Raw genomic sequence first — 42,153 nt, 5'->3', positions numbered from 1 at the left:
TCTTTACCCCGGCCGGCGCCCCGGGTGGGGCCCCCCCGGGGGGGGGGGGGTGTGGGGCCTGGGGGGGGGGGCCGGGGCGGGGGGCCGGGGGGGGGGGGGGGCCCGCGCCCCCCCCCCCCGCCGGTCCGTGCGCCCTGGATCATCCGCGCGCCGAGAACGGCCAGGGGCGCTGCCTCGTCAGCAGGCTCGCGGCCCGCTGGGCGGTATCGCCCCGGCCGGACTCCGCGCCGGGCAGGACGCTGTGGGCCGGAGTCAACCCCGTGAGACTGCGGGTTCGGGCGCGGCAGCGGGCTCGGGCGCGCTTTCGCTGAGGCCGAACCGGCTGTGGAACCTGCGCAGGAAGCCGGGCGCGTACCAGGCCGAGCCGCCGAGCAGGCGCATCGCGGCCGGGACGAGCACACCGCGGATGGCGACGGCGTCGATCAGGATCGCCAGCCCGCTGCCCAGGCCGAACATCTGCATGAAGCTGAGCTTGGACGTACCGAAGGCGAAGAAGCTCACCGCGAGCAGGCAGGCGGCGGCGGTGACGATGCGCCCGGTGTGCCCGAGGCCGTTGGTGACGGCGGACTCGGTGTCCTCGCCCTGGTCGTGGAGTTCCTTGATCCGGCTGGTGACGAACACCTCGTAGTCCATCGACAAACCGAAGACGATGCAGAACATCAGCACGGTCATCGACATCTCCATCGGCTGCGCCGTGAAGCCGAGCAGGGAGGAGAGATGGCCTTCCTGGAAGATCCAGGTCATGATGCCCAGCGTCGCCACCAGGGTGATCGCGTTCAGGGCCAGGGCGCGCAGCGGCTGCACGATACTGCCGGTGAACAGGAAGAGCAGGACGAACGTGGTCAGGACGACCAGGCCGATGGCGAGCGGGATTTGGCCGCTGATGGAGTGCTTGGCGTCGACCAGTTCGGCGTCGATGCCGCCCACCAGCGGGTGGGTGCCGGGGGGCGGGGTGAGCGCCCGTACGTCGCCGACCAGGCTCTGTGCCGCGTCGGACTTCGGCGTCAAGGAGCTGACGACGCTGATCCGTTGGCCGTCGGGGCGGCTGAGGTTGGCGCTGCCGGGACCGGCCGCCGATTCCTGCCCGTGGGTGTAGGTTCCGGTGCTGGTCTCGACCCGTACCACGCCCTTGAGCTGGGACAGTTGATCGGCGTACTTCTCCAACGGGGCTTTGTCCACGTTCTGGCCGTTCTGGCCGATGACGATCTGGAGGGCGGCGTTGTCGTTGCCGTTGAAGTTCTTCCGGAGCGTCGCGGAGACCTGGCGGCTCTCGGCGTCCTTGGGCAGCACGCGTTCGTCCGGGGTGCCGAAGGTGATGCCGAGCAGCGGGCTCGCCGCCACCAGCAGGACCGCGAGGACGGGCAGCGCGGTGAGCGCGGGCCGCCGCATGACGGTACGCGCCAGCCGCGCCCACATGGAGACGCGCGTGGTGACGTTCGCGGTCTTCGTCCAGGGCATCTGCCCCTTGTTGACCCGGTGCCCCAGGACGACGAGCAGCGGTGGCATGACGAACAGCGCGCTGACGGCCGCGATGGCGACGACGCCGACCCCGGCGAAGCCGAACGAGCGCAGGAAATACTGCGGGAAGACGAGAAGCGCCGCGAGTGCGGCGGCCACGGTGGAGGCGGAGAACGCGACGGTGCGGCCGGCGGTGTGCACCGTCCGGCGGACGGCGTCCTCCACCCTCGCGCCGGTCGCGAGCTGTTCCCTGAACCGGCTGATCATCAACAGGCCGTAGTCGATGCCCAGCCCCAGGCCGAGAGCCGTGGTGAGGTTGGTCGCCGTGTTCGAGACGCTGGTGACGTCGGCGAGCAGGGACAGTTCGGCGAACGAGCCCAGGATGGCGATGACGGCGATGGCCAGCGGCAGCATCGCGGCGACCACGCTGCCGAAAACGAACAGCAGCAGGATGAGGGTCAGCGGGATCGCGATCAGCTCGGCCAGTTCAAGATCCTCGACCACCTGCGTCGACATGTCGTTGCCGACGGCGGCCACCCCGCCGGCCCGTACCGTGAGGGCTTTGTTGTACGTGCCGTCGTAGTCGTCGAGCAGGTTCGTGGCGTTCTTCTGCTGCTGGGTCGGGTCGCCCTTGACGTGGGCGAGGACCATGGCCTCGTGGCCGTCCTTGGACAGGAGTTGGGCGCTCCGCGTGTCCCAGTACGAGACGACGTTCGCGAGCGTCTTCTCCTTCTTCAGGCTCGCGACCAGTGCCTTGCCGTTCTGCTCGGCAGACGGGGTGTCGACCCGGCCGTCGCCGGCGCGGACCAGCAGCACGAGGTTGGTCTCGCCGCCGAATTTCTTGTCGATGAGATCGCGTGCCCGGGTGGACTGGGAAGCCGGGTCGTCGAAACCGCCGCCCAGCAGCTTGGTGAAGGCGCCGCTACCGAGGGCACCCATGAGAGCTGTCGCCACGACGGCGACGATGAGTACCAGCCGGGCCCGGCGGATCGCCAGCTCGGCTATGCGTTCGAACACGCGGAATCTCCTTTGAGGATCAATGGGTTGGGACGCGACGACGCTAGGGGAGGCCATGGGGAAGTTGGCAGTGCGAGATTTACTTGACAGTGCTCGTTTTATGGTCAGGTGTCAGAGGTGCACCGTAGGGTGGGCGCATGCCCGTACCCGAACGGCCGAAGAACGCCGTCCCGTCTGCTCCGTCCGCGCCGTCTGCTCCCTCCGCCCCGGCCGCTCGATCCGCCTCATCTGCGCCGCCCACGCTGCGGGAGCGGCGGCGGGCCACAGCGGTGCGGGAGATCCTGGACGCCGCCGAACTGCACATCACCGAGCACGGTCCTGAGGGGCTGTCCCTGCGGGCCGTCGCGCGCAGCCTCGGCATGACCGTGCAGGCGCTCTACCACTACTTCCCCAACCGGCATGCCCTCGTCACGATGCTCGTCACCAAGGGGTACGAGGACCTGTTCGCCGCCGTCCAGGCCGCCGTCGACTCGACGGCCGACTCGGCTGCGGGCGCTGGGGGCACTGCGGCGGACTCGGTGGCGGACCGGCCGTTCGTGTCGCGTCTGCTGGATGCGGCCGAGGGCTACCGGCGCTGGGCCGTCAACCATCCAGAGCGGTTCAAGCTCCTGTTCGGGACACCGCTGCGGGGATATGCGGCCCCGGCCGACGGCGCCTCCACCATTGCCGCCCGCCGGATGAGTACGATCTTCCAGCGTGAGCTCTTCGGCGGCTTCAGCCTGGAGCAGCTCGCGGCGGCCGACATGCCCCGACTCTCGCCCCAGTTCCGGGCCTACCTGGACCATCTGCCCCCGGACGGGCCGGGAGTCCTCCCGCCGCCCGCGATCGCCCTGCTCATGGAGGCATGGGGGCGCATGCACGGCATGGTCGTCCTCGAGGTGTTCGGACACACCTCGTTCCTCGGGGACCACGAGGCTGAGCTCTTCCACCTTGCGATGCGCAACATGCTCGCGGACATCCACCGGCGAATCCCAGGGAGCGCGGGCGCCGTTGAAGCCGGTGCGGTGTGAGGTGCGTCCAGATGTGACGCGCGTCCGGGCGGTGGCGTCAGAAGCGCCGCTCGTGCGGCAACGGCGCGCACGGCCCGCGCGTCCGCAACTGGGCGAGGGCCGAAGTCCGCCTCCTGGCAGAGGCCCGACCGGCAGCACCGGGTGGCCGGCCGCCGCTGGACGGTCGAGGCGTGCTTCGGGCCATACGGAGCCGCTTGAACTGAGTGAACTCACCGGGGCGCGGAACGGGTCGGACCACAGGCCGGCCGGGAAAGGGCTGTATGCCGCTCGCCCCGTATCGGCTCTGTTCTCGTATAGCTACCGCCAGCTGGCGTGTAGCTCTGAGTAACTACTTGAGGCTGTGGTTGCGCTGCTAGAGGGTGGCGAAGTCCGTGGGCGCCGTATCGACAGCCTCCGGGTACGCCTGGGTCTATCTCGTGCTCGGCCAGTGCCCGGTAGATGCTGGAGAGGCTGGGGCTCTGTTTTTTGCGGCGGCCGGTGGGGATGAGCAGGTCGGGCTGGATGTCCTCGACGGTCTCGCCGTTGCCGCGGCGGCGGAGCACGGTGTGGATCATGTCGTCGGTGATGACCGGGGCCGGCCGCCGTGGTTGCCCTTGCGGGCCGCGGCGTCGAGTCCTTCGAGGGCGGCCTCCCAACACGCTGCGGGAGCACGTAAGAAACCCCGCAGCTTCCGGGAAAAGATACACGCCCCTGCAGCACCGCCCCGATGAGGGCCTGGGACGCTCACGGGGCGGCCTGACCTGCAAGATCCACCTTGCCGGTGAGGGCGGACGCCCGCCGCCCACTCGGCGTGCTGATCACCCCGGGCAGTGGGGCCACGCCGCAAAGGGGGGCCGTCCGACAAGGCGTCCCTCTTTGCTGTGACCACTGACGTCTCGGCCGCCATCACAGCCGACCGCACGCAGACGACGTCCGCCCACGGCCGTCACCCACGCGGTGACCTCACGACCCGCTCTCTCAGACGAGGCCGCCGGCGGCCGCGATCGTCTGACCGGTGACCCAGCGCGCGTCGTCACTCGCGAGGAAGGCGACGACATCGGCGATGTCCTCGGGGCGCCCGAGTCGTCCGAGAGGGGTCCGGGCGATGAACGCGTCGGCGTTCGCCCGGAATTCCGGTGACAGGCCGTCGGTGTCGGTCAAGCCCGGAAGCACGACGTTGACCGTGATCTTCCTGTTCCCTAGTTCCTTGGCCAGCACGTGCCCGAAATACTCCATCGCGGCTTTACTGCCGCCATACGCGGCGACGCGTTGACTCGGTCCCTTGGTGTGCCCCGTGGAGATGTTGACTATACGACCCCCGTCGCGAACGAGGTTCGCCGCCTGCTGCATCGCCAGGAAGGTCCCCTTGACGTTGACGGCCAGCAGCCGGTCGAGCTCCTCGACAGAGAAGGTGGATATGGACCCGAAGGCCCGCATGCCAGCGTTGTTCACGACAATATCGAGACCACCGAACGCGGCGACCGATTCCTCGAACAGGCGGGTGACATCGCCCGGCACGGCGAGGTCGGCCTGCACAGCCACGGCATTGCTGCCCCATTCCTCGATCTCCCTGACGACATCCCGCGCGGCGGCCTCATTCGAGTGGTAATTGACCGCTACATTTGCGCCGTCCCGCCCCAGACGCAACGCAATGGCCCGGCCGATTCCCCGCGAAGAAGCCGTGACGAGCGCCACGCTCTGATTCAGACCCACAGGGCATCTCCTTTAATTTCCATGCTTCGTATCGGTTTCCGGCGTCGTCGGACCCAGAAAAAAGCCTACGAGCGAACCCTCCCCGTTGTCCAATCATGTTCTGATATTGCCGTGATAATATTTCGTTATGGATATCTCGATGAAAGGGCTACGCTGCTTTGTCGCAGTTGCCGAGGAAAGGCATTTCGGTCGTGCCGCCGAACGGCTGGGGATCGCCCAGCCCGCGGTGACCCAGCAACTGCAGCGGCTCGAAGCGACGCTTGACCTGAAGCTCGTGCACCGGGACGGCCGCACAGTTCTGCTCACCGAGGCCGGAGCGGCCTTCCTCTCGCACGCACGCGACGCCCTGGAGTCCAGTCAACTCGCCGTCCAAGCAGGGAAAGCGGCAACACGGGGACAGGGGGGCATGCTCACGATCGGATTGGCCCCCGCGGTTCCACCTGTGCACCTGGCCGATCTGCTGCGACGGTTCGCCACCGACCGGCCCCGCATCCGACTCCAGATCCGGGAGACCCGTCTCGAAGACACTCTCGACCAACTGGCACAAGGGACGATCCAACTCGCGCTGGCGAGCGGACTCGCCCCACCATCGCGACCCCCGCAGATCGAGGCGGTACAACTTGCGGAAGAAGCCCTTGCCGTCGCGCTGCACCGCGACCACCCTCTCGCCGGGCGCGCGGTACTGCACTTGGCGGACCTCGCGGACGAGCGCTTCAGCGTGATCACTCGGGACGCCCTGCGAGGGCAACCCTTCGGGATCCACGGCCTGTGCCAACGCACCCGATTCCAGGCGCTCAAGTTCGCCGAGGTCCACGACGTCACCCTGCAACTCGCGATGATCGCGACCGGCCTGAGCGTGGGAGTGCTGCCGTCAAGCATGTCCCGGTACGCACCCGCCGAGGTGGCCTTCGTTCCGTTGGCGCACGAGGACCCGCTCCGCACGCTGCTCCTCTACGACCGGCGGCACGTACCTGTGGGAGTCCGCGAGATAATCCGAATGGCCACACCGACCAGCCCGCCACCTTCCTTCTGATCACCCGGAAAGAGCGGGTCTTGAGGGCGGTCTTCGGTGGTGCTGCTGCGGCTACCGCCCCGGCCCTCCGATTCCAGGACCTGCCGACGGCTCAGCATGTCCCCCTGATCGCCTCCGAGGACCCGGTCGGTCCGCCTCGAAGAATTGGTCACCGTTCGGGCGAGAACTTTGCCGCAGCAGGAGGGTCCGTTCTCCGAACCCCCTGCCGGGCGACCACCTGGTCCGGGTCCGGGTGCAAATACGCCCGCCCCGATGCACCCGGCACCCCCCGCACACGCCCTGCTCAGGCCGGACGCCACCGCATACCCAGACATCATGCAGCCCTCACGGCCCTACCCCAGCGACCTGTCCGACGCCCGCTGGGAACTCATCCGCCCCACCCTCGGAGCCTGGGCCAGGCCCGCAACGGCATATCACCCAAGCCCCGACCCTGGCTACCACCCAGCTCAACGCCCGTGCGGGTCCGGCGACGTCGTTCCAGAAGGCGTGCGTGATCGCGGCGGTGAGGTCGCGTTCCCGCTCGCCCAGCGCGGCGACCTCCCTCTGCTCATGCTCCGACCAGCCCGGCGAGTCCGGGTACGCGCGGGAGGTGGCGAGCCAGTAGCCCTCAGGGCGCGCTGCCAGGCCTCCATCAGTTCGACGGAGTAGGGCAGCCGCTTGTACAGGGCGGTGAGGTCGGCCCGCACCTGGGTGAGTTCCTGCTGCTCTGCGATGAGGTCGCCGGGGTAGTCGTACATTGTCGCCACGCCCAAGAGTAGTTCGACCCGGCGGCCGCGCTGCTCGTACGACGCGGCGGCACTGCGCGCCCGGCAGCTTCTGCCGATGACAGCTCAGGGCTGGTCGGGCAGGGCGTCCTGCAAGTACCAGCCATGGGCGGCCATGCACTCCTTCGTCCACTCCATCAGCAGGTGTGAGCCCTCCTTGACGCGGCTCTCGTCACGGCCGCCGTCGTTGGCGAACCACTGCACGAGTAAGCCGGCCGCCGGACGGTGCACGTCGCCGGTGTCGCACACCGGGCACAGCTCCCGGTGGATCGGCCGCCCGTGTTCGCCGTCCTGCGGCGCCACCCCGGGCGTTCGTCATGTCATGCCTTTGCGGGGCTCAGGTGCGGCGGAGCGCGTCCAGATGGTCATGGGCGGGGGAACGGCCGCGCTCCGTGTAGCGCTCGGCGAAATCAGTCAGGGCATGCCGCAGGACCGCCGGGGTGCCGGGAACGGCGAGGGCGCTGTCGGCCGCGGCAAAGCAGGCGCGGGCGGCCTTGGCGAGGTCCTGGTCGTCGAGGCCGGTGCGGGCCGCCCGCAGCCAGACGTCGTGGGAGGGGACGGGCCGCTGCGAGTCCCGGCAGAGTGGCTCGGTTGCCGCGTAGGCGGCATCGGCCGCCACCGTGTCGTTCAGGAGCGTCGCGGCCAGCACAGTCGGCACGACCCAGTCCTCGCCGTTCTGCGCGTCGGTCATCCGCAACTCCAGCCAGCCGCGCGGTCTGACCGGCGGGAATAGAGTGCTGAGGTGGTAGTCCAGGTCGGCCAGGGTCGGCGGCCGCAGCTCGGGTACGCCCCGCAGCCAGGCGCGGAAGGTCAAGCCGGAGGGCGCGGACCAGTCCCCGTTGAGGTCGCCCCGTATGCACATCACCTGCGCGTCGAGCGCATAGCGGGTCCAGGCCACACGTGGGTCGGAGTGATAGAAGGGCGGACGGGTACGACCGGCATCCATCCGGGACCAGACGTCCTGCCGGCTGGACAGCCACCCGGTGGGCCACCCGTCCTGTATCGGGGAGTTGGCGAAGGCGGCGACGAGCACCGGACCGATACGGTGGGCGAGTTCCCAGCGGGAGCGGTAGCCGCCGATGCCGCGGGAGTCCTCGCCGCAGTCCAGGTTGATCTGTACGGATGCGGTGCGGCGCATCATGTCGCGGCCCCAGGGGCCCTCGCGGTCGAAGAAGCTCTCCATGGCCCGGTAGCGGGGGTGGTCGAGCACGCGAGGCGGTTCACGATAGGGGTCGAGGCCCCGGCCGACGAGTGCCAGATCGGCCTGCTCGACTGTCGTGCGCAGCACGGCGAGATCCGCGGTCATCATCTCGACGCACGCGCCGAGCGAGAGGGCTGGCGGGGAACTCAGCTCCAGCTGGCCGCCCGGCTCACGGGTGAGTCTGCTGCCCCCGGGCAGGGCGCCTGTCACCTCGATCGGCGTGAGGGCGGCGTTCAGCCGGTCGACGGATATCGGCAGCAGAGGGTTGTGGTGGTCCTGGACCAGCCACTCCGTCTCCACACCAATCCGCTCAGGGGGGCCGGTCCTGAAACACACGCCGAGCACATACGCTTCCACCTCTTCCAGGGTCAGTTCGGTCATTTCTGTCCTCCTCTCGCACAATCTGGTGCGGGTCAGGTGGGTGTCGGGCTGGGCGCAGGGGTGGAGCGGCGTGTCGAGGGGGAAACCGCTCCACCCCGGGCGCGGGGCCGTCAGTTGGAGACGGCCTCGGAGGTGATCTCGATGTGCTCGGGGTAGAAGGCGACGCGGCCGGCGATCGCCCCCACGGCCTCGAACGGCTCCTCGTAGAACCACACCGCGTCCGCGATCTTCTTCTCGGGGGTGACGAGGCTGTAGTAGGACGCCTCGCCCTTGTACGAGCAGTAGGTGTGGGAGCCCGTCCGCTCCACAAGTGCCTGGTCGACGTCGGCCAGGGGGATGTAATGAACGGCCGGATAGCCGGCCTCGGTCAGCGTTACGGCAGAGGTCGTCTCGGCGACGACCTTCCCGCCGTCCCGAGTGACCACCCGGATCAGACTGGAGTTCTCGACGACCGCAATGGGGTGGTCCGGCCCAGGGATCCTCTTCTCACGGGACATCAACGTTCTCCTTCATTTTTGAACTGCGGGAAAATTTAGTCACAGGTTGCCCCGACGGCTGTGTCTCTCGGATGTAATACCGGATGCAAGTGGAGGCGCCCTGCCCAAGGACTTCCCGCCGTGGCGGACCTCTTACGGGTTCATGGCCCGCTGGCTGCGGCCGACGTCGTCGGGCAGATCCGTGACCAGCGCCGCCCCCCAGTGCTCGGGTACCACCCCCGCAAGCGGCACATCTGCTGCGGCAGACCACCGCACCGGTCAGCTTCATGCCCTCGCTTCGGGTCCGGCCGACCAGCGCTCGCGCCGGACCCTCGCCCGCGGCGGCGAGGGTCCGCACCATGCACTGCATGCTGGACAGCAGCTCGTCCGTGTGGGTGGCGGGCGATGAGGTCCATGGCGAAGAGCGCTCTGCCGTGGATGCGCGGGGCGAGGCGGTCGGCGTGCGCGACGTCGAGCATGTGTCCGGCGCCGCTCGCCCGCAGGGGAAGCGAAACCGCATGGATGTGGCCGGTGCCCCTCCGACCTGGGCCCGGCTGGGCCCTCCCGGCCGCGCTTGTCCTACCAGGGCACCTCCCCGTTTTCGTCCTGGAAGGTGCCGGTCGGGCCGTCCGCGTCGAGTGTGGCGAGACGTACGACGACCTTCGCGCTCTCCTCCGGCGTCCTGCCGACACCGAAGGCCGCCGTCAGGTCCGTCGCGGCGGTGCCGGGTTCGACGGCATTGAACTTGATGCTGGGATGGGCCTTGGCGTACTGGACGGTGAGCATGGTGGCGGCGGCCTTGGACGCCGAGTACAGCGCCAGCGGCAAGCCGTACTCCGGACGGTCCGGGTTGGTCACGGCCCAGAAGGATCCGGCGCTGCTGGAGACGGTCACCACGGTGGGGTTCGCGGACTTGCGCAGCAGGGGCAGCGCCGCTTCCGTGACCCGCACGAGGCCGACCGCGTTGGTGTCGAAGGCGCCCAGGGCGGTGGGGCCGTCGAGGGTTCCGTCCCCCAAGATGCCTGCGTTGTTCACCAGGACGTCGAGCCGGCCCTCGGCTGCGTCGATGGCCGCCAGCGCGCTGTGCACGGAGGTGTCATCGGTCACGTCGAGCTGTACGAATCTCGCGCCCAAGGCCGCGGCGGCCTGCTGTCCGCGCTCGACGTCCCGCGCGCCGAGGTAGACCACGTGGCCCACCGCCAGCAGCTGTCGGGCGGTCTCGAAGCCGATGCCCTTGTTGGCCCCGGTGATCAGTGTGATGGTCATGCGATCCTCGCAAGTGAAGTGCCCGAGCGGGCCATTGTCGGTATGCGGACATGTCTAGGCGGACATGTCTAGGTGGGGCAGGCGTGAGCTTGCAGGTCAGCCGGCCAGCTGCCGGCGCAGTTCACCGGCGTCGTGCAGGGCGGTCATGTGCACGAACCGCCCGTCGCGGACTTGGTAGATGGCGTACTCGGTGATCTCGAACGAAGCGCCGGTGGGAGCCACGCCGAGCCAGGGCTTCACGGGGGTGCCGGTGTTCACCAGGCGCGCAGCCAGACGGTCACCGTCGAAGAGCAGTTCCTGCAACTCCCAGTGCAAGTCCGGTACCGCGTCCACGTCCTGCCGTTGCACGGCCAGGAGGTCGTCGCGGGTGGCGGGCTCCCCGTTCAACGTGGTCTGGTCGTTGATGAATGCGTCCATGGCATCGAATTGGTGGGCGTTGAGCGCTTCGAGGTAGCGCTGGTAGAACGTGCGCAGATCACTGTCGGACATGTCAGAGGCCTTTCTGTGGGGTGGCTCCGGATCGGGGCCGCGGGTGGAGGGGCAGAGCGGGAATGCCCGCCGCGGCCGCGCCGGACGGCCGCGGCTGCGGAGGGGGCCCGCCGGTCAGCGTCACGTCGGAGCACGGCGCTGTGCTCGGCTCAGGTTGGCAATGAGCTCGTCGCGCGTTTGGTGCGCCAGCGCGGTCCAGGCGGGTTGACCGGGGGCCGTGCGCCACGAGGCGCTCAATGGACTGTTGTTGACGGTGTCGAAGCCGAACTGGTCGTAGAGCCGGGTCACGAGGTCGACGGCGTCGGGGAAGTTGCTGGAGGTCGGAAGCGCCAGCCGGTCGGGGGCGCCCGCGGGGCGGCCGGCGGTGGTGATGCGGGGAGCTTGGATATGGGTGAATGCCTGGACGACCCGGGAGGCGGGCAGGTGCTCCTGGCGCAGCTCGAGTACGGTCGTCTCGCCGGAGTCGATGCGGGCGAAGTGACCGTCGCGCCAGATCATGTAGTTGTTCGTATCCAATACGATCTTGTCGGCGAGGGCGTCGACCGGCAGGTTGTTGACCAATTTCAACGGGACGGCCACGACGGCGAAATCGCCGGCGGCTGCAGCGTCCGCGGCGCGGGCGGCCCGCGCGGACGGGCCGAGTTCCGCGACCAGATGCTGCAGGGTTTCCGGTCCGCGCGAGTTGGCGATCACGATGTTGTAGCCGTGGGTCAGGGCCGCTCGGGCGATCTGGCTGCCGACCTCGCCAGCGCCGATGATCCCGATGGTGGGCATGGGTCCGCCTCTCAGATCTGGTTCAGGACGCCGTCGACGTACAGGCTCGAACCGGCGATGAAGCTGCTCTGCTCGGATGCCAGGAAGGCCACGGCAGCGGCCACCTCCTCCGTGCGCCCGAGCCGGCCCAGCGGCACCAGGTGCTGCTTGAAACGTTCCGGGTCGGGGGTCAGCCCCGCCAGGGCGGGGTGTCGGTTGGGCCGGGAGTGAGGGTGTTGACCCCGGATGCTGCGGCCCTTGAGCTGTTTTTGCCCAAGCCCGGGCGAACGAGCGCGTGGCGGCCTTGGTCGCCGCGTACAGGCCGAGCTCCGCATGGCCGACGTCCCCATTCTTGTCTCCGACAGCGGTCGACCAGATGGAGGCTGTGGCAGCAGGCCTTCGGGCTGTTCAGGCGGCCGGCCGCACCAGGCCCGATTCGTAGGCGAAGACCACCGCCTGGACACGGGCGCGGGCTCCGATCTTGGCGAGGATGCTGCTGACATGGGCCTTGACGGTGGTCGTGGCGATGGACAGCCACGCAGCGATCTCGGCGTTGGACCAACCGGAGGCGACGGCGGTGAGCACGACACGCTCCCGCTCGGTGAGCGTGCCGATCCCGACTTCCCGCCCGGCAGGGAGGGCGGGTTGCAACTGTCGCACGGTGTCGATGAGAGCGCGGGTCAGGCCGGGGGTGATGACGGCGTCTCCGGCGGCCACGGCACGGATGGCCGCGGTCAGTTCGCCGGGGGTGGCGTCGTGGAGAAGGAATCCACCGGCACCGGCGCGCAGGGCGGCGTAGGCGCGCTGCTCGTGGCTGGCGGGGGTCAGGATCAGCACGCGTGGGCGGTTCCCATGCGTTCTGGAGAGTTCGGGGGTCCGGAGGAGGGTGGGAGGCTGTGTGATGCGGCGGATGGTCTCGGTGCCGTCCGAGTCGGAAATGTGGCTGTCCATCACCACGACGTCGGGACACAGTACGGCGCTCATGCGGACCGCCTCGGCCCCGCTCGAGGCATCGCCGACGACAGTCAGGCCGGGCTCCCCCGCCAGGAGCATGCGCAGTCCGCGGCGCTGCAAGGACTGCTCATTGACAATGAGTACGGAGGTCATGGTGGACGTTCTCCCAACGGGAAGCGCACTATCGGCGCGGGCTGTGATCGCTGCGAGCGGGTGTGTGCTCAGTCACCGCCCTTCTATCCTGAACGAAACCGTTTCGTTCAGCTTGGCCAGGTTAACGCTGCGGTTATCGAAGCTGCATCGTTTCTTGCGGTCTGGGCCACATCTTCGCCGGATGCCGCCGCGCGCTCAGTCAGCACCGAGGGCTCGGTGGATGGCGGTGAGTGTCGCGCTGCGAGGGGTGTGTGCGTGCCGCATCGTGATGGCCAGCCCACAGGCCCACCCCGTGGCGCGTCTCCGCGACAGGTGCGGTTCTACGAGGCAAAGAGCTTGATCACTTCGACCCACAGCCCAACAACTACCGTGACTACAGCGAAGCAGCCCTGGGCCGCGTCCAGTAGATCCGAGAAATGCTCAACGCGGTCCTGGCGACGCAGGCAATCCATCCTTCCCTGCCTGCAATCACCGCGCGATCCGACCGACTTCTAAGGCGTCACATCCGAGACGGTGGCGGCTCTCGAACGAGAGCGTGACAGTCTGACCGAGCGCATCGACATCCTGGCCCGCAACCGTCACGCGATCGCCGACTAAACTGGCCGAGCTCCAAAAACGCGGAGTGAGCCGCCGCGAGCTGCGGTTTCCCCTGTGTCTGAGACGGGGAGTGCGAAGCGGGCGATGGTGTGGTGCCGGTCCGCTCTGTCACCGTTTCCCGTTTGACGACAACGCCGCCGAACGGGAAGTCCGCATGGTCAAAGCCGGCAGAAGATCTCCGGTGGCATGCGGACCTGACCGGCGGAACACTTCTGCCATCTGCATTCTTACCTCGCCACCGCCACCAAATACGGCATCAATCTGCTCGACGCGCTCGCACAATTGGCATCCGGCCGACCGTGGGTATCCGCGATCAACTGACCTGATTGGTTACCTTAGGATGAGACGGGCGGGACCGGAACCACATAGAAACGAGCCCAATTTATCCGATCGTCGCGGACGGTCATTACTACAGGTCCGACCAAGAGAGCGGGTAGTCCCTCAGGAGAAGTTCCACTCATTTCCCATTCGGACCACACCTCGGCCCCCGAAACCGCTGTCCGCAGAACACTTGCTCGCAGATCGGGCACTCGGGTAAATATCAAGGACCAGTTCATCAGCACACGCTCCCGCCCAGTAAAACTCTCTGCAGGGCGGTGCGGCACCTCCGCCGCGTAGTCGGCAGTGAAGCAGTTGGCGACTCGTTGCACTGAATGCGAATTGATGGCGTCACAAAGGCGATCTACCGCGTCAATTAGTTGCACAGAAATGCTCCTTCTCAAGAATTGCGCGTAATTCGATATATGAGCGGCAGTAGTAAGCGAGCGGTGTGACCGCTATCCACCTGTAGCCGGGTGAGCAGCACCAGCGCGGTCGCCGCCAGCAGCATGCCGAGCGAAACCACGACCTTCGGGCCGAACCGTGCAACAAACACGTTGCTTCCCAGCTGCGCGGCCAATATCAGCGTTGCGATCATCTACAGGAAAGCAACGCCGGTCCTGACCGGTGAGAATCCGAGAGTTGATTGCACATAATACGTCAACCGCGACAAACGACGCGGATCGGTCGCGGTCGCGCAGTATCAGCAGCGGCGACAAGGGATACGCGGCATGGTGTCGCCAGAGTACAAAGACAGCGAGTAACACAGCGGCTCCGACGAGGAAGCCCCACGATGCCAGCGAGATCCAAACCCTACGATCGGCGTTTGAGAAGCTAAACACCAGGCCGAACAATGCCGTAAGACACTAGCAGCGTGCCAGCGTCTTGCTCGAGAAATTCACATCATCTCTCTCTGCTGGTGACGAAGTCGGATGACATATGCTCTACGATGATTGCGTCGAGCGCAGGTGCCGTGCGCCTTGCTGCGTATACTTGCCGGCCGTGACGTGCTGATTAGTCGTTCGCGCCGGCGCCGCGAAAGTCCGGGACATCCGAAAGCATGCCGGGAATCTCGGGGTTCAGGGCGCTGCGCCGGCGGTGCAGTTCTTCGATTTTCGCGTACAGGTCAGGATCGTCGTCGTCGCTGATGTCGAAGATGTCGAGGCGTTCGAGCAGCGCCAGGCCCAAATGGTCAGTCCCGATAGTCGCGGGGTGGGTCAGGTACTCGTAGAGGCCGTCGAGGTCCTCAACGACGAAGACACAGCTGTAGTCGAAGTCCCCGCCGAGATCGCGGCCAACGATGAAAGACTTCACGGCCGGGTTGGACCGTCCTTGGTTGCGCCAACTTTCCAAGGCAGTCTCGATTTGCTCGGGGGTGACTCCGGCCTTGGCCTTCGCGCGGTTGATGTGGTAGATCATGGCTACTCCTGTCGTTGTTTATTACTGCCGAAGAGGGATGCCTTACACGACACAGCCCAGATGGTGGGCCTCATCGCAGGATTCACTCGAATGCGATAAGGGCCGATTCACCGGACGTGTCATGACGAAGCGCGGTGCCGGAATCGCTGTTTGCTGTCGAACCCGGGAGGCGGGGTCAAGCCGCCGCCGCGCTCACCTGATCATTGATAACGATGTCCAGGTCGGTGGCGGTGAGGCCGAAGGTGTCAGCTGTTTTTGAGGCGTCCATGAGGAACGGCGAGTACCACTGATAGTCCATTTCGGCCATTTCACGGGCTGACGGCATGAAAAGCCCAGCTGTGCGCATTGCCGCGCGTGGCAACGGGATCAGCTTGACCGGGGGCCGGCCTGCAGCGGCGGCGTAGCGCCGCGCCAGTTCACGGATGCTGATGGCCGGTGGCGACGGCACATGCCACGCCTGACCCCACGCACGCTCATCGTTTCCCAGTGTGACCAAGGCCTGAGCCATGTCTCCGTTGAAGGTGAAGGTATGTGGCGCGTCCAGATCGGCAGGCACCCAGGCTGCTCGGGCCGCCTTCATCGCCGGCTCAATGATTATGGAATACAGACCATTCGAGTCCCTACCGATGTAGTCGGACCCGCGAACCTCCACAGTGTGGACTCCGGCGCTAAGGGCCTGCTCCCACAGCCGTTTACGGAGACGGCCTTTAGGCCCAGTGGCGGCCATGGGGGTGTATTCGTTCATCACACCGCCAGGCTGCGGGCCGTAAGCGTACATGCTGCCAGTAATTGCCAGCACGGCCCCGTTTGCTTTCGCGGCTGCGATGACCGCATTCTGTATGGGCGGCAACAGCCGCTCCCACATTGTGTAGGAAGGCGGGTTCGCACAGTGATAGATCACCTTTGCGCCGCGAGACAGTTCGGTCAAGCGGTCCGGGTCGGAAGCATCCGCGGCGACCCGTTCGACCAGCGGATACTCCGGGCCCGAGCCGCTGCGCGTGACAATCCGGACGCTTTGACCGCGGTCGGCGAGCAGGCGAGCGACATTCGTGCCGATGGAACCGGCACCGATAACGACATGTATGGCCATGCTGGGCTCTTTCACATAGGTAGGCGTCCCAGGTTCGATAAAGACTCAGAACAAAGTTCGCCGGTGGTCGTTGTGGAAACTAATCGGCCTGAGCTTGGGCCGCAGGGCAGACCTCGGATCGGCGGTCTTCACGTTGCCGTATGCTGCCGCCCGTCAGTGAGCTAAGGGCTCGTATCAATCTCGTCGTCCGTCTTCGTACTTCGTCACCGGTGGTGTCGCACGAGTCGTGACGCTAGCCGGGACTCGCTGCGCTTTGGCAGACATAGATTTTTCTAACACTGTCAGGTACTACCTCAGATCTTGTGACTGGTGATCGGTGCTGACCGTTGTCCGGTCATGCTGATGGATGTGAGGGTGGGGCACGTTGAGGGGGGGCAGAGGAACTGGCTGCCCTGACGGACGGGTTGGAGCATCGGTTCGCCCGGTCGGAGCCGCAGGAGGTGTTCGCCGATCTGATCGATGGGCTGCTGTCTGAGATGGGTCGGAAGAACGGCTGGACGATGGCAGGGCGAGCCGGGCATAGCGCCCCACACCGGATCCAGAAGTTTCTGGGCGAGGCGTCCTGGAGCTCGGACGGACTGCTGGCCGAGGTGCAGGCTCACGACGCTGGTGCTGGACGACACCCAGGTGATCAAGAAGGGTGACAAGACCGTCGGGGTCGGCCACCAGCGCTGCGGACGACCGGTGACGTCCGCAACTGCCAAGTCATGGTGATGCTCACCTATGCCGCCGCGAGTGGCCACACCTTCTACGACCGGCGTCTGTACCTGCCGCAGTCCTGGACCGGCGATCGTGAGCGATGCCACGCGGCCGGAGTTCCCGACGAGGTCGCCTTCGCCACCAAGCCGCAGCTGGGCATCGCCATGCTGCAGGGCGCGTGGCCGGTGGGCTGCCGTTCTCCTGGGTGGCCCAAGGGCGATGCGTTCTCACGCTGTGAGCGGGAGCATGGCGGTTGCGTGTTGGGGGCGTGACCTGTCGTGGTCGGCTGCGACGGCGATGTTGGTCCAGCCTGTTGGCGCATGAGTCCGATGGCCGGGTTGCGCAGGGTTGCCATTGCGCGAGGTGTGGTGCCGGTACGTATCCGCGAGGCGTCCTCTCTGTAGGTGACGTCTCGGATGTGGTGCAGGGCCTCAACTGACCAGTGGTCCTGCACGAGTCGGCGAGTTGTGCCGGGCTGGCATGCTCGTGCGGCAGGCTGGTGACCGCGTAGACGGTCTTCGTCTCGGCCTTGCCGGTCTTGCGGTGGGTGCGGCGGCGCTTGATCTCCATGGCCTGGCCGCGGCGAGCAGCAGACGGGCCAGGTCCTCCTCTTCGTCCTGATCCCGGTCTATGGGCAGGTCGCGGTTGTCGAGCTTGCCCACAGCGCGCATCCTCTGGCCGGCGCCGTCCATGCCGAGGTGCAACATGCCAAGGATCGCGACCGGGTCGACGGGCTTGACGGCGGTGAAGGCCAGGCGCAGCCGGTAGTCGATTGCGGTGCCGACGGTGCTGGCCTCCGTGCCGACGCCCGGGCCGGGCAGCAGGAGCTGGTCGTCGTGATACCGGGCGCGGTAGTTCTTGCGCAACGAGTGTGCGCCGGCCGACAGTTCGCGGTCAAGGAAGCGGCGCAGCAGGCTCCGGGCTGGTCCTTCGCTAGCGAGGTGAACCCGTCCGAGGCCGTCCACCGCACCAGCACCCCGGCCGGCACCTGCGTCACTGCAAGCCCCGGCCTGCCGTCCTCCGCATCCTCAGCGACCAGCTGAAACCCCGCCTGCCTCAAAGCATGCCGAACCTGCACGAGCAGGTCGGAAGGCATGGATGGCACAGATCGCCTCCTGCCCCGCATCCCAGCGATCAAGCATCACGGGTTGGATACAGAATTCACCGGTGACATACCGGTCATTTGCGTCATACCTTGCGGAAGGCTTGAGGCGGCGGCGGAGGCGTTATATGGACCGCGCTGCAATACATCCATCGGACCCGCGGCTGAATATCCAGCCCATACGTCCTCCCAGCGGGGACACCTTCACCCTCGCTCTCGCCCTCGCCGGTGAACTCGACGTGCACAGCGTCACCTCCCTCTGTGACGTCGTCGTCGCCTCCATCGAGTCCGGCGCTCGCCGCTTTTATCTCGACGTGACCGGGGTCACCACGCCGCCACCAGCGCCCCTGTCGAAACCGTTCTCACGGCCAACGGACTCAGCCGCCTGCTGGAGCACTGAAGCACCGGTGGCGAGGACCTGCCTGGGGTTCGGAAGACTGCTTCTGAACGGGGCCGTCTGCCGTAGAGGTCATGCCGCTGACGGAATGCCGAGTTCGGCGAGCAGGCCGCGTACGCGCTGCTCGATCTGATCCCGGATGGGCCGCACGGCGTCTACGCCCTGGCCCGCCGGGTCGTCCAGTTGCCAGTCCAGGTACCGCTTCCCGGGGAAGACCGGGCAGGTGTCTCCGCAGCCCATGGTGATCACCACGTCCGAGGCCTGCACGGCCCCGGTGGTGAGGATCTTCGGCTGCTGGGCGGAGATGTCGATGCCGACCTCTTTCATGGCTTCGACCACGGCCGGGTTGACGGTGTCGGCGGGGGCGGAGCCGGCCGAGCGGACCTCGACCTGCCCATCGGCGAGGTAGGTGAGGAAGGCGGCGCCCATCTGGGAGCGGCCGGCGTTGTGGACGCAGACGAACAGCACCGACACATGCGGGGCGGGAGCACTCATGGCAGGCAGTCTTTCTCGGGAGCGGGGCAGATCAGGAGGAGGCGAGTTCGGTTTCGCCGTGCGGGACGACGACCTTGTCTGAAGCGGGAGCGGGACGGCCGTAGACCGCCGCGACGGCGCCAAGTCCGAGCGCGGCTCCGAGCAGCTGGGCCGCGATGAAGGGGATGACGGAGGCGGGGGCGATGCCGGCGAAGGTGTCGGTGAAGGCGCGGCCGATGGTCACTGCCGGGTTCGCGAACGAGGTGGAGGAGGTGAACCAGTAGGCGGCCCCGATGTAGGCGGCCACCGCGAGCGGGGCGAGTGAGGCGCGGCCGATCCTGCCCAGGCCGAAGATCAGAAGGATCAGCCCGGCCGTGGCGAGGACCTCGCCCAGCCACAGATGGTTTGCGGAACGGTCGCGGGTGGAGAACTGCACCAGCGGCTTCGCGAACATCGCGTCGGCCAGGACCGCTCCGCCGATCGCCCCCGCGATCTGGGCGGGCACGTAGGCGGCGACGTCCCGCAGGGTGAGCCCGTCGGCGGTGTGGCGGCCGGTGAACCAGGCCGCGAGGGTCACGACGGGGTTGAAGTGCGCGCCGGAGACCGGCCCGAGGAGCAGGATGAGCACGCCCAGGCCGAAGACTGTGGCCAGGGAGTTGGCGAGCAGCTGCACGCCCACGTCCGGCGTGAGTTCGGTGGCCTGGATGCCGGAGCCGACGACGACCGTGACCAGGAGCCCGGTTCCCAGGGCTTCGGCAGCGACGCGGCGGCCGAGGGATGCGCTCACGCGCTGGCTCCTGCGGTCTGCGGCGTGGTCAGGAATGCGGCCAGCTGGTCCAGGACGCCGGGCAGTACCCAGTAGTAGACCCAGGTGCCGCGGCGTTCGCAGTCGATGAGGCTGGCCTGGCGCAGGAGCTTGAGGTGGTGGGAGATGGTCGGCTGGGACAGGTCGAAGGCGGGCGTCATCTCGCACACGCAGACCTCGCCGCCCTCCCGCGAGGCGATCATCGACAGCAGCCGCAGCCGGACCGGGTCGCCGAGGGCCTTGAACACCTTCGCCAGCTGAGCCGCGCGCTCATCGTCCAGCGGCGCGGACGCGAGACCGTCACAGCAGGCGTCGGCCTGGCCGATCACCTCAAGCTCTTGTTTCGACATGGCTCTATGTTGACGTTTTTCAATTCAAGGCGCAAGGTTGCATCAAAGAACATCAATACAAGCCGATCCCGGGGCACCGCCATGCCCCGTCACCCAGGAGTGAGTCATGAGCGAGCAGTCCACCGCCCTGCGTGAAACCGTCCGCCAGCGCTACGCAGCGGCGGCCGTGAAGGTCACCGAGGGCCACGCCGCCTGCTGCGGGCCGCAGCCCGTCGAGGTCGACGAGAACTTCGGTTCCACCCTCTACGCAGCCGACGAACGCGACGCCCTGCCCGCCGAAGCCGTCGCCGCCTCCCTCGGCTGCGGCAACCCCACTGCCGTCGCCGAACTCCGCGAAGGCGAACGCGTCCTGGACCTCGGCTCCGGCGGCGGCATCGACGTCCTGCTCTCCGCCCGCCGCGTCGGCCCGACGGGGAAGGCGTACGGGCTGGACATGACCGACGAGATGCTCGCCCTCGCCCTGGCCAACGCCGCCAGGGCAGGCGCGACGAACGTCGAGTTCCTCAAGGGCACCATCGAATCCATCCCGCTGCCCGCGAACACCATCGACGTCGTCATCTCCAACTGCGTGATCAACCTGTCCGTCGACAAGACGGCCGTGTTCGCCGAAACCTTCCGCGTCCTCAAGCCCGGCGGCCGCATCGGCGTCTCCGACGTCGTCGCCGACGACACCCTCACATCCGACCAGCGCGCCGAACGCGGTGACTACGTCGGCTGCATCGCAGGCGCCCTCTCCTTCGCCGAATACCAGGCAGGGCTACAAGCCGCCGGCTTCACGAGCATCGAGATCACCCCCACCCACCAGGTCGCCGACGGCATGCACTCCGCCATCGTCCGAGCCACCAAGCCGGTGGCCGCAGACGCCTCCCCCGAAGCGACGCGGTCGGCCGACGCATGCTGCGGCGTCAGCGCCTGCTGCACCCCCGGCGAGACCCCCGCCGACCCCGCCCTGACCATCACTGAGGCCAAGACGGCATCCGGCTGCGGCTGCCAGCACTGACGCCACCCGAGCAGAGGCCCTGCTCGCGTCCAGTCCCTCCCCTGCTCGTGTATCCGCCCTGACTCGGGCGCACCGCACACGAGAAGAGTGCAATCAGGCTCTGACGCGCGGTAAGGGTGCGTCCGGTGTCACGGCCGGGAGGACCGGCTGGCGCAGGTCCAGGTAGCAGCGCAGCCGCACGCCGGGCTCGCCGACGTCCCGCGTCGTGTGCTCCGCTGTCGCCGTAGCCCACCGGTCCGCGAGCAGCTGCTGGAAGGCCAGGGCAGTGGCGTCGTCGGCGGCCGCGACGTCGACGACGACCAGGCCCGGCTCACTCACGTGCACCTCGTTGATGGGTCCGTGTACAGCACTACGCCCAGGCAGCCTGGGCGGGTTCCACTCCTGCCCTGTCTTCACCCGACCGAGTGGTGGACCGTCAGAGGCTGTCGCCGCCCCAGTCCCAGCGGGCCGGATCGCCAGGGCGCGGTTCGTACAGTGCCCGGCCCCCGGGGCCGAACTGCCCGAGGCGTCCGCCTCCCCGTGGACGCGGCGCGACCACCCGGACGTTACGCAGCCCGTAACAGGAGGGCAGTCATGAGCCGTTGTCTTCGGTCACGGGGCAACGCGGTGCCCCTCACCTGCAACGCGTCCATTGATCAGAGCGGCAGAACCGGCTGCCCATTCAATTCCAAGGCCGCTGAACTCGATGTCACAAGCACACCGCCGCAGCCCGCAAGGCGTCGGTTCATCGCGGCTGGTGTCCACCCATCCGCATGTCTGAAAGGAAAATCGAGGATGACCGCACTCAGGCGTTCCGCGCTCGCTCTCGGCACCGCTGTATGCGCCGTAGCGATGGTCTCAGGGCCGGCCACCAACGCCTTCGCCACCACCGAACCGCAGGCTCCGGCCCCTACCCAGCAGCACGCAGTGGCCGACCAGGTCAGCAGCACCGGCCCGGGCGACATCCACACGCAGAGCTACTGGTGGGGCACCGACAGGGCAGCTGGCGACTGCAAGGTATGGCTCAACCGCAGCGGCAAGTTCTTCCAGATGGTGGCCGAGTCCTGGGGCCACGCCTGCACTGTCTCCTTCGCCCGTTATCACAACGGCACCTTGGACCTCAGGGACCCGAGGAACGTCCCTTCCCACCAAACGATCTCCAGCAACTGGTACTGGCTCGGCTCTGGCTACGAGGTCTACGACTTCGTCCACGACAACACCTCAGGTGCATCGAACGGTGGTGGACCGTTCACCTTGGGGTGAGCGTCCACGCCACAGTCGAAGCGCCATTGCACCCGGGGCGCGACTGACGATCTTGCCGCGGGCGCTGAGGACCTCCCGGCGATGTGTCGACTGACGACGAAAGTGTCAACCGACAGTCCGGGAACGTCAGACGGGGGCGCCTGACAGAAGCGGCGGGCCGGATGCCTGGCAGGAGCCCACGAGGTAGGGCTTCCTTGCCCCCGCCCCGGCAGACCTGCGGCGCGCCCTGCGGACGAGGGGCGCGCCGCAAGGTAGGGGCTGGCGTGTGCCGGGGGCTGTGGTCGCCGGCGCACGGGCAGGGTGGGTCAGTGGCGGGCGTCGTGGCGGTCGTGGTGGCCGCGGCCCCAGGAGTAGTCGTCGACGAGGCGGTCGCGGACGTTGCGCAGGGTGGCGGTGTAGTGGTCGTTGTTCCACACATACCGGCGGCGGTCCTGGTAGAGGTCGGTGTGCCTGTCACGGCCCTCGCCGGTGTGGATACGGACCGTAGAACGGTCCTCCAGCCGGTAGTGGTGGAAGGTGTAGGTGTGGCCGTCCTCGTCCGACAGCGTTCACCCCTCCAGATTCACCTCCTGACGGGCATTGCCGGTGACCTCCCCCCGCCCCCCTGTTCCAGGAGCGGGTGGAGCGGACGTCGCGTCCAGGGGAGTCGTACTGCACGGCACTGATCACCATATGCTGACGCTGCGCACGGCCCCGGTCGCGGTCGTGGTCGTGGCCGACGGCCGATGCCGGCAGCACCACCGCGCCCACAAGAGCCGCGGCAGCGGCAGCGGCGACACGACGGGCGGACACAGAAACGGAAACGGACACAGGATCCCCCTCAGGGCCGGTCCACATCCCCGGCAGGCCAAGGCCATTGGGCCTCGAGCACGAGGGGTGCGGTGTGTGGGTCGGCGGCCGGTCGGCCGACAGCCACACCCTGCGGTCCGTACGCAGGACGAAATGCCCGGCTGCCGCAGCCGGGCGCCCTGGATGCGGCCGTAGTGGTGCTACGTCACCACCTCCTCGCCGACCGGTAGCCGGGCATACGCGTGCCCCCCCAACGCGGGGATGCCGTTCCGCAGGTCATGGCCATGGCGGTGGTGCTGACCAAAGAAAATGCTTTCGGATTGCCCTCGCGCTGTCGGCGTGCGTACCTTGTCGGGCCTTGCGCCGCATCCACGGGGGAAGCGGATGGAAGAGGGGTGAGCTGCCGATGGTAGGACGTCCAGAGAGCCCGCTCGATGCCAGTGCAGGGCCGGTGGCCCGGTTCGCTGCCGAGTTACGCAAACTCCGGGCCGAGGCCGGCAGCCCGACCTACCGGGTGATGGCACAACGCACAGGGCAGGGGGCAAGCACCCTGTCGCAGGCAGCCGCGGGAGAACGGCTGCCGACCCTGCCAGTTGTTCTCGCATACGTGCTTGCCTGCGGCGGCAACACGGAGGAGTGGGAGGAGCGGTGGCGTGAGGCAGCCGCAGAGGAGGCTGCTGAACCTGCCGCCTCGGACGAAGATGCGGAGCCTCCATACCGGGGGCTGGCCCGTTTCGAGCCCGGCGACGCCGAGTTGTTCTTCGGCCGTGATGAGCTCACCGAGCGCCTGCTCCAACAGTCCCGTTCCCACCGGTTCACTGCTGTGTTCGGTCCGTCAGGCAGTGGCAAGTCCTCTCTGCTGCGCGCCGGCCTCATCCCGCGCCTGCGCAGCGCGGAGGCGACCGGTCCGCGGCCGGCTGCGGTGCGCGTCCTCACTCCCGGGGACCGTCCCCTGCGCGCCCACGAGCAGCGGCTGAGAGCGAAAGACGGCGACGCTGAGACGTGGCTGATCGTCGACCAGTTCGAGGAGCTCTTCACCCTCTGCACCGACCCGGCCGAACGCGACCGGTTCATCGACCGTCTCCTGGCGGCCACCGATCCTGCGAGTCGTCTGCGCGTCGTGATCGCCGTGCGGGCCGATTTCCTTGGCCGCTGCGCCGAACACCCCGCCCTGACCGCCGCCTTACAGGACGGGACCGTGCTGGTCGGCCCCATGAGCCGCGACGAGTTGCGCGAGGCCGTCGTCAAGCCTGCCCAGGCCGCGGGGATGATCGTGGAACGCGCTCTGACCACGCGCATCCTCGACGAGGTCGAAGGCGAACCCGGCGCCCTGCCGCTGCTGTCCCATGCCCTGCTGGAGACCTGGCGCCGCCGCAAGGGCCGCGCACTTACCACCCATGCCTACGAGGCGGCCGGCGGTCTCCACGGTGCCATCGCCCGCACAGCCGAAGACGTCCACACTCACCTGCTCCCCTCGCAGGCTGCCCTCGCCCGCCGGGTCCTGCTGCGCCTGATCACTCCGGGCGAGGGAACCCCCGACACCCGGCGGCCCGCTCCCCGCACGGAACTCGACTTCGGCGACCCAGACGACACGGCCCAGGTCCTCGAACACCTCGCCCGCGCCCGCCTCCTCACCCTCGAGCACGACACCGTCGACCTGGCCCACGAAGCGTTGATCACAGCGTGGCCCCGGCTGCAGGCATGGATCAACGAAGCGCGCGACCGCCTGCGCCTTCACCGTGAGCTCACCGAAGCCGCACGGACCTGGGACGACCTCAACCGTGACCCCGGCGCGCTGTATCGCGGCACCCGGCTCACCGCAGCCGAAGAGGCCTTTCTCCAAGCAGACGTCGAAAGCGACCTCACGCCTGCGGAACGAGACTTCCTCACCTGCAGCGCCATGACACGCCATCGTGAAGAAGAAGCAGCCAGCCGCGTAACTCGGCGCTTGCGCCAGTTCACGGTGACCTTGTCGATCCTGCTCGTGCTGTCCCTTACCGCTGGGCTGATCGCGTGGCAGCAATATCGGGTCAGCGAGCAACAGCGGCACCAGGCACTCACAGCACAGCGGATGGCGGTTTCCCGTCAACTCGCCGCAGAGTCGGACGGTCTCATCGGGGCCAACCCTGACTTGGCGTCCCTCCTGGCTGTCCGGGCGTACCGGACCAGTCCAACAAAGGAAGCCACCGCCAGCCTCTTCGCTGCCGCATCTCTCCCACTCCAGCACCGCCTGACCGGGCACACCGGGTACGTGGACTCGGTGGCGTTCAGCCCGGACGGCCACACCCTCGCCAGCGGCGGAGGCGATGAGGTCCGGCTGTGGGATACGGCGACGGGAAAACTGCACACCACCCTGAAGGCCCTCGGCACCATAGAGTCGGTGGCATTCAGCCCGGACGGCCACACCCTCGCCAGCGGCGAGTCCGAGGATAAGGATCAGCTGTTCGGTGGAGAGGTTCTGCTGTGGGATGCGGCGACGGGCAAGCGGCGCAGCACCCTGAAAACCCCGAGCGGCGTGGAGTCGGTGGCATTCAGCCCGGACGGCCACACCCTCGCCAGCGGCGGAGGGGATGAGGTCCGGCTGTGGGACACGGCGACGGACAAGCTGCGCACCACCCTGAAAGGACACACAGACACCGTCGAGTCGGTGGCGTTCAGCCCGGACGGCCACACCCTCGCCAGCAGCGAAGCCGGTGGGAAAGGTCCGCAGTCCGATGGGAAGGTCCTCCTGTGGGACACGGCGACGGACAAACTGCGCACCACCTTCAAAGCGCACATCGGCGGCACGGAATCGGTGGCGTTCAGCCCGGAGGGCCACACCCTCGCCAGCGGTGGTATCGATGGGAAGGTCCGCCTGTGGGACACGGCGACGGGCAAACTGCGCACCACCCTGAAAGGACACACCGACACCGTCATGTCGGTGGCGTTCAGCCCGGACGGCCACACCCTCGCCAGCGGCGGAGCCGACGAAACAGTGCGCCTGTGGGACACGGCGACGGGTAAAGTGCGCACCACCCTGAAAGGACACACCGACACCGTCGAGTCGGTGGCGTTCAGCCCGGACGGCCACACCCTCGCCAGCAGCGCGCAGGACGAAACAGTGCGCCTATGGGACACGGCCGTGGACAGCCCGCACGCCACCTTGAACGCCTCCAGCGGCGTGCAGTCGGTGGCCTTCAGCCCGGACGGCCGCAGCCTGGCCAGCGGCGGGGACGATGGGAAGATCCAGCTGTGGGACACGGCAACGGACAGGCTGCGTACCATTTTGAATCGACACACCGGTGGCGTGGAATCGATGGCGTTCAGCCCGGACGGCCACACCCTCGCCAGCGGCGGAGACGATTACGACAGCGACGACAGCGGACCCCGGCTGTGGGACGTATCGACCGGCGGGCTACGCGCCGCTCTGAAGGGGCACACCTACTCCGTCGGGTCGGTGGCGTTCAGCCCGGACGGCCACACCCTCGCCAGCGGAGGTGATGGGGTTCTGCTGTGGGATGCGGCGACGGGCAAAGTGCGCACCATCCTGAGCGGGCACAGCGACATCGTCGAGTGGTCCGCCGAGTCGGTGGCGTTCAGCCCAAACGGCCACACCCTGACCGGCGCCGGGGACGATGGGAAGATCCGGCTGTGGGATACGGCGACGGGCAGACTGCGCGCCACCTTGAAAGCGCACATCGGCGGCGTGGAATCGGTGGCATTCAGCCCGGACGGCCGCAGCCTGGCCAGCGGCGGGGACGATGGGAAGGTCCGCCTGTGGGATACGGCAACGGACAAGCTGCGCGCCACCCTGAACGGGCACACGGAAAATGTTGAATCGTTGGCGTTCAGCCCGGACGGCCACACTCTGGCCAGCGGCGGAGCCGACAGAACAGTCCGGCTGTGGGACGTAGCCACCAGCGGGCTGCGCACCACCCTGAACGGACACACCGACACCGTCATGTCGGTGGCATTCAGCCCGGACGGCCGCACCCTCGCCAGCGGCGGAGCCGACACAACAGTCCGGCTGTGGGATGTCTCTCTATCAGATCCTCTCTCCGCCATGAAGAAGATCTACAAAGCAGTCCACAGGCCCCTGACTCAGAGTGAGCGCTCAGCATACCTGGCTGACCAGCCTCCGATTGGCTGATGGCCGACTACGAAGCAGACCACCTCGTCCCCCTCGAACTCGGCGGCGCACCCCGCACCCCCGGCAACCTGTGGCCCGAGCCCTACACCGGCACCCAGACCGCCCACTCGAAAGACGGCATCGAAACGAAACTCACGAACGCCGTCTGCGCCGGCACCATCCCCCTCTCCGCCGCCCGCAACGCCATCAAGAACAACTGGACCACCGCCCTGCAGACCACCGGAATCAGCTGACCCCACCAACCGCCGGGACATCCACACCACACACGCCGGATGCCCCGGCACCACACACCGAGTTCCCGTGACCCGCCCCACCATGGACGCAGGCCGCGTGCGGCACTCCCCCCGGGCGCCGGGCCATCCTCGAGCGTCCCGCAGAGCAAGACGGCCAACAAGCGAGACAGCGCCCATCACCGTCCCGACACCCATCGAGGCCGCGCTGCACAGCTACCTGAGCGCCTTCAGCCTGGTCTTCGGCTGCTTCGACTTCGCCCTCACCGGCGACGCTGGCAGTCCGCAGGAATGGCTTTTCATCAGGCCGGAGCCGGCGACGACGCAGCCTGCCAGGACATCGGCGAACAGCTGGTACGGGGCCTTGGGGCCCCGCAGTGCGCAGGCCCTCAGCACCGGAAGGTCCGTCTGGGCGGCGCGCTGGACGCCCTCGCCGACCGTCGCGGGACGGCGGTGCACATCACCGGCGACCTCGGCATCGGCAAACTGCCTTGCTGAACCTGCTGGCGGCGCGGCCGGCGGGGGCTGGTTGAGGCCTGACAAGCATCCCCGAGCACGGGGCGGCGTCCCCCACGAGACGGGGTGATTGCCGCCGCCGGGCGAGTGACCCGTTCAGGAGCGCGTCAGTGGATCGAGCAGCCGGTGGAAGGATTCGTTGCTGATTCTGCTGTAGATGGCGCCCTCCGATGCCAGGATCGACCCGGGACATGTCATGTCGTCCCCGTCGATCTGGCGGGACGCTACCTTGCGGTGGGTGCGCAGTTCATAGACGTCCACTACATAATGCGCGGCCTCGATGTGGAGTGTTCGGTCCGGCATCCGACCGGCGTTCGAGACGGTTCCCAATCCATTGTTGTAGACGTAGTCGCACGAGGTGTCAGAGGTGCGACCGACGAATCCGTTGTCCCGTCGTACACAGGCGATCAGTTGCACCGTGTCGGCCGCTTGGGGGTTGATGGCCGACGACGAGGCCGTCTCGGCGAGCATGTGGTGGTAGTAGTCTCCGTCCGTTTCCTGGTAGATGACGAGCGGACGGGGCGAGCCGTTGTAGGCGGCTGCGCTGTCGTAGGCAACGCCCGGGGTCCCGCAGGCGGCGCCCAGATTGTCGATGCTGGGCAGCCTGTCCTCGTGCCGGGGAAGGAACTGCCACTTCGCCAGCCAGCCGAGCGTGCCCGCCAGTACTATCGCGGCCACAGCGACGCGAACGCCTCGCCGGTAGTTGCGAGGGGCCGGAGCACGGGTCACTAGGGCACGAACCAGATCGCTACGTCGGCCGACCGTGCCGATCGCAATCTCCGCATCCTCGCCCTCACCCTCGACGACCAGCACGCCGGACGTCTCGAAGCCGGGCCTGCGGGCTGCCTTCCGCCACTCCCGTACATCTGCCCAGGCAACGGCGCGTGCTGGGCGGTACTCGCCTGCAACGACAAGTCCGCCCTCGCACACCGCGACCCACTGCCGGCCCCCCGGCAGCCTCGACGGCACGACAGAGGCGTAGATGAACAACCCGGCAGGTATGAGCAAGGCGAGAAGGACCGCCGCGACGGGATTGCGGACCAGCACCAGTACAAGGCAGAGGCCACCCACGGCTGCCGTCAACAACGGCGAGAATGGTCGCGTCCACAGCGGCAGCCGTGAGCGGTGCACCCGCCGCACGGCGCCGAGCCCCTTGCCGGTCGCCACTTCCTGCAGACACCCGCGCCTGCGCATCACCGGACCGAAGCCCCGCCCCTTCGGTCTGCCGCTCCCCTTGTCGCTTTCCGCCTCGGTCTGAGATCCCGTGTTTGTCACGCTGTGTCCACCTCTGAGTGCCGGACCCGTGTGATGGTCCGGCCAAGTTGATCGAGAGTGGGCCCGTCGAAGGACCGTCAAGGCAGGGCACTTTCGCGCCGGGCAGAGCCGATGCGAGCACAACCTGCATGCAGCTGAACGGGCTTCGGCCCCTGCAGCCGCACTGTGCTTTCGAACTGTCAGGTTCCAGGACCCGATACCACCATCGCCGCCCTTGGACGCTGCCACGGCATAACGCGTGCCAGGCTGCACTGGACCAGTTCCGGTCGGCACCTTGTGGGCCGACCCGGTTCGGGGACGTCTCAAGCACTTGCCGCCGCTCGTCCATGGTCGTGCACTGCGCTCTGGATCCGGGGTGGGCGCAGCATCCCGATTCCCAGCACGATCAGCCACAGGCTCCACAGCACGTATCCGGCAAAATTCGCCTGGCCGGCGCCGGGTACGCCGAAGGGCACGAGAAGACCTGCGAGGATCAGTGGCACGCAGGCCAGGGCCAGGGCGGCGACCGGGCGCCCGATGAGAGAGCGGCGACGCAGTGCTGTCACGATCAATACGGTCCAGACCGCGGTGAGCAGATAGCCGAGGGTTTCGCCGACGATCTGCCCCAGCACGCTGTTCAGGTGTCCGAACAGCTTTGCCGCGTCGGCCCGTTGGGCGGCCGAGCTGCCGGGGTCGGTGACGCGGCCGGCCAGCGATGGGACGAGCAGCGGCCAACGCAGCAGTCCGGCCACCTGCACGGCTGCGGCAGCCACGCCGGTGATGGCCGCGGCAGTTGCCGTACGCCCGCCCCCGGCCATCCGTGCGGTGCGCAGGGCGATCGGTGCGAGCGTGGCCGCGCCCAGCGCGAGCAGGGTGAACAGGGCGCCGATCAGCAGGGTGCGGGTGTGAAAGCGCAGCAGTGCATCCTCGGCCGGCTGCTGGAGCACGTCGGGGTAGTCGAAGGCCACGCTCAGCAGCGCAAACGCGACATTGACGAGCAGGGCTCCGCCGATGAGCAGCGCACCGGTGACGGTATGGGCGGACCTCGCGGGCATGAGGGACCCCTCTCAATATCTCTGTACAGCGTACAGATTGGACGGTGTACAGAGATTCTGGACGGCGTACAGTGATCAGGTCAAGAGGAGGTAGCGATGACGACGGCCCAGCGCGGGCGGCCCGGTCCGCGGCGCACCCTGACTGACGACGCGATCGTGGAAGCGGCCCTTCAACTGCTCGACCGGCGTGGCGCCGACGCGGTGTCGATCCGGGGCATTGCCGCTGAACTCGGCGTCGCTCCCAACGCGCTCTACACGTACTTTCCTGACAAGGCAGCCGTCCTGCGGGCCGTGGCAGACCGCCTCATCGGGGAGTACGACCTGGGCGCACTGGCGGATCCCGCCCGGCCCTGGCGGCAGCGCCTGCACGACCTGGCCCTGAGTCTGCGGTCCCGGCTGCTGGACCACCCGGGCGCCACCGCCCTTCTCCTCGGTGCCCCCATGGACGGCCCCCGCGCACTGGCCCTCGGCGAGGCACTGCTCGCACTCCTCCTCGGGGCCGGACTCGACGAACGCGAAACCGCCCGCGCTTCCTACCTGCTGATCGTCTACGTCCTCGGCTCGATCGCGTTGGAGGCCGCGGAAGTCGAACCCACCCGCCCCGCCCCGCCCGAGGCCCAGCGCGTCGCGGCCCGCAAGGCAGCCTTCGACGCAGTCCCCGCTGAGGCATACCCGCTCACGGCGGCCAGCGTGGACGTGATGTCCCGCTACATCACCACGGAACAGTTCCGCTGGGGTCTGGACCGCGTCATCGACGGCTTTGCCGGGCCGGTGCGGGAGTAGCCCGTCGCACGAGGTAGCGCTCGGCAAGCAGGGCGTCGGGAGGCCGGCTTGAAGGCCGGGCGCTGGCGCATGGTTGCCCATCAAGCTGCCTCAAGGACAGGCCGAGGCGCTTTCACTTCCTCACCTCCTCCGTCGATGACACAGGCACCGGTGTCCACATCGGATTTCTGGCCGCCATCACCCGCTTCCGGGCGGCCGACGAACTGGTCGGCGAGGCCGCGCTCCTCGCCCCCCTCCCGCGCCACCCCTCTCTCACGCCTGTCATTCGCGGTGCTCTGCGTGTTTCATAGAGGTGTGGTCTGCGGTGCGCGACCATACGGACACGGCACAGCACATTTTCCAGCCGGTGGGCACCATGGCGCGCTGATTGTGTGGGTCGACGTGCTCGACACCAGCAAAGCCAACGAATTCAAGAGCGGAAGCCGGCAGAAGGAACACCGAGACAGGAAGAAGGACGGGCATGTCCGGCAGTGAAAGCGAGAATCCAGCAATCCCTTCACCGACGCCCACGCCAACTCGGCGGCCCAGGACGAACCGGGACTGGTGGCCGAATCAGCTGGACCTTCAGGTTCTCCACCAGCACTCGCCCCGATCCAACCCGATGGACGAGGACTTCGACTACGCGGAAGAGTTCGCGACCCTCGACGTCGACGCGCTGAAGCGTGACGTCTTCGAGGTGATGACGACATCCCAGGACTGGTGGCCTGCCGACTACGGTCACTACGGGCCGCTCTTCATCCGGATGAGCTGGCATGCCGCGGGAACGTACCGCATCGAGGACGGCCGCGGCGGTGGCGGCAGCGGCGCACAGCGCTTCGCCCCCCTCAACAGCTGGCCGGACAACGCGAGCCTGGACAAGGCGCGCCGTCTGCTTTGGCCGGTCAAACAGAAGTACGGCCGTAAAATTTCCTGGGCCGATCTTCTGGTCTTCGCCGGAAACTGCGCCATGGAATCCATGGGGTTCAAGACGTTCGGGTTCGGTTTCGGGCGAAAGGACATCTGGGAGCCCGAGGAGATCTTCTGGGGGCCCGAGGACACATGGCTCGGAGATGAGCGCTACAGCGGCGACAGGGAACTCACCGGTCCTTTCGCCGCCGTACAGATGGGACTGATCTACGTCAATCCGGAGGGGCCCAACGGAAACCCGGACCCGGTGGCTGCCGCCCAGGACATTCGCGAGACGTTCGGGCGCATGGCGATGAATGACGAGGAGACGGTCGCACTCATCGTCGGCGGCCACACATTCGGCAAGTGTCATGGCGCGGTCGAAGCCAGTTATATCGGCCCGGAACCCGAGGCCGCCCCCATCGAGCAGCAGGGCCTCGGCTGGCGGAACACTTACGGCAGCGGCACGGGCCCCCACGCGCTCACCAGTGGTCTGGAGGGCGCATGGACTACCGAGCCGACCAAGTGGGACCACGGGTACCTGGACAATCTCTACGGGTACGAGTGGGAGCTGACGAGCAGCCCCGCTGGCGCCCACCAGTGGACTCCCTCGGATCCCGCGGCCAGGAACGCCGTACGCGACGCCCATGATCCGTCGAAGCAGCACGCACCCATGATGCTGACGACGGACCTCGCGCTGAAGGTGGACCCGGTCTACGGCCCGATCACGAAGAGGTTCCACGAGAACCCGGACGAGCTCGCGATGGCATTCGCCAAGGCGTGGTACAAACTGCTGCACCGCGACATGGGACCCCTCTCGCGTTACCTCGGCCCGTGGATTCCCGAGCCGCAGCTGTGGCAGGACCCCGTTCCCGACGTCAAGCACGAACTGATCGGGGACGAGGACATCGCTGCCCTCAAGGGCAGGATCCTCGCCTCGAACCTTTCGGTCTCCCAGCTTGTCACCACGGCCTGGGCATCGGCGGCAAGCTTCCGCGGCACCGACAAGCGCGGCGGGGCGAACGGAGCACGAATCCGGCTCGCGCCGCAGAAGGACTGGGAGCTCAACGACCTTTCCGAGGTGACCGAGGTACTGCGCACGCTCGAGCGGATCCAGCAGGACTTCAACCTCTCCCAGACCGGCGGAACGCGGGTCTCCCTCGCCGACCTGATCGTCCTCGGCGGGTGCGCGGCCGTTGAGCAGGCCGCCAGGAACGCCGGATACGACGGCACGGTTCCGTTCGCACCGGGGCGTACGGACGCCTCGCAGGAGCAGACCGACGCCGCCTCGTTCGCCGTGCTGGAGCCCAAGGCGGACGCTTTCCGCAACTACCTTCCGGCGGGCGAGAAGCTGTCGCCGGAGACCCTCATGCTGGACCGCGCCAACCTGCTGACGCTGACCGCTCCCGAGATGACGGTGCTGATCGGCGGCATGCGGGCCCTGAACACCGGCTTCAAGGGATCCCCCCACGGTGTCTGCACCCGCCGGCCGGGAATCTTGACCAACGACTTCTTCGTCAACCTGCTCGACATGAGCACGGAGTGGAAGGCATCGGCTACGGAGGAGAACGTGTACGAAGGCAGGGATCGCGCCACAGGCGAGGTCAAGTGGACGGCCACCGCCGTCGACCTGATCTTCGGTGCGCACTCCCAGCTCCGAGCCATCTCGGAGGTCTACGCGTCCCAGGATGCGGGAGAGAAGTTCGTACGTGACTTCGTGGCAGCGTGGAACAAGGTGATGAATCTCGACCGGTTCGACCTCGCCTGAGGCAGCTCAAGGAACACGATGTCTCCAAGCTGCTTCTGGGCGTAGTCGGTGATGCCGATCGTACGTGTCCCGTCGGCTTCAGCGTGTACCCACTCGTGCCCGTCCGTGTACTTGAGACCGGCAGGAACATCCGACTTGACAAGGCTGCTCTGTGGCGTGATCGACAGGTAACACAGTGTCATCGATATGCTTCCGTGACGATTCGACGCTCGGGTCACGGCCTCTTCTGGTGAGCTCGCGCATTCAAGTGTCGCCAGTTCCTCAGGGAGTCCAGCCCGTCGGTGACCGTGTCGCCGGGTCCTATCGGCTCCAGACCTTCCCCGGTTCGGCGGAGAAGCCGCGTCGTGGTGACGGGTAGCCGAGGGTGTCGGTCGAGCGGAAAAGCGGCTCGCAGGAAGCGAAGCCCTGCGGCCCTTCTCGTTTCCGCGGCGAGAGACAGGAGTCATCCGCGGGTCAGAGCCATGAACACGTGCTCAACCTGTCCATGGAGCGCGGCTACCGAGACGTCGCCCTCGTCGGAGGTGCACTCCATTACCAGGAAGCGGTGATTGAGGCGTCCCTCCCCCGGCACCGGCGGCCGCATGCGTACGGGGTTGCACATCCGAAGGCAGCATCAACGGATGGTCCTGCCGTGCGCTCGGTTCCCGTGTCCACGTCCCGGACTCGATGACGAAGTGTCCACGTGTCCATCGAGGTGCGTGGGGAGCTTTCAAGAGGCACAAGACCTTGATCCTCCGCCCGTCGATGAGGTTGGCCGTGATGTTGCGCTGCTGGCCGTTGAGGTGCAAAGCCGCCGGCGGCCTGGAAGGATGTCGCAGTGCCCAAGCCGTATCCGAAGGAGTTCCGCGAGGACGTCGTACGGGTCGCGCGCAACCGCGAGCCCGGCGTCACGCTGGAACAGATCGCCGCCGACTTCGGGGTCCAACCGATCACGTTGTCGAAGTGGCTGCGCCGCGCCGAGACCGATGAGGGCGCCAGGCCCGCGACGACGTCGGGTGAGTCGGCCGAGCTGCGCAAGGCCCGCAAGCGGATCCGGTTGCTGGAGCAGGAGAACGAGGTGCTCAGGAGGGCTGCGGCGTATCTGTCGCAGGCGAACCTGCCGGCAAAATGATGTACCCCTCGTCCGCGAGCTGGCCGCCGCCGATGCCCCTTGCAGGGTGCCGGTGGCGGTGACGTGCCGGGTGCTCGGGCTGGCTCGCCAGCCCTACTACCGGTGGCTGGCCCGGCCGGTCACCGATGCCGAGGAGATGGCCGAGGCATACCGGGCCAACGCCCTGTTCGACGCGCACCGCGACGATCCCGAGTTCGGGCACCGCTTCCTTCTCGATGAGGCCCGCGTCGCCGGTGAGGCGATGGCCGAGCGGACGGCCTGGCGGATCTGCCGGGACAACGGCTGGTGGAGTGCCTTCGGCAAGCGCAGGGGCCGCGGCAAGAACGCCAAAACCGGGCCGCCGGTCCACGATGACCTGGTGCGGCGGGACTCCACCGCGGACGGGCCGAACCGGTTGTTGCTCACGGACATCACCGAGCACGCGACCGACGAAGGCAAGCTGTATCTGTGCGCGGTCAAGGACGTGTACTCCGGCCGCATCGTGGGCTATTCCATCGATGCCCGGATGAGGTCCCGCCTTGCGGTGGCCGCACTGGAGTCCGCCGTCGCCCGCCGCGGCCCCGATGCGGGATGCATCGTGCACTCCGACCGCGGATCGCAATTCCGGTCCCGCAAGGTCACCGCCGTCCTCACCCGGCACGGCCTGGTCGGCTCAATGGGCCGGGTCACGTCTTGGTCAGGGCGTCGAGGGCGGCAACCGTCGGTGCTCTTCCCGGCGTGCAGGTGGGGCCCGAGCGGGGTCGCCCGGTCGCAGGTGCGCTGCCTCGACTCGTCGTTCCCGCGCGTCGCCGTCACGCCCGCACCCAAGGGCCGCTACGCCACGCTGAGGGTCCGCGGCATCGCCGAGACCAGTGCGCAGGTCGACCAAAGGTCGCGGCCCCGGCCTCCGCTGGACCGGGCCGCGTTTCCCTGCTTGCCATGGGCGATCACGCTGCCGTACATTCCCTGCACCCGGCTTGTCCGGCCGCTTCGTCTATCCCCTTTGAGCACATGAGGAGCGCCCGGTATGACGGGTGTACTGGCGGTCGCAGGCGGCACCGCATCCGGCAAGTCCACCCTTGCCGAAACCCTGTCGCTGCAGTGTCCCGAAAGCATCGCGCTGGTCCATCTGGACGACTACTACGTGCCCGCGCACGACCCCCTGAGGGGCGTGTGGACGGTCAGTGCCGACGGGCACGCCGTCCTCGACTGGAACCATCCGGGGTCGATCGACGAGACAGCGGTGACACACGCCATTGACGCGGCGCTGCTGCGCCCCGGCGTGCTGCTGGTGGTGGTCGAGGGCCTGTTCGCGCTGTCACTGCCGTCCGTGCTCCGGCGGGCGGCGTGGCGGGTGTATGTCGACACCCCCGACGACATACGCCTGGCCCGTAAGATCCTCCGGAAGATCGAGGTACAGCGGCAGGACCCCCGACTGTCCCTGCGCAACTATCTGCAGACCGGCAGGGACCGCCACGCAGCCCACGTCGCGCCCTCCCGGACGGCGGCCGATCTGGTCGTGGACGGGACCGCGAGCGAGGCGGAGATGCTGGCGGCCGTCATGCCGCTGATCGGGCCGGCCCTCGCGCCGCCGCCCGCGGCGCCCTCGCGGGCACGGGAGGTGTGCGGTGTGACCCGTACCCCCGGGGTCCCGGCGTTCGCGCTGTGACGTGCCCGGGGCACCGGCCCCAGTGAGGGACGCCGCGTGATCACGCTTCTCAGCACATGCTGTCGGCTCGTTCGCGTTCGCCTGGCCACGGTATGCGCACTGCACGGCGCGCCGACGAACTGGCCCCGTCCTCAGAGGCTTCGACCGGGGCTTCGAAGACTGAGCCGTGGGCCTCAGCCAGCGCCCCGCCACTCGATCAACCGGTTGGTCAGCTCCACCGTGGCGAGGTACCACCAGAAGATCCAGTCCAGGAACGCTTCGTCGTAGTCACCGCGCTGGTCCGCCTTGCGGTGGCGCAGGCTGTAGCGGTTGGCGATCTCGTACAAGGCGCCTTCATCAGGCTTGCCGACTTGGTCTTTGATCAAGGCACGGCGTTCCTCGAGGATGCCCGCGAGGGCGACGATCGCCGATCGCTTGCTCTCGGCCGTCGTGTCGCGGCCCCGGAAGAGCGCGATGGCATGGCGGACCCGGGTGGTGATGTCCGGGGCGCCGTCGTTGAGTGCGCGGTGCACCAGTGCGCTGCGCGCATCGTCGGTGACGGCGACCAGGCGCCCGAGGTCCTCGCCTTCGGCGGCGAGCTCGTACTCGATGTCGGCCAATTGCCCAGGGGTCGTCCGTGGGCGCGGTGTTGGGCAGGTCCTTGGAGTCGGCGACTGCCGTGGTGCCGGCCAGGGCCTCCGTCATGAGCCATATCGCCTGGTCCTCCCATGAGGTGTTCGAGGACCGAAGGATGCGCTCGCCCTCGGACACGAACAGCGATGTGGGGCAGAGGAGTTCGTAGTTACTCAGGTCCAGACTCACCGCAACATCATCACCCATCGAGTGTGTCCCGGCCCGAAGTGATGGATTCCCGTATCAGTCCTGGACGAGCTGCTGGAACTGCGGGCAATCCGACGGAGCAATTGTCAAATCCTGTGGATCTGGTCCGCCCGGCCGGACGTCAGTTGGTTCAGAACCGAGTCCGGTCTCACAGGGTGGTGTTCGCCTGCCGTATGGCGGATGAGCTGCTATCTTCCGCGTCATGGCGAACCAGAGCGACGGCACAGATCTCCGAAGCCGGGTGGCCGATGCCGACAGCGGTGTCCTGTTGTTCGGCATCACGCCGCCCCGCCTGAGCAACACTCCCGAGCGGATCCGGGAGATCACCGCAGCCACCCTGGCACGGTTGGAGTCCCTCGATGTCGACGGTCTGGCGCTGTACGACATCGACGATGAGAGCGACCGTAATCCGGCGCAGCGGCCGTTTCCGTACCTGCCGACCATCGACCCTGCCGTGTACCACGCGGACTATCTCGGCAAGTGGAACCGCCCGGTGGTCGTCTACCGGTGCGTCGGCAAGTACTCCCAGACGGAGCTGCGGACCTGGCTGCGGACGGCTGACTCCGACCGGCTGCTCGGCGTCTTCGTCGGCGCGTCCTCGAAGGGGAAGGCGGTGCGGACCGGCCTGTCCGAGGCGCAGGACCTGCGCCGCGATGTCCGCCCAGACCTGCTGCTCGGTGGCGTGGCCATCACCGAACGCCCCGAGGAGCATCTGCGGCTCGTCGCCAAGCAGGTGGCCGGATGCGCGTACTTCATCTCGCAAGTCATCTACAGCGCCGACGCGGCGAAAAGCATGGTCTCCGACTACTACTACGCCTGCCGCGAGCGAAACCTCGAACCGAGGCCCGTCCTGTTCACGCTCTCGGTGTGCGGCTCGGTGAAGACGCTGGCGTTCCTCCAATGGCTCGGCGTCGACGTCCCGCGCTGGCTGGAGAACTCCCTGCGCCATGCGGACGACACCCTGGCCGAGTCATACCAGCACTGCTTGGCGAACGCCCGGGACCTGATCGCCTTCTGCGGCAAGCTCGGCACACCGTTCGGCTTCCTCGTGGAGAGCGTGTCCATCCGCAAGGTCGAGATCGACGCCTCGGTCGCCCTGGCCCACGAGCTCAGCAGGCTGCTCGGACGAGGTACACCCTCGGTGTGAAGCCGGGCACGAACGTGCGGCTGTCGAATCCCGCCATCGGGACGCGGCTCAGGCCGCGCTGGCGTCCTCCCGTTCGACGAGGACGCCGCGCTTGGGGCGGGCTCCGGCTCGCACGAGGGTGACCAGGTGCGGCGCATTGACCGCGCGCCAGCGTTCCTGGGCGGACTCGATCAGCTTGAACGTCATCGCCAGAGCTGGTCGCCCCAGCGGGACCAGTCGCTGAGTTCCTGCTGCATGTCGAGGACGAACGGGCCTCGTTCCGGTGGATCGACGATCCGCTCGACTGACGGGTGTTCCGGCGCTGAGGCGATGGCGTAGTCCTCCCCGCCGATGCGCGGGTGATCCGTCCGGCTCGCCCTTCCCGCGCGATCACGCTTTCCGCCGTCGGCGGGCGGCTGCACACCCGCCACCCCGAGCGGTACCCACGCGCCGTCCGGGCCGACGGCTGACTTCCGCAAAGAATCCCGCCTCAGGCCCTCAGGTAGCGCCGACCGGCTATGGCTTGCGTGGCCTCACGTCCGATCGAGGGTCTGCGGGGAGACCGGCCGCTCGAAGAAGGTCTCCAATACCACCGTCGCCTGGGTCCCGTTGACTCCGTCGATGGCGTAGATCCGGCGCAGCACGTCTTGCAGTTGCTCGGTGGTCGCGGTTCTGACTTTCACCAGCACAGAAGCGCTGCCGGCGATGATGTGCGCCTCGAGGATCTCGGGGAGCGCGGCGAAGTCATCCGCCGAGTCGCCCATCCAGGCGGTCGAGTCGACCATGACGTAGGCCAGAACACCGCCGCCCACCGCTGCAGGGTCCACCTCGGCCGTAGTGCGCCGGATGACGCCGCGCTCCCGCAGCTTGCGCACCCGCTCATGAGCTGCACCAGCGGACAGGCCCACGGCCTTGCCCAGCGCGGCATAGGACTGGGTGGCGTCCTGCTGAAGCTGCGCCAGCAGAGCACGATCGATGTGATCCACAGCTCTCCATTCGGAATAACCTTGCGCTAACCATACTTCATCTTCCAATCTTCACGTGAAGCCGAAGGAAGTTCGGCTTCTCTACGGGAGGGGACCCATGCCCAGCGAGCGCCCTGCGTTGTACGAGATGTTCGACGACCGGTTCCGTACCGGGCGGTGCATGAACGGCGATGACGGCTTGGAGGTGCTGTACACCGGTTGCCGCTGGGCCGAGGGGCCGATCTACCTTCCTGCCTGGAGGCAGCTGATATGGAGTGACATCCCCAATGACCAGATGCTGCGCTGGGACGAGGAGACCGGTGCCGTCAGCGTCTTCCGCCGCCGTGCCGGGCACACCAACGGCAACACCCTCGACCGTCAAGGCCGGCTGATCACCTGCGAGCAGGGCAACCGCAGGGTGACACGAACCGAGCATGACGGCACTGTCACAGTGCTGGCCGATCGCTGGCAGGGCAAGCGACTGAACAGCCCGAACGACGCAGCGGTGAAGTCGGACGGCTCCATCTGGTTCTCCGACCCTGACTTCGGCATCACCAGCGACTACGAGGGATACCGCGCCGAGAGCGAGATCGGCGCCAACAACGTCTACCGCATTGACCCGGACAACGGTGAAGTACGCCTGGTCGCCGACCGCTTCGCGGCGCCGAACGGCCTGGTCTTCTCGGCCGACGAGCGAGCGCTCTTCGTCTCCGACACCCGCGCCGGCTGCATCCGGGTCTTCGACGTACGGGACGACGGCACACTCTCCGACGGCAAGGTCTTCGCCGACGCCGCAGGTCGCCAGAACGCCCGTTTCGACAATCTCCGCTTCGATGACGGCGGTCGGCTGTGGGCGGCCGCGATGGACGATGGGGTGCACTGCTACGACCCCGACGGCACGCTGATCGGGCGGCTCAACATTCCCGAGACGGTGGCCAACATCTCCTGGGGCGGAGCCAAGCGCAACCGTCTCTTCATCACCGCGGAGACCAGCCTCTACTCGGTGGTCATGGGCGTTACGGGCTCGCATCCCACCGGCCCGGGGCGCCGTCCCTGGGCAGCCCCGCAGACCCAGTGACCTTCCGGCTCGCCGCAGACCGCGCCGGCGGCGGACTGCGAAGCGCCACGCCGACAAGGGGTACGACTACGATTACCTGCCACGCCGGCGTGGCTGAAGACCGCACCGGCCCGCGCCGCGAAGAAGGCTGCCGACGCCGCACTCACCCGACGGATACGCAAGGTCCACACAGAGTCCGGGAATGCCTATGGGGCCAAGCGGATCACCGCCGAGCTCCGCGCGGGCGGTGTGATGGTCAACCGCAAGCGCATCGAGCGCCTCATGCGCCAGCACGGCATCCAGGGGCGGAGGCTGAGGCGGCGACACCGCACCACGATCCCGGATCCCGCCGCCCAGGCGGTGCCCGATCTGCTGCGGCGCAACTTCACCGCGTCCGTCCCCAACCGGACCTGGGTCGGTGACATCACCTATCTGCCCGTCGCCGGCGGGAAGTTCCTTTATCTGGCCACCGTCATCGACGTGTTCTCCCGTCGCCTGCTGGGCTGGTCGGTGGCCGATCACATGCGGGCCGAGCTCGTCACCGACGCGCTCAACGCGGCCGTCCGCACTCGCGGTGCTCAGGTGGACGGCGTCATTTTCCACAGCGATCACGGGGCTCAGTACGGGTCCAAGGCGTTCGTCGACGCCTGCCACCAGGCCGGGATCCGGCGGTCCATGGGAGCGGTCGGCACCTCCGCGGACAACGCCGCCGCGGAGTCGTTCTTCGCCTCGCTCAAACGGGAGATCCTTCCCGACCGGCGTGGCTGGCCGAACGAACGAGCCGCGCGGCTCGCAGTCTTCCACTGGCCCGGCTTCTACAACCACCGGCGCAGGCACTCCTCGATCGGCTACCTTCCGCCGGTCGCCTTCGAACAGAGATCAACTACGCTGGCTATCGCCGCATGACAACCGGTGTCCACGATTAAGGTGGAAGCCCCCTATGGACCCTCCCCGGGAACGACGTCCCGATGGCCCTGGTGCTCCTTGAGACACCGTGGGACGAACCCGGCCTGGCCACCGGCCAGGCGCTGCTGGCCGAGGCCGTCGCCCTGGCCGACTCGCTCGGCGCCACGGAGCTGGAGCACGTCACCGACTCGCCGACGCAGCCGCCGCAGTACCAGGCGGAGCCGGAACGGCGCGCCGAGCTTCTCCGTCTGGCGGGCTTCGAGCGGGCCCGTGACGGTCGCCGCTTCCGCCGCCGCTCCGGGGTAGAACTCACTTCGCATGATGACCGATTGACCTGGCATTCCCTGCCCAGTCTGGGCCGTGAGCCGTTCATCGCTCTCCTCGCCGAGGCGCTGCCGACCAGCGCCGACGCCCAACTCGCCGCCAGGGTCGCCCGGCATGGCGCCCGGCGTGCCGCGGAGAGCCTCTTCGCGGACATGGAGGAGTTCTCGTACGAGCCCTCGTGGTGGGAACTCGGCTACGCTCCGGACGGCACGCCGGCTGCCCTCAGCCTCCCCGCCCGAAACCCCTCGACCGCGGTGATCGGCCTGGTGGCTGTGTCTCCCGCCTGCCGCGCTGTCTCCCGCCTGCCGCGGCAACGGCTACGCGACGGCGGTGGTGGCTCGCGGCACGCGGCTGCTGGTCGAAGCGGGCGCCGAGGAGATCCGCGGCGACTGCGACGCGGCCAACACCGCCATGATCATGGCTTTCGAACGGGAAGGCTACGAGAACTTCGCCGACCGCCAGGAGTTCACCCGCCGGTTGTGAGCGGGGGCCGCTCCCGCCCCGTAGCGAATGCTGAGCGGCCCCTCCGCACCCCGCTTGATAGGGCTAGACGCAATACCGGTGATTTAGGTGGTTTTCCGGCGGGTCGGTCTGGGCTTCGTCGGTCCAACCAGCGTCGCGCTGGGTGCGTCGGGCCGGGGTGGGGTG

The 42,153-nt window shown here is 67.7% G+C and carries 40 protein-coding genes and 7 pseudogenes; 17 read left to right on the top strand and 30 right to left on the bottom strand.

All coding sequences use genetic code 11. The features are described 5' to 3' along the window. Positions 1-252: 252 nt before the first annotated feature. Complete coding sequence (locus ACFY01_RS44730) at positions 253-2,475, bottom strand: MMPL family transporter (protein WP_390741528.1); 2,223 nt, start codon at positions 2,473-2,475, stop codon at positions 253-255. A gap of 137 nt (positions 2,476-2,612) precedes the next feature. On the opposite strand from ACFY01_RS44730, the gene ACFY01_RS44725 reads away from it, so the two are divergent. Further along, positions 2,613-3,485 (top strand): TetR/AcrR family transcriptional regulator, encoded by an 873-nt coding sequence (locus ACFY01_RS44725; protein WP_390741527.1) that lies wholly within the window; start codon positions 2,613-2,615, stop codon positions 3,483-3,485. 563 nt (positions 3,486-4,048) lie between these two features. Next, positions 4,049-4,337: pseudogene (locus tag ACFY01_RS44720) on the top strand (IS5/IS1182 family transposase); the annotation flags it as partial. A gap of 105 nt (positions 4,338-4,442) precedes the next feature. Here ACFY01_RS44720 and ACFY01_RS44715 read toward each other — a convergent pair. Further along, complete coding sequence (locus tag ACFY01_RS44715) at positions 4,443-5,177, bottom strand: SDR family oxidoreductase (RefSeq protein WP_390741526.1); 735 nt, start codon at positions 5,175-5,177, stop codon at positions 4,443-4,445. 127 nt (positions 5,178-5,304) lie between these two features. Here ACFY01_RS44715 and ACFY01_RS44710 point away from each other — a divergent pair, with 127 nt between their 5' ends. Then, the gene (locus ACFY01_RS44710; protein ID WP_390741525.1) at positions 5,305-6,210 is read left to right on the top strand and encodes a LysR family transcriptional regulator; all 906 of its coding nucleotides are present in this window, start codon (positions 5,305-5,307) and stop codon (positions 6,208-6,210) included. Positions 6,211-7,040: 830 nt separating this feature from the next. Here the strand turns inward: ACFY01_RS44710 and ACFY01_RS44705 are convergent. The 3 genes from ACFY01_RS44705 to ACFY01_RS44695 form a co-directional block, all read right to left on the bottom strand. Then, positions 7,041-7,277: a DUF6300 family protein gene (locus tag ACFY01_RS44705; RefSeq protein WP_390741524.1), complete on the bottom strand. Its 237-nt coding sequence runs from the start codon at positions 7,275-7,277 to the stop codon at positions 7,041-7,043. A gap of 34 nt (positions 7,278-7,311) precedes the next feature. Further along, positions 7,312-8,556: an ergothioneine biosynthesis glutamate--cysteine ligase EgtA gene (egtA, locus tag ACFY01_RS44700; protein ID WP_390741523.1), complete on the bottom strand. Its 1,245-nt coding sequence runs from the start codon at positions 8,554-8,556 to the stop codon at positions 7,312-7,314. A gap of 110 nt (positions 8,557-8,666) precedes the next feature. Next, a complete protein-coding gene (locus tag ACFY01_RS44695; RefSeq protein WP_390741522.1) occupies positions 8,667-9,053 on the bottom strand; it encodes a DUF427 domain-containing protein in 387 nt (128 codons plus the stop codon). Positions 9,054-9,110: 57 nt separating this feature from the next. Here ACFY01_RS44695 and ACFY01_RS44690 point away from each other — a divergent pair. Next, a pseudogene (locus ACFY01_RS44690) lies at positions 9,111-9,275 on the top strand (transposase); the annotation flags it as partial. Between the two features lie 336 nt (positions 9,276-9,611). Here the strand turns inward: ACFY01_RS44690 and ACFY01_RS44685 are convergent. The 9 genes from ACFY01_RS44685 to ACFY01_RS44645 form a co-directional block, all read right to left on the bottom strand. After that, a complete protein-coding gene (locus ACFY01_RS44685) occupies positions 9,612-10,298 on the bottom strand; it encodes an SDR family NAD(P)-dependent oxidoreductase (protein WP_390741521.1) in 687 nt (228 codons plus the stop codon). Positions 10,299-10,394: 96 nt separating this feature from the next. Then, the gene (locus ACFY01_RS44680; protein WP_390741520.1) at positions 10,395-10,787 is read right to left on the bottom strand and encodes an ester cyclase; all 393 of its coding nucleotides are present in this window, start codon (positions 10,785-10,787) and stop codon (positions 10,395-10,397) included. 120 nt (positions 10,788-10,907) lie between these two features. Next, positions 10,908-11,561, bottom strand: a complete 654-nt coding sequence (locus ACFY01_RS44675) for an NADPH-dependent F420 reductase (protein ID WP_390741519.1) — start codon at positions 11,559-11,561, stop codon at positions 10,908-10,910. A gap of 11 nt (positions 11,562-11,572) precedes the next feature. After that, positions 11,573-11,698, bottom strand: coding sequence for an SDR family oxidoreductase (locus tag ACFY01_RS44670; protein ID WP_390741518.1), 126 nt, complete (start codon positions 11,696-11,698; stop codon positions 11,573-11,575). Between the two features lie 250 nt (positions 11,699-11,948). Further along, positions 11,949-12,647: a LuxR C-terminal-related transcriptional regulator gene (locus tag ACFY01_RS44665; protein ID WP_390741517.1), complete on the bottom strand. Its 699-nt coding sequence runs from the start codon at positions 12,645-12,647 to the stop codon at positions 11,949-11,951. Positions 12,648-13,579: 932 nt separating this feature from the next. Beyond that, positions 13,580-13,948 carry a nuclear transport factor 2 family protein gene (locus tag ACFY01_RS44660; protein WP_390741516.1) on the bottom strand — a complete coding sequence of 123 codons (369 nt, stop codon included), beginning with the start codon at positions 13,946-13,948 and terminating at the stop codon, positions 13,580-13,582. A 14-nt stretch (positions 13,949-13,962) separates the two neighbouring features. Beyond that, positions 13,963-14,160 carry a hypothetical protein gene (locus ACFY01_RS44655; RefSeq protein WP_390741515.1) on the bottom strand — a complete coding sequence of 66 codons (198 nt, stop codon included), beginning with the start codon at positions 14,158-14,160 and terminating at the stop codon, positions 13,963-13,965. 416 nt (positions 14,161-14,576) lie between these two features. Further along, positions 14,577-14,981, bottom strand: a complete 405-nt coding sequence (locus tag ACFY01_RS44650; protein ID WP_390741514.1) for a Dabb family protein — start codon at positions 14,979-14,981, stop codon at positions 14,577-14,579. A 175-nt stretch (positions 14,982-15,156) separates the two neighbouring features. Continuing rightward, complete coding sequence (locus tag ACFY01_RS44645) at positions 15,157-16,071, bottom strand: NAD-dependent epimerase/dehydratase family protein (protein ID WP_390741513.1); 915 nt, start codon at positions 16,069-16,071, stop codon at positions 15,157-15,159. A gap of 671 nt (positions 16,072-16,742) precedes the next feature. Here ACFY01_RS44645 and ACFY01_RS44640 point away from each other — a divergent pair. Next, complete coding sequence (locus ACFY01_RS44640; RefSeq protein ID WP_390741529.1) at positions 16,743-17,042, top strand: transposase; 300 nt, start codon at positions 16,743-16,745, stop codon at positions 17,040-17,042. 159 nt (positions 17,043-17,201) lie between these two features. On the opposite strand, the gene ACFY01_RS44635 is transcribed toward ACFY01_RS44640, so the two are convergent. The 4 genes from ACFY01_RS44635 to ACFY01_RS44620 form a co-directional block, all read right to left on the bottom strand. Next, positions 17,202-17,735: a hypothetical protein gene (locus tag ACFY01_RS44635; protein WP_390741512.1), complete on the bottom strand. Its 534-nt coding sequence runs from the start codon at positions 17,733-17,735 to the stop codon at positions 17,202-17,204. A 606-nt stretch (positions 17,736-18,341) separates the two neighbouring features. Then, a complete protein-coding gene (locus tag ACFY01_RS44630; RefSeq protein ID WP_390741511.1) occupies positions 18,342-18,764 on the bottom strand; it encodes an arsenate reductase ArsC in 423 nt (140 codons plus the stop codon). Positions 18,765-18,795: 31 nt separating this feature from the next. Next, positions 18,796-19,530 (bottom strand): aquaporin, encoded by a 735-nt coding sequence (locus ACFY01_RS44625; RefSeq protein WP_390741510.1) that lies wholly within the window; start codon positions 19,528-19,530, stop codon positions 18,796-18,798. Continuing rightward, positions 19,527-19,898: an ArsR/SmtB family transcription factor gene (locus ACFY01_RS44620; RefSeq protein WP_390741509.1), complete on the bottom strand. Its 372-nt coding sequence runs from the start codon at positions 19,896-19,898 to the stop codon at positions 19,527-19,529. The genes ACFY01_RS44625 and ACFY01_RS44620 overlap by 4 nt, the downstream gene beginning before the upstream one ends. A gap of 106 nt (positions 19,899-20,004) precedes the next feature. On the opposite strand from ACFY01_RS44620, the gene arsM reads away from it, so the two are divergent. Further along, positions 20,005-20,898 carry an arsenite methyltransferase gene (gene arsM, locus ACFY01_RS44615; protein ID WP_390741508.1) on the top strand — a complete coding sequence of 298 codons (894 nt, stop codon included), beginning with the start codon at positions 20,005-20,007 and terminating at the stop codon, positions 20,896-20,898. Positions 20,899-20,991: 93 nt separating this feature from the next. Here the strand turns inward: arsM and ACFY01_RS44610 are convergent, their stop codons facing one another. After that, entirely contained in the window at positions 20,992-21,216 is a 225-nt protein-coding gene (locus ACFY01_RS44610; protein WP_390741507.1) for a DUF6207 family protein, read from the bottom strand. Positions 21,217-21,672: 456 nt separating this feature from the next. On the opposite strand from ACFY01_RS44610, the gene ACFY01_RS44605 reads away from it, so the two are divergent. Then, a complete protein-coding gene (locus tag ACFY01_RS44605; RefSeq protein WP_390741506.1) occupies positions 21,673-22,140 on the top strand; it encodes a hypothetical protein in 468 nt (155 codons plus the stop codon). A 305-nt stretch (positions 22,141-22,445) separates the two neighbouring features. Here ACFY01_RS44605 and ACFY01_RS44600 read toward each other — a convergent pair. Next, a pseudogene (locus ACFY01_RS44600) lies at positions 22,446-22,977 on the bottom strand (lamin tail domain-containing protein). Positions 22,978-23,380: 403 nt separating this feature from the next. On the opposite strand from ACFY01_RS44600, the gene ACFY01_RS44595 reads away from it, so the two are divergent. Next, a complete protein-coding gene (locus tag ACFY01_RS44595; RefSeq protein ID WP_390741505.1) occupies positions 23,381-27,058 on the top strand; it encodes a hypothetical protein in 3,678 nt (1,225 codons plus the stop codon). Further along, the gene (locus tag ACFY01_RS44590; protein WP_390741504.1) at positions 27,058-27,291 is read left to right on the top strand and encodes a hypothetical protein; all 234 of its coding nucleotides are present in this window, start codon (positions 27,058-27,060) and stop codon (positions 27,289-27,291) included. Before ACFY01_RS44595 ends, ACFY01_RS44590 begins: the two co-directional genes overlap by 1 nt. A 213-nt stretch (positions 27,292-27,504) precedes the next feature. On the opposite strand, the gene ACFY01_RS44585 is transcribed toward ACFY01_RS44590, so the two are convergent. From ACFY01_RS44585 to ACFY01_RS44575, 3 genes are all read right to left on the bottom strand, one after another. Continuing rightward, the gene (locus ACFY01_RS44585; protein WP_390741503.1) at positions 27,505-27,747 is read right to left on the bottom strand and encodes a hypothetical protein; all 243 of its coding nucleotides are present in this window, start codon (positions 27,745-27,747) and stop codon (positions 27,505-27,507) included. Between the two features lie 153 nt (positions 27,748-27,900). After that, entirely contained in the window at positions 27,901-29,079 is a 1,179-nt protein-coding gene (locus tag ACFY01_RS44580; protein WP_390741502.1) for a hypothetical protein, read from the bottom strand. A 302-nt stretch (positions 29,080-29,381) separates the two neighbouring features. Beyond that, positions 29,382-30,113, bottom strand: a complete 732-nt coding sequence (locus tag ACFY01_RS44575) for a DUF4386 family protein (protein WP_390741501.1) — start codon at positions 30,111-30,113, stop codon at positions 29,382-29,384. A 96-nt stretch (positions 30,114-30,209) separates the two neighbouring features. On the opposite strand from ACFY01_RS44575, the gene ACFY01_RS44570 reads away from it, so the two are divergent. Next, positions 30,210-30,896, top strand: coding sequence for a TetR/AcrR family transcriptional regulator (locus tag ACFY01_RS44570; RefSeq protein ID WP_390741500.1), 687 nt, complete (start codon positions 30,210-30,212; stop codon positions 30,894-30,896). A gap of 261 nt (positions 30,897-31,157) precedes the next feature. Here the strand turns inward: ACFY01_RS44570 and ACFY01_RS44565 are convergent, their stop codons facing one another. Beyond that, positions 31,158-31,406, bottom strand: coding sequence for a hypothetical protein (locus ACFY01_RS44565; protein WP_390741530.1), 249 nt, complete (start codon positions 31,404-31,406; stop codon positions 31,158-31,160). Here ACFY01_RS44565 and katG point away from each other — a divergent pair. Continuing rightward, complete coding sequence (gene katG, locus ACFY01_RS44560; RefSeq protein ID WP_390741499.1) at positions 31,357-33,549, top strand: catalase/peroxidase HPI; 2,193 nt, start codon at positions 31,357-31,359, stop codon at positions 33,547-33,549. The two genes, ACFY01_RS44565 and katG, sit on opposite strands and share 50 nt — an antisense overlap. Here the strand turns inward: katG and ACFY01_RS44555 are convergent. Next, positions 33,456-33,731 (bottom strand): glycine cleavage system protein H, encoded by a 276-nt coding sequence (locus ACFY01_RS44555; RefSeq protein ID WP_390741498.1) that lies wholly within the window; start codon positions 33,729-33,731, stop codon positions 33,456-33,458. The genes katG and ACFY01_RS44555 overlap by 94 nt on opposite strands. 635 nt (positions 33,732-34,366) lie before the next feature. Between ACFY01_RS44555 and ACFY01_RS44550 the strand changes: the two are divergent. Further along, positions 34,367-35,327, top strand: a pseudogene (locus ACFY01_RS44550) (IS3 family transposase); the annotation flags it as partial. Between the two features lie 339 nt (positions 35,328-35,666). Beyond that, positions 35,667-36,308: a uridine kinase gene (locus ACFY01_RS44545; protein WP_390741497.1), complete on the top strand. Its 642-nt coding sequence runs from the start codon at positions 35,667-35,669 to the stop codon at positions 36,306-36,308. A 173-nt stretch (positions 36,309-36,481) separates the two neighbouring features. Here the strand turns inward: ACFY01_RS44545 and ACFY01_RS44540 are convergent. Then, positions 36,482-37,109, bottom strand: a pseudogene (locus ACFY01_RS44540) (hypothetical protein). Between the two features lie 220 nt (positions 37,110-37,329). Between ACFY01_RS44540 and ACFY01_RS44535 the strand changes: the two are divergent. Next, positions 37,330-38,274 (top strand): methylenetetrahydrofolate reductase, encoded by a 945-nt coding sequence (locus ACFY01_RS44535; RefSeq protein WP_390741496.1) that lies wholly within the window; start codon positions 37,330-37,332, stop codon positions 38,272-38,274. 48 nt (positions 38,275-38,322) lie between these two features. On the opposite strand, the pseudogene ACFY01_RS44530 reads toward ACFY01_RS44535, so the two are convergent. From ACFY01_RS44530 to ACFY01_RS44520, 3 genes and pseudogenes are all read right to left on the bottom strand, one after another. Then, positions 38,323-38,466: pseudogene (locus ACFY01_RS44530) on the bottom strand (IS256 family transposase); the annotation flags it as partial. Further along, the gene (locus tag ACFY01_RS44525; protein WP_390741495.1) at positions 38,457-38,732 is read right to left on the bottom strand and encodes a hypothetical protein; all 276 of its coding nucleotides are present in this window, start codon (positions 38,730-38,732) and stop codon (positions 38,457-38,459) included. The pseudogene ACFY01_RS44530 and the gene ACFY01_RS44525, both read right to left, overlap by 10 nt. Before the next feature lie 54 nt (positions 38,733-38,786). Then, entirely contained in the window at positions 38,787-39,239 is a 453-nt protein-coding gene (locus ACFY01_RS44520) for an Lrp/AsnC family transcriptional regulator (RefSeq protein ID WP_390741494.1), read from the bottom strand. Between the two features lie 97 nt (positions 39,240-39,336). Here ACFY01_RS44520 and ACFY01_RS44515 point away from each other — a divergent pair, with 97 nt between their 5' ends. Both ACFY01_RS44515 and ACFY01_RS44510 read left to right on the top strand, forming a co-directional pair. Then, entirely contained in the window at positions 39,337-40,296 is a 960-nt protein-coding gene (locus ACFY01_RS44515; RefSeq protein WP_390741493.1) for an SMP-30/gluconolactonase/LRE family protein, read from the top strand. Between the two features lie 90 nt (positions 40,297-40,386). Then, positions 40,387-41,181, top strand: a pseudogene (locus ACFY01_RS44510) (IS3 family transposase); the annotation flags it as partial. 32 nt (positions 41,182-41,213) lie between these two features. On the opposite strand, the gene ACFY01_RS44505 reads toward ACFY01_RS44510, so the two are convergent. After that, positions 41,214-41,501 (bottom strand): hypothetical protein, encoded by a 288-nt coding sequence (locus ACFY01_RS44505; protein ID WP_390741492.1) that lies wholly within the window; start codon positions 41,499-41,501, stop codon positions 41,214-41,216. A 334-nt stretch (positions 41,502-41,835) separates the two neighbouring features. Between ACFY01_RS44505 and ACFY01_RS44500 the strand changes: the two genes are divergently transcribed. Then, positions 41,836-41,988 (top strand): hypothetical protein, encoded by a 153-nt coding sequence (locus tag ACFY01_RS44500; RefSeq protein ID WP_390741491.1) that lies wholly within the window; start codon positions 41,836-41,838, stop codon positions 41,986-41,988. The last annotated feature ends 165 nt before the right edge of the window (positions 41,989-42,153 follow it).

Origin of the sequence: Streptomyces sp. NPDC001480 (assembly GCF_042894725.1) — a bacterium.
In the GTDB taxonomy this organism is placed as follows: domain Bacteria; phylum Actinomycetota; class Actinomycetes; order Streptomycetales; family Streptomycetaceae; genus Streptomyces.
This window is presented reverse-complemented; position numbering and strand designations above follow the sequence as displayed.

What these genes read in the sequence shown, in the direction of transcription:
- ACFY01_RS44505 (WP_390741492.1), bottom strand. Translation starts at nt 41,501, where the DNA reads ATGCGAAGTGAGTTCTACCCCGGAGCGGCGGCGGAAGCGGCGACCGTC.
- ACFY01_RS44645 (WP_390741513.1), bottom strand. Translation starts at nt 16,071, where the DNA reads ATGGCCATACATGTCGTTATCGGTGCCGGTTCCATCGGCACGAATGTC.
- ACFY01_RS44675 (WP_390741519.1), bottom strand. Translation starts at nt 11,561, where the DNA reads ATGCCCACCATCGGGATCATCGGCGCTGGCGAGGTCGGCAGCCAGATC.
- ACFY01_RS44710 (WP_390741525.1), top strand. Translation starts at nt 5,305, where the DNA reads ATGGATATCTCGATGAAAGGGCTACGCTGCTTTGTCGCAGTTGCCGAG.
- ACFY01_RS44680 (WP_390741520.1), bottom strand. Translation starts at nt 10,787, where the DNA reads ATGTCCGACAGTGATCTGCGCACGTTCTACCAGCGCTACCTCGAAGCG.
- arsM (WP_390741508.1), top strand. Translation starts at nt 20,005, where the DNA reads ATGAGCGAGCAGTCCACCGCCCTGCGTGAAACCGTCCGCCAGCGCTAC.
- katG (WP_390741499.1), top strand. Translation starts at nt 31,357, where the DNA reads ATGTCCGGCAGTGAAAGCGAGAATCCAGCAATCCCTTCACCGACGCCC.
- ACFY01_RS44630 (WP_390741511.1), bottom strand. Translation starts at nt 18,764, where the DNA reads ATGAGTGCTCCCGCCCCGCATGTGTCGGTGCTGTTCGTCTGCGTCCAC.
- ACFY01_RS44605 (WP_390741506.1), top strand. Translation starts at nt 21,673, where the DNA reads ATGACCGCACTCAGGCGTTCCGCGCTCGCTCTCGGCACCGCTGTATGC.
- ACFY01_RS44515 (WP_390741493.1), top strand. Translation starts at nt 39,337, where the DNA reads ATGCCCAGCGAGCGCCCTGCGTTGTACGAGATGTTCGACGACCGGTTC.
- ACFY01_RS44650 (WP_390741514.1), bottom strand. Translation starts at nt 14,981, where the DNA reads ATGATCTACCACATCAACCGCGCGAAGGCCAAGGCCGGAGTCACCCCC.
- ACFY01_RS44555 (WP_390741498.1), bottom strand. Translation starts at nt 33,731, where the DNA reads ATGACACTGTGTTACCTGTCGATCACGCCACAGAGCAGCCTTGTCAAG.
- ACFY01_RS44545 (WP_390741497.1), top strand. Translation starts at nt 35,667, where the DNA reads ATGACGGGTGTACTGGCGGTCGCAGGCGGCACCGCATCCGGCAAGTCC.
- ACFY01_RS44665 (WP_390741517.1), bottom strand. Translation starts at nt 12,647, where the DNA reads ATGACCTCCGTACTCATTGTCAATGAGCAGTCCTTGCAGCGCCGCGGA.
- ACFY01_RS44695 (WP_390741522.1), bottom strand. Translation starts at nt 9,053, where the DNA reads ATGTCCCGTGAGAAGAGGATCCCTGGGCCGGACCACCCCATTGCGGTC.
- ACFY01_RS44655 (WP_390741515.1), bottom strand. Translation starts at nt 14,160, where the DNA reads ATGATCGCAACGCTGATATTGGCCGCGCAGCTGGGAAGCAACGTGTTT.
- ACFY01_RS44620 (WP_390741509.1), bottom strand. Translation starts at nt 19,898, where the DNA reads ATGTCGAAACAAGAGCTTGAGGTGATCGGCCAGGCCGACGCCTGCTGT.
- ACFY01_RS44685 (WP_390741521.1), bottom strand. Translation starts at nt 10,298, where the DNA reads ATGACCATCACACTGATCACCGGGGCCAACAAGGGCATCGGCTTCGAG.
- ACFY01_RS44570 (WP_390741500.1), top strand. Translation starts at nt 30,210, where the DNA reads ATGACGACGGCCCAGCGCGGGCGGCCCGGTCCGCGGCGCACCCTGACT.
- ACFY01_RS44590 (WP_390741504.1), top strand. Translation starts at nt 27,058, where the DNA reads ATGGCCGACTACGAAGCAGACCACCTCGTCCCCCTCGAACTCGGCGGC.
- egtA (WP_390741523.1), bottom strand. Translation starts at nt 8,556, where the DNA reads ATGACCGAACTGACCCTGGAAGAGGTGGAAGCGTATGTGCTCGGCGTG.
- ACFY01_RS44725 (WP_390741527.1), top strand. Translation starts at nt 2,613, where the DNA reads ATGCCCGTACCCGAACGGCCGAAGAACGCCGTCCCGTCTGCTCCGTCC.
- ACFY01_RS44575 (WP_390741501.1), bottom strand. Translation starts at nt 30,113, where the DNA reads ATGCCCGCGAGGTCCGCCCATACCGTCACCGGTGCGCTGCTCATCGGC.
- ACFY01_RS44535 (WP_390741496.1), top strand. Translation starts at nt 37,330, where the DNA reads ATGGCGAACCAGAGCGACGGCACAGATCTCCGAAGCCGGGTGGCCGAT.